Here is a 51,213-nt window from a genome sequence, read left to right on the forward strand (position 1 = left end):
GTTGGGCTTCGCTGCGCTCAACCCAACCTACAACCCTGGCGGCCTTGGGCAAATATCGCGCATACCCTACGTTGCAACCGTGCCGGATATCGAAAGGATTACATCGCCTCCAGCCTCGCCATCAGGTCGCTCAGCCGCTCCGCTTTCTGCTCGCTGACCGCATCGCCCTCCAGCGACTCGATATAGCCGGCCAGCTCGCCGACGGTGGCGCACTCGAACATCGCCCGCAGCGGCACGTTGCGCTGCAGCGCTTGCTGCACCCGCGAGGCGATGCGGGTGGCCAGCAGCGAGTGCCCACCCAGCTCGAAGAAGTTGTCGTGCACCCCGACCCGCTCGACCTTGAGCACCTCGGCCCAGATCGTCGCCAGGGTTCGCTCCAGCTCGCTGCGCGGCGCCAGGTAGACCTGCGCGCACGCCTGGCCGAGCTCGGGCGCCGGCAATGCGCGGCGGTCGAGCTTGCCGTTGGCGTTGCGCGGCAGGTTCTCCAGCAACAGCCAGTGCGCCGGCACCATGTAGTCCGGCAGCTCGGCGCGCAGGCGCTGCTTGACGCGCTCGAACAGCTCGCCGTGCAGCAGCGGCGCGGTGGCGGGGGAAAGCTCCGCCAGCTCCATGTCATCGGCCACCAGGTAGCCGACCAGGTACTTGCCGTTGGCGCCCTCGTGCACCGCCACGGCGGCCTCGCGGACTTCGTCATGCTCGTGCAGGCGCGCCTCGATCTCGCCCAGTTCGATACGGAAGCCGCGGATCTTCACCTGATGGTCGACCCGCCCGACGAACGCCAGCAGGCCGTCGGGGCGCCGCCGGGCCAGGTCGCCGCTGCGGTACAGGCGCCCGCCGGGGTGCACGGCGAAAGGATCGGGCAGGAAGGCCTGGGCCGTGCGCGCCGGGTCGCCCAGGTAGCCACGGCCGACGCCGGTGCCGGCGACGTAGAGTTCGCCCTCCGCCCCCGCCGCTACCGGTTGCAGGTCGTCGCCCAGCAGGTACAGGCGGTTGTTGTCGGTGGGGCCGCCGATCGGCAGGTAGCTGCCCTCGGTGGAAGCCGGGTCGACGCGGAAGAAGGCCACGTCGTCCGAGCACTCGGCCGGACCGTAGGCGTTGACCAGCCCCACCGCCGGATGCCGGAGCAGCCACTGGCGCGCCAGCTCCGGCGGCATCGCCTCGCCGGTGGGCAGCAGCCAGCGCAGCGCGCCGGTATCGCCCAGCCCTTCGGCGAGCATGCCCTGGATCAGCGCCGGGACGCTCTCCAGCACGCTGACGCCGTGCTCGCGCACCCAGCCCAACAGCGCCTGCGGGTCATGGGCGAGGATGTTCGGCGCGATCTCCACCCGGCCGCCGAACAGCGGCGCGGCGAGGAACTGCCAGACCGAGATGTCGAAGCACTGGGAGGCGGTCTGGGCGATCGCGTCTTCCTCGCCCAGTTCCAGATAGGGCACCTTGGACAGCTGGTTATTGAGCATGCCGGCCTGTTCGACCATCACGCCCTTGGGCAGGCCGGTGGACCCGGAGGTATAGATCACGTAGGCCAGGCTGTGCGGCCCGCCATGAATACCGGGATTGCGCGTCGACCCATCGGCTGCCTGCACCTCGTCCCAGACCAGCAGTTTGGGACGGCACTGGCAGCAGAGCTCGTCCAGCAGCGCGCCGGCCTGCGCCTCGCATTCGGCGCTGCACACCAGCACCTGTGCCCGGCTCGCCGCCAGGATATGGCGCTGGCGCTCCAGCGGGTGCGCCGGATCCAGCGGCAGGTAGCCGGTGCCGGCCTTGAAGCTGCCGATCATCATGCCGAGCAGCGCCAGGCCGCGCTCGGCGAACAGCGCCACCGGCCGCTCCGCCTTCACCCCGGCGGCGAGCAGCGCATGGCCCAGGCGGTTGGCGCGCGCATTCAGCTCCGCGTAGGACCACTGCGCGTCCAGGCAGCGCGCGGCGATACGCTCGGGATGCTCCGCCACCCGCGCCTCGAACAGCCGCACGTAGCCCTGTTCCAGCGGGTAGTCGCGGGCACTGCGGTTGCAGTCCTGGATAAGGAATTCGCGTTCACCGGCAGCCAGCAGCGGCAGCTCGTCGAGCATGCCGTGGAAGCCGTCCACCAGCGCCAGCAGCAGCCGCTTGAAGTCGCCGAGCAGGCGCTCCACCGTGGCCTCGTCGAAGTAGCGCCGATCGAAGGACAGGTGCAGGCCCAGTTCGTCACCCGGGTAGCAGACCACCGTCAGCGGGTAGTTGGTGTGCGTGCGGCCCGACTCGGAACGCGCCCGCAATCCCTGGGCGCGGGCCAGCACGGCGCTATCCACCGGCGCGTTCTCGAACACGAACAGGCTGTCGAACAGCGGCTGGCCCTTGGGCAATTCGCTGCATTCCTGGATGTCCACCAGCGGCAGGTACTCGTGGTCGCGCAGCGCCAGGTTGCGCGGCAGCAGCTCGGCCAGCCACTCGCGCACCGGGCGCCGCTGACCGACGTCGGGCAACCCCAGGCGCAGCGGAATGCTGTTGATGAACAGGCCGACGGTGCTCTGCAACTGCGGCATGTCCAGCGGACGGCCGGCCACGGTGACGCCGAAGGCCAGGTCGCGCTCGCCGCTGTAGCGGTGCAGCACCAGGGCCCAGGCGGCCTGGGCGAAGGTGTTGACGGTCAACTGGTGACGCTGGGCCAGCTCGCGCAGGCGCGCGCCCTCGGCGGCGTCGAGGCACGCGTGCAGGTCGCCGACGCGCATGCCGCCGGTGTGCTCGCGCAGCAGGGGACGGTCGCTGGGGATAGAGGTCGGGCGCTCGAAACCGCGCAGGTTGTCGCGCCACCAGGCACGCGCGGCATCCAGGTCCTGGCGCTGCAGCCAGGCGATGTAGTCGCGGTAGCGCGGCGCGCTCGGCAGTTGCGGCTCGCGACCTTCGCCGAGGGCCGCGTAGAGATCCATGAAGTCGCCCATCAGCAGCCCGCGGCACCAAGCATCGATGAGGATATGGTGGTTGCTCATCATGAACCAGTAGCGCGCCGCCCCCAGGCGGATCAGGCGCAGGTGGAACGGCGGCTCGCGCAACAGATCGAAGCCCGCCTCGCGCTCCTCGCGGTGCAACGCCTGCAGGCGCTCCTCGTGGCCATCCTCGGGCAGCGCGCTCCAGTCCAGGTGGTCGATGCGCAGCGCGCCCGGCTTGTGCACGATCTGCAGCATGCGCTCGCCGGCGTTCCAGCAGAACGATGCGCGCAGCGCCTCGTGGCGCGCCACCACCGCCTGCCAGGCGCGGTCGAAACGCTGCGGGTCGAGTTCGCTGTCGATCCGGTAGCGGTCCTGCATGTAGTAGATGCCGGTCCCCGGTTCCAGCAGGGTGTGCAACAGCAGGCCCTCCTGCATCGGGCTCAGCGGGTAGACGTCGTCGATGCGCGCGGCCGCTACCGGCAGCGCATCGAGCTGGGCCTGGCTCAGGCCGGCCAAGGGGAAGTCCGATGGCGTCGCGCCGCCCGCGCCCTCGCTCAGGCAGTGCGCCACCAGCTGGCGCAGCTCCTCGACCAGCGCCTCGGCCAGCGTGCGCACCGTGGCCTCGTCGTAGCGCCCGGCGCCGTAGGTCCAGCGCATGCCCAGTTCGCCGCCGTAGACCTGGGCGTCCAGCGACAGCCAGTTGGGCAGCGGCGCATCCTCGGCGTGGGCCGCGCCGGTCGCCGCATCGAGCGGCTGGAACAGCGCCTCCTCGCTGAACTGCTGGTCGAACTGGCCCAGGTAGTTGAAGGTGATCCGCGCCTGCGGCAGCGCCTGCATCGCGGCGCGGCTGGCGGCATCGCCCAGATGGCGCAGCACGCCGTGGCCGAGGCCCTTGTGCGGCACGCCGCGCAACTGCTCCTTGATCGCCTTGATGGCCTGCCCCGGCTCGGCCGCCGGGCGCAGGCGCAGCGGATAGGCGCTGGTGAACCAGCCCACCGTGCGGGTCAGATCAAGGTCGTCGAACAGCGGTTCGCGGCCATGTCCTTCCAGCTGCACCAGCACCGAATCGCGTCCGCTCCAGCGGCACAGCACCCGCGACAGCGCGGTCAGCAGCAGTTCGTCGACCCGCGTGCGATAGGCCGCCGGGGCCTGCTGCAGCAACTGGCGGGTGGTTTCGGCGTCGAGCCGCACGGCGACGCTGCGGGCATCGCAGTAGCGGTCGTCGGTCCCCGGACGGTCGCAGGGCAGCTCGTCGTCCGCGCCCTCGAGCTGCAGCTGCCACCAGCCCAGCTCCTCGCGCAGCGAGGAGCTGGCGGCGTATTGCTGCAGGCGCGCGGCCCAGTCGCGCAGGCCGTGGGTGCGCGCCGGCAGCGCCGGAGCCTCTCCGGCGCCCAGTTGCCGATAGAGGTTCTGCAGGTCCTCCAGCAGCACCCGCCAGGACACCCCGTCCACCGCCAGGTGGTGGATGGCCAGCAACAGTTGCTGGCTGCCCACCTCGCCTTCGACCAGCACGCCGCGCAGCAACGGCCCGCGGACCAGGTCGAGGCTGCGCTGGGCCTCCTCGAAACGGGATGCGGCATCCGCCACTCTGGATTGCCAGAGCAGCAACTCGTCGTCGGCGCCCGCAGCCCGGTATTCGGCCTGCCAGGCCCCGTCGACCTGATGGAACGCCAGGCGCAGGGCATCGTGATGCTCGACCAGCAGATGCAGCGCACGCGCCAGCAACCCGGCGTCCAGCGCTTCGCGTGGCGCCAGCAGCAGCGACTGGTTCCACTGCCGCGGATCGGCCAGGCGCTGCTCGAAGAACCAGTGCTGGATCGGGGTCAGCGGCGTGGCGCCGACCAGCGGGCCCTGCTCGGTGCGGGTTTGCACCACGCTGCCCGCCGCCGCGGCCAGGGCGCGCACGCTCTGGTGCTGGAACAGGTCGCGTGGAGTGAAATGAATGCCCGCCTGGCGGGCGCGGCTGACCACCTGGATCGACAGGATCGAGTCGCCGCCCAGTTCGAAGAAGTTGTCGTCCAGACCGACCTGCTCGACGTTCAGCACGTCGCTCCAGATCGCCGCCAGCCGCTGCTCGCGTTCGTCGCGCGGCGCCTGGTAGGCCTGTCGTTGCTGCGTGGTGTCGGGCGCCGGCAGCGCGCGACGATCGAGTTTGCCGTTGGGGGTCAGCGGCAGGCGCTCGAGCAGCAGCAGGTGCGCCGGCACCATGTAGTCGGGCAATTGCGCGCGCAGATGGGCCTTGATCGATTCGCGCAACTCCGCCTCGTCAAACCCCGTGGTGGCGGTCGCCAGGTAAGCGGCCAGTTGCTTGCCGGACGGCGTATCCAGTGCCAGCACCGCCGCGTCGGCCAGCGCCGGATGCTCGCGCAGGCGCGCCTCGATCTCGCCCAGTTCGATGCGGAAACCGCGCACCTTCACCTGCTGGTCGATACGGCCGAGGTATTCCACTCGGGCGTCGCTACGCTGCCCGTCATCGTCCAAACGCACCCGGTCGCCGCTGCGGTACAGCCGCGCCCCGACGGGGCCGAATGGGTCGGGCACGAAGCGCTCGGCGGTCAATGCCGGGCGTCGGTGATAACCGCGCGCCAGCCCGGCCCCGCCCAGGTACAGCTCGCCGGCGGCGCCCTGCGGCAGCGGCGCCAGGTCGGCATCGAGGATGGCGCCGCGGCGGGCACCGACCAGGCTGCCGATCGGCACGCCGGCGGCAACCGCTTCCAGGCGCTCCGGCGCCAGGCTGGCCAGCGGCATGACCACCGTCTCGGTCGGCCCGTAGGCATTGAAGAAGCGTTCCGGCGCGAAGGCCGCACGAATCCGCTGCAGATGCTCGCCGGTCAGCGCCTCGCCACCGGTGATGCACAGGCGCACCGGCAGGCGTTCGCCGCGCATGGCCAGCCACTGCGCCAGCTGGCTGCCGTAGCTGGGGGTGAAGGCGAGGATCGTGACGCCCTGCTCGCGGATCAGCCCGCAGATCGACTCCGCGTCCCACTGCCCCTGGCCGCGCAGCACCACCCGCGCGCCGCACAGCAGCGGCGCGAACAGCCGCTCGCTGGCGGCGTCGAAGTTGATCGAATAGAAGTGCAGCTCGCAGTCGTCGGCACGCATGCCGAAGCGCTCGATCACCGCGCGGCAGTGCATGGCGATCTCGCCGTGGGACACCGCAACGCCCTTGGGCTTGCCGGTGGAGCCGGAGGTGTAGATCAGGTAGGCCAGGTTCTGTGGCGTGGCGCTCCTCGGCAGTGCACCGCTGGCATAGCCGTCGAGGGCGGCCAGATCATGCTCCAGGCACCAGCGGCCCACACCGGCCGGCAGCTCGCCGAGTGCCTCGAACAGCCCGGCGTGGCCCAGCAGCAGGGCGATGCCGCTGTCCTCGATCAAGTAGCGCAGGCGCTCCAGCGGGTATTCCGGGTCGAGCGGCACGTAGGCGCCGCCGGCCTTGAGGATCGCCAGGATGCCGACGACCAGTTCCGGCGAACGCTCCAGGGCGAGGCCGACCGGCACTTCCGGGCCGACGCCGCGCTCGCGCAGCACACGGGCCAGGCGGTTGGCCTGGGCATCCAGCTCGGCATAGCTCAGGGTCCGCTCGCCGAAGGTCAGTGCCGGCGCCCTGGGCGTCGCCTCCGCCTGGCGGGCGAACAGCTCGTGCAGGCAGGCATCCAGCGGGAATTCACCGGCCGGCTCGGCCAGGGTGGCGGGCTCGCTGTCGGCCAGCATCGGCAGTTCGGCGAGCCGCCGCGATGGCGCCTCGATCATGGCCGCCAGCAGGCGCGTCCAATGCTCGGCCATGCGCGCGATGCGCGGCTCGTCGAACAGGTCGCAGCTGTAGGTCAGGCAGCAGCCCAGGCGCTGGCCGAGGTCGGTCACCTCCAGGTAGAGATCGAACTTGGTCGCCCGCGCATCGTTGACCAGGTATTCGACGGTCATCCCGGCCAGTTGCCGGGTCTGCTGGAAGGCCCAGCGCTGCACGTTGCACATCACTTGGAACAGCGGGTGGTAGGCGGCGCTGCGCGGCGGCAGCAGGGACTCGACCAGTTCGTCGAACGGCAGGTCCTGGTGGGCCTGGGCCTCGATGGCGGTGTCGCGCACCTGGTCGAGCAGCTCGGCGACGCTCATCTGCCCGTCCAGCCGGCAGCGCAGTACCTGGGTATTGAGGAAGGCGCCGATCAGCCCTTCGCTCTCCGGACGGATGCGGTTGGCCACCGGCGCGCCGATGCGCAAATCGCCCTGCCCGGAATAGCGGAACAGCAGCAGCGCCAGGGCGGCGCTGGCGGTCATGAACAGCGTCAGGCCATGGGCGGCATTGTAGGCGCGCACCCGCTCGGCCAGCGCCGGATCGAGTTCGAAGCGGTACAACCCGCCGCGGTGGCTCTGCAGCGGCGGACGCGGGCGGTCGGCGGGCAGCTCCAGCAACGGATGCTCGTCGCCCAGCTGCGTACGCCAGTAGTCCAGCTGGCGCTGGCGCTCGCCGGCGTCCAGCCAGCGGCGCTGCCACTGGCTGTAGTCGAGATACTGCACCGGCAGCGGTTCCAGCGGCGACTCGCGCTCGTCGAGGAAGGCCTCGTAGAGCAGCCCCAGCTCGCGGGCGAACACGTCCATCGCCCAGCCTTCGGTGACGATATGGTGCAGGGTCACCACCAGATAGTGCTCGCGCTCGGCCGCCTTGACCAGGCACACCCGCAGCAGCGGCCCACGCTCCAGGTCGAACGGCTGATGCGCCTGTTCGTCGGCCAGCGCCTGCAAACGCGTCTGCCGTTCGTCCGCCGGTAGCGCGCAAAGGTCCAGCCACTGCATGCGCAAGTCGGATTGTTCGGCCACCCGCTGCCAGGGTTTGCCATCGTCGCTGGGGAAGGTGGTGCGCAGGGTCTCGTGGCGCTGCACCAGCGCCTGCAGGGCGGCCTCGAAGCGCTGCACGTCGAGCACCCCGCTCAGCCTGGCCATACCGCCGACGTTGTAGGCCGGGCTCTCCCGGTCGAGCTGCCAGAGGAACCACATGCGCTGCTGGGAGTGGGACAGCGGGATGCGCTGGCCACGCCCCGCCCGCTCGATCACGCCCCAGCCGTCGCGCGCGCCCGCGGCCTGGAGCCGGGCCACCTCGGCGGCGAAGCCGTCCAGGCGGCTGGCCTCGAACAGGCTGCGCAGCGGCAGGTCGACGTCGAACGCCTGGCGCACCCGCGAGACGATGCGGGTGGCCAGCAGCGAATGGCCGCCCAGTTCGAAGAAATCGTCCTCCAGGCCGACGCGCGGCAGGCCCAGCACTTCCTGCCAGATAGCGGCCAGGCGCTGCTCGCGCTCGTCGCGCGGAGCGACGTACAGGCGCATTTGCCAGTCCGGCTCCGGCAGCGCCTTGCGGTCCAGCTTGCCGCTCGGCGTCAGCGGCAGCGTGTCGAGGCGCACGAACCGGGCCGGCACCATGTAGTCGGGCAGGCTGGCGGACAGGGCTCGCTTCAGGCGCTCGGCCAGGGACGTGTCGTCTTCCGCGCCGCCGCAGGTCAGGTAGGCGACCAGTTGCGAACCGCCCGCGCCTTCGCGCAGCAGCACCGCGGCCTGGCGCACCGCCGGCTGTGCCAGCAGCTGCGCGCGGATTTCTTCCAGCTCGATACGGAAGCCGCGCAGCTTGACCTGCTCGTCGATGCGGCCGAGGAACTCCAGCGCACCGTCGTTGCGCCAGCGCGCCAGGTCGCCGCTGCGGTACAGCCGCGTGCCCTCCTCGCCCGGCACGAAGCGCTCGGCGGTCAGCGCCGGGCGCCCCAGGTAGCCGCGCGCCAGCCCAATGCCGCCGAGCAGCAGCTCCGCCACGGCACCGGCGGGCGCCAGCTCCAGTTCGGCGTCGCGCAGTTCGCAGAGCACATTGGCCAGCGGCCGGCCGATCGGCACCCGCACGCCCTCCTCGTCTGTGCAGCGCCAGTGGGTGACGTTGATCGCCGTCTCGGTCGGCCCGTAGCGGTTGTGCAGCGCCACCTGCGGCAGCCGCTCGCGCACGCGTAGGCACAGTTCGCCGGACAGTGCTTCGCCGCCGGCGAACAGGTGCTTCAGGCTGCGGCACTCGTCGACGCTGTCTTCCTCTATGAACAGTTGCAGCAGCGGCGGCACGAAATGCAGGCAGGTCACCCCGTGCGCCCGCACCAGCTCCGCCAGCCGGCGCGGATCGCGGTGCTCGCCATCGGCGGCCAGCACCAGGCGGCTGCCGGCGATCAGCGGCAGGAAGCATTCCCAGACCGAGACGTCGAAGCCGAGCGGCGCCTTCTGCAGCAGCACGTCCGAGGCATCCAGCGCGTATTCGCGGCGCATCCAGTGCAGCCGCTCGCTCAGCGCGCCGTGAGTGACGCCAACACCCTTGGGCCGGCCGGTGGAGCCGGAGGTGTAGATCACGTAGGCCAGGTTGTCGGCGTCCAGCGCCAAGGGCGGCGGCGTGTCCGGATAGCCGTCGGCGTCCAGCTCCTCCAGAGCAAGGCTCGCCAGCCCGGCCGGCAGTTCCAGCCCCTCCAGCACCCGCCGGTGGCCCAGCAGCAGGCGCATGCCGCTGTCCTCGATCATCCAGGCCAGGCGTTCGCGCGGGTAGTCGGCATCCATCGGCACGTAGGCGCCGCCGGCCTTGACCACCGCCAGCAGCGCCACCATCAGCTCCACGCCGCGCCCGACCAGCAGGCCGACCCGCACTTCCTGCCCGACGCCCAGCTCGCGCAGATGATGAGCCAGGCGGTTGGAACAGCGCTCCAGCGCGGCATAGTCCAGGCTCGTCTCGCCACTGATCAGGGCGACGGCATCCGCTGTCGCGCGAGCCTGGGCGCTCAGCAGTTCCGGCAGCAGGACGCTGGCCGGCTCGGCCGGCTGGCGGCCCCAGCCCTGCAGCTGCCGGCGCTCCTGGTCATCGAGCAAGGGCAGGTCGCCGATGGCGTGCTCGGGGCTCTCACCCACCTGCTCCAGCAGGCGCACGAAATGCATGGCGAGACGCTCGACGGTGGCGCGCTCGAACAGCTCGCTGGCGTAGTCGAAGGCCAGGCGGATGCGCCCCTGGCGATCCTCCTCGCTGTGCAGTTGCAGGTCGAACTTGGCCTCGCGGCTGTTCCAGGGCAGCTCCTCGGCGAGCAGGCCCGGCAGGCGGCGCAGCGCCTCCGGGTCGCGCTGCTGGTGGTTGAACATCACCTCGAACAGCGGATCGCCGCCGAGCGCCTCGACCACCCGTTCGAACGGCAGGTCCTGGTTGGCCTGCGCGCCCTCGACCGTGCGCCGGGCGGCCTCCAGCACGTCGACGAACGCCTGGCGCGAACCCAGGCGTCCGCGCAGCACCTGGGTGTTGATGAAGAAGCCGACCAGCCCCTGCAGTTCCCGGCGCCGGCGGTTGGCGTTGGGCACGCCCAGGCGTATGTCGGCCTGCCCGGTGTAGCGGTGCAGCAGGGTCTGGAAGGCCGCCAGCAGGACCACGAACAACGTGGTCCCTCGAGCCTTGGCCAGGTTTTGCAGGCGCTCGCCGAGGACTTTGTCCAGACGCAGGCCGAGGCGCTCGGCAGGTGAATCCTTGCCGCTGCGCGGCCGGTCCAGCGGCAACGCCAGGGGCTCGCGCTCGCCGTCCAGCTCGGCGCGCCAGTAGTCCAGTTGTGCCGCGTACCGGTCGCCGTCATCCCGCTGCCAGGCCGCGTAATCGGCGTACTGGATCGGCAGGGCCGCCAGCGCCGCCGTCTGCCCCTGGACATGAGCCGCGTAGAGCCGGGCGAACTCGTCGAGCAGCAGGCCCAGCGACCAGCCGTCGGCGACGATGTGGTGCAGGGTCAGCAGCAGCAGGTGCTCCTGCTCGTCCAGGCTCACCAGCCGCACGCGCAGCAGCGGGCCGTGCTCCAGGCCGAAGTGGACGTGTGCCTCTTCCTCGCGGATCGCCCGCGCCCGTTCCTCGCGCTGCGGTTCCGGCAGCGCGGAAAGATCGTCGCGCAGCAAGGTCCATTCGTCGGCCGTGCCGATGCGCTGGAAGCCGACGCCGTCCTCCGCGTAGAAGGTGGTGCGCAGCGACTCGTGGCGCTCGACCAGCGTCGCGAAGCTGCGTTGCAGCGCCTGATCGTCCAGCTCGCCGCGCAAGCGCAGGCCGCCGGGAATGTTGTAGGCGACGCTGTGCGGCTCCAGTTGCCAGAGGAACCACAGGCGATTCTGCGCCGCCGACTGCGGCAGGACGCGGTCGCGCGGCACGCGCGGGATGCCGGCGGCGGCCGCGCCGCCCCGGGCCAGCAGGCGTTCCACCGCCTCGGCGAAGCCCTGCAGGGTCGGCGCCTCGTACAGGGTGCGCAGCTCCAAGTCTATGCCGAGCGCATCGCGCAGCTCGGCGATCATCTGGATGGCCTGGATGGAGTTCCCACCCAGGGCGAAGAAGTGGCTGTCGGCCGTCGGCCGTTCGACCTTCAGGCTCTCGCGCCAGAGCCCGGCGATGCATTCGGCGAGAGATCGCGCGGCGGCCGGAGCCTGGCTGGCCGGAGCCTGCCCGTCATACTGCAGGGCCAGCGTCTCCAGCGCGCCGGACTCCAGTAGCGCGCGGCAGGCGGAACGCTGCAGCTTGCCGCTGGAGGTCTTCGGCAGGGTGCCGGGCGCCAGCAGTGCGACGAGGCCGGGTGCCTCGTTGTGGGCGATGGCCACCGCCTCGCGGATGCGCTGGATCAGCTCGTCGAGCGGCACCTGCCTGGCGGTCCGTCGGCCGATTTCGGCGGCGATGCCCAGCGCCTCGCGTCCCTCGTGCACCACCGGGAAGGCCGCCACCCGGCCGCTGCGCACGTCCTCGACCTGCTCCTCGACGGTGCGCTCGATGTCCTGGGGATAGAGGTTCTGACCACGGACGATCAGCATGTCCTTGAGCCGCCCGGTGACGAACAGTTCGCCCTGGTGACGAAAACCCAGGTCGCCGGTGCGCAGCCAGGTGCGGCCGTCGCGCTCGACGAAGGCTTTCGCGGTCGCCTGCGGGTTGCGCCAGTAGCCCTGGGCGATGCTCGGCCCGCTCGACCAGATCTCGCCGACCCGGCCGTCGGCAAGCGTCTCGCCGCCCTGCGAATCGACGATCAGCAGCGGATGGTCGGGCTGCTCCCAGCCGCAGCTCATCAGGGTCGAACCCTCGCCGGGCTCGGCGCGGTTCGCCGCCAGCGCGGCGGCGTCGACGTGCAGGGCGGGGATGCCCTGCCCCGGTCGACCGCCGGTGACGAACAGGGTCGCCTCGGCCAGGCCATAGCTGGCCAGGTAGGCCCCGGGCCTGAAACCGCAGGGCGCGAACCGCGCGGCGAAGGCTTCCAGGCTGTCCTGGCGGATCGGCTCGGAGCCGGAGAAGGCGACGCGCCAGCGGGACAGGTCCAGCCCGGCCAGCTTGCCCTCGGCGATGCGCTCATGGCAGAGGCGGTAGGCGAAGTCGGGGCCGCCGCTGATGGTGCCGTGGTAACGGCCGATCGCCTCCAGCCAGCGCAGCGGCCGCTCGAGGAAGTATTGCGGCGACATCAGCACCACCGGCACGCCGCTGTAGATGGCCTGCAGCAGCCCGCCGATCAGGCCCATGTCGTGGTACAGCGGCAACCAGCTGACGATCACGTCGCCATCGCCGATGCCGTAGCCCTGGCGGATCAGCCACTCGTTGGCTTCCAGGTTGGCATGGCTGACCTGCACGCCCTTCGGCATCGCCGTGGAACCGGAGGTGTACTGCAGGAAGGCGATGGCGTCGGCCGGGACCTGCGGCGCCTGCCACTCGTCGCCCGCGGCCGGGTCCAGTTCGTCCACCGGCAGCAGGGCGGGCAACGCGCCGCCGAAGGTTTGCCCCAGCCCGGCCAGCGATCCGGCCAGCCGACCGGTGGTGAGGATCAGCGCCGGCTCCGCGTCGGCGACGATCGACACCAGCCGCTTGAGGTGCTGCGCCTGGGTGGTTTCCGGCGGGTAGGCCGGCACCGCGATCACCCCGGCGTACAGGCAGGCGAAGAACGCCGCGACGTAGTCCGGCCCGCTGGGGAACAGCAGGACCGCTCGCGCGCCCGGCTCGACACGCTGCGCCAATGCCGCCGCGATGACCCGCGCCCGGCGATCCAGCTGCCGGTAGCTCAGCAGCTCTTCCCCATCGCTTCCCAGAAAGCGCAGCGCCAGCCGATCCGGCTGGGCCACAGCCCGGTTCATCAGGGCGGCGGCCATGGAAACCGGGCGTTCGAAGGTATCCGTCATCTCTGCACCTTTCTCGATTCATCTGCACGGGGGCGAGTCAGCGGGGCGCACGACGGCCCCGTTTCATAGGAACGATGACGGATCGAGCGGAGGGAAAATTAGGGGACGGCAGTGGTTTGCCGGCAACGGCGGCGACACCTCGCTCGAAAGCGCGGCAAGCGAGTAAATATCACCTGGAGGTAATCGTTCTGTCTTCACCGGAGCTGATGATCGAGCGGCGTCCACCCTGGGTTCAGAGTGGGCCGCAGCCGGAACTTCTGGCAGGCCTACGGCCTGCATCGCCGCGAGGGTGCGCCTCCCACAGGGTTTGGCGGGGCTTGCAGGTTTGCTGGGAGGCCCGACCTCGGGAGGGCATCTCTCACCGGTTCGGTGTATCTCGGTGCGTTTGCGCAAGGCCTGGCCTCAAGGCACTGCGCCGCCCTCATCTCTCGAGGTTACGGCTCCTTCAAATGATAATATAATCATTCGCATTTGACATAGATTCTTACAATGCCTACCGTAATTTGCGCCGTAAGGGACACACGAAATCTCGTCGCAACCTCTCGCCGCATAGGGTAGAACCATGCAGGAATTTGGATCCGCAGAGTGCACTGCCGAAAGAAACCCTTCGCTGCTACAGGCGTTGGTGGATAACCGCTCGACACTGGTCAAGACCGCCGCGCGCATCACCGGCTGCCACAGCCGGGCCGAGGATGTCGTCCAGGACGCTTTCTTCAGGCTGGCCGGCGTGCAGAAGCTCACCCTGCCGCTGAAAGCCCAGGTCAATTACGTCTTCAGGATCGTGCGCAACCTGGCCATCGACCATTACCGCAAGCAGGCGATGGAGCAGAAGTACGCCGGCAGCGAAGAGGAAGGGCTGAACACCGTCAACCACGGCGATACGCCGGAAACCACCAATCTGCACCAGGAGACCCTGGACATCATCGACGGCGCATTGAACCAGCTGCCGCCCCGAACCCGCTACGCCTTCGAGATGTATCGCCTGCATGGCGTGCAGCAGAAGGACATCGCCAGGGAGCTGGGCGTCTCTCCCACGCTGGTCAACTTCATGATCCGCGATGCGCTGGTGCATTGCCGCAAGACGATCGGCCCGACCCTCGACTAGGGTCAGGGTCGAGCCAGCCATGGAATATCGGAGCACTGTAGGAGCAGGCCATGCCCGCGATCGCGCGCATGGCGCGCTCCTACAGGAACCGATTCCTGATGCGAAGGATGATCTAGCACCGTGAAGTTCTGCGAACAGCCGATACTCGAAAAGGACATCTCGATTTCCGGCTGCGTGATCGTCGGGGCCCGCTTCGACCCGGGCTTGTTGAGCCCCGCCTGCATCGCCCGCAGCGGCATCGCCCTGCCCGCCGGCATCCAGCGCGCCAGGCCGGTGCGTCAGGCCGAGTTCATCGCGGGCCGGCTGTGCGCCGGAAAGGCCCTGGAAATGCTCGTCGGCCACGCCAGCGTGCCCCCCCAGGGCGCGGACCGCGCCCCGCAGTGGCCCGCCGCCGTCTGCGGCTCCATCACCCACAACCGCCACCGCGCCCTGGCCATGGTGGCGCGGCGCGAGGACTATCTCGCCGTGGGCATCGACATCGAAACCTGGCTCGACGACCGGCAGAGCGACGAACTGGCCGGGGAGATCCTGACCGGGAGCGAGCGCATGCGCCTGCAGCAATTGCCGGTGGAACAGCGCGCCCGGCTGCTGACCCTGACCTTCTCGCTCAAGGAAAGCCTGTACAAGGCGCTCTATCCCCTGACCGGCACCCCGTTCTATTTCGAGCATGCCGAGCTATCTGAGTGGAGAGCGAACGGCCAGGCCAGGCTGCGGCTGCTGTGCGACCTGTCCGAGGATTTCCCGGCGCACAGCGAGATCGCCGGACGCTTCCAGCCCATGGAAGACGACCTGCTCAGCTACGTGGCCATTCCCTGGCAGAAACCAGGAGCATGTGGTAGGAGCGGGCCATGCCCGCGATAACTCGCAGTGTCAGGGTTCGCGAGCATGGCTCGCTCCTACGGGGCGATGAACGTGGGAACGGATGCTACGAGGGACTCCAGCCCCCACCCAACGCCCGGTAGAGCACGACGCTGGCCTGCAGCCGGGCCTGGCGCAGTTGCACCTGCTGGTCCTGCGCCGCGTATAGGGCGCGCTGGGCATCCAGCAGGGTCAGCAGCGTCTCGGAGCCGGCGCGGTAGCGGACCTGCGCCAGTTCGAAGGCCTCGCGGGCCTGGCGCAGGCGCTCGTCCTGGGCGGCCATCTGGGCCTCCAGGCCACTGATTGCGCTGAGGCTGGTCTCCACATCGGCGAAGGCGGCGACGATGCTCTGGCGGAAGTACGCCAGTTGCTCCAGCCGCTGCGCTTCGGCCAGGTCGCGCTCCGCCCGCAGGCGCCCGCCATTGAAGATCGGCGCCACGGCCGCGCCGGCCAGGTTGTAAAGGGTGCTGTCGAACAGTTGCGATACCCGCTCGCCGGCGAAGCCCAGCCCTGCGCCAAGGTCGATGCTCGGCAACAGGGCGGCGCGGGCCGCGACGATATTGGCGTTGGCGGCCGCGAGGCGAGCCTCGGCCTGCGCCAGGTCGGGGCGGCGCAGCAGCAGTTCCGCCGGCAGCCCGGCGTCGATCGTCGGCCAGTCGAGCCCGGCCAGCGAGCCGGCGCGTATCGACAACTGCTGGACCGGAATGCCGAGCAAGGCCGCCAGGGCGACCTCGGCGTCCGCCACCTGCGCCCGCAGTGCCGCCGCCTCACGCCGTTGCTCGGCCACCAGGCCGCGTTGCTGGGCAAGCTCCAGGGCAAAGGCCGCGCCGGCGCGGTAACGCGACTCCACGGTGGCCAGGACCCGCTCGGCATTGTCCAGATTGAGGCGCGCGATAGACAGCCGCTGGCGCAACCCGACCACCTGCAGCCAGTTCGAGGCCACGCTTGCGGTCAGCGTCAGGCGCACCGTCGCCAGGTCGAAGCGAGACGCCTGCCATTCGGCCCGGGTGGCATCCCGCAAGGCCACGTTGCGCCCCCAGAAATCCAGCTCGTAGCGGGCCCGGAAACCCAGCGAGAAGAAGTCGCCGTCGACCCCGACGTCGCCGCCCAGGCGCCTTTCGCGGCTGGCGTCCAGGCCGATCTCGAGCTCCGGCGACAGCGCCGCGCCGGCCACCCGGGCCAGGGCCCGCGCCTGGGCCACCCGGGCCACGGCCGCCTGCAGGTCCAGGCTGCCCGTTTCCGCGCGGGCGATCAGGGCGTCCAGCTCGGCGCTGCCGAAGCGCCGCCACCAGTGCGCATCGACATCGCGCTGCTGCCGTGGATCGGTCGCCGGGTATCGCCACTGGGCGGGCGGCGCCAGGCCGGGATCGACCGATGCCCGCTCCAGCGTGCACCCCGGCGACAGCAGTGCCGCCAGCAGCAGCGCCCACGCCCGAGCACGATAGCCGGCGACGCGCCGACGCATGGCCTGCATGAAGTACATCCTCATCTACTCGCCTCCCAGGGCCACGACCGGATCGAGCCGCGCCGCCTGGCGCGCCGGCATGTAGCCGAACACCAGGCCGGTCACCAGGGCGCAGCCGAACGCGCCGAGGATGCCCGTCAGCGAGAACACCAACGGCACCTCGGAAAGGATCAGGGCGGCACCGACGAACAGCCCCACCGCGACGCCGGCCAGCCCGCCGACCAGCGACACCAGCACCGCTTCGCTGAGGAACTGGCGGAGGATGTCCGCCTGCCTGGCTCCCGTGGCCATGCGAATGCCGATCTCCCGCGTGCGCTCGCGCACGGTCATCAGCATCACGTTCATCACGCCGATGCCGCCCACCACCAGCGATACCGCGGCGATCAGGCTGAGCATTAGGGTCATGCTGTCCTGGGTGCGGGTCTGCGCGGCGATGCTGGCCGCCGCGTTGGCCATCGCGACGTCGCGCAGGCCGTGGCGCTCGAGCAGCAGCGCGTCGATGGCCGCCTGGGTGTCCTCGATGCGCGCCACATCCTCCACCGCCACCACCGTGTAGGTCGGCTCGCGCTGGCCGAACACCTGGACGCCGGCGATGCCGAAGGGCACGAAGATCAGGTTGTCGTCGTCCCGGTCGCCGCTCAGCGCGCCCTTCTCGCTCATCACGCCGATCACCAGGAACGGCGTGTTGCCGATCAGGATGCTCTGTCCCAGCGGGTCCCCGACGTCCGGCATCAGGCTGTCGACCACCTTCTGCCCGAGCACCGCGACCCTGGCCATCTCGCGCTCGTCCTGCGCGGTGAAGAAGCTGCCGAGCGCCACCGGCCAGGTCTGGATCCGTGGCAATTCGGCGCCGGTGCCGCGCACGTAGAGCTGGAGGTCGACGCTGCCGTGGCGCACCACCTTGTTGCCGGTGACGTTGGGCAGCACCAGGGCGATGTTGGGCAGTTGCGCGACGGCCTCGAGGTCCTCCAAGGTGATACTGCGGCCCGGGATGCGCGAACTCTCGCCGATCGACGAGACGAAGATCAGGTTGGTGCCGAACGCCCCCATCTGCGCCACCACCTGCTGGCGCGTGCCCAGGCCGATCGCCAGCATGACGATCACCGAAGCCACGCCGATGACGATGCCCAGCAACGTCAGCCCGGTACGGAAACCGTTCGCCCACATGACCCGCCAGGCGGCCCGCACCACCTCCGCCAGGCCGCTCAGCGGCACGTCCGACCTGCCCGGGTGCGGCCCGGCGGGCAATTCGGCCATGGGCGCGGCGAGGGACTGCCCGGCATGCCCGCTGTCGGCGACGATCCGGCCATCGTGAATCTCGATCACCCGCCGCGCCCGCGCGGCCACCTGGCGGTCGTGGGTGATCAGGATGATGGTGTGGCCGCGTCGGGAAAGCTCGTCGAACAGCGCCATCACCTCCTGCCCGCTGTGGCTGTCCAGCGCGCCGGTGGGCTCGTCGGCGAGGATGATACGGCCGCCGTTCATCAGCGCCCGGGCGATCGACACGCGCTGCTGCTGGCCGCCGGACAACTGGTTGGGCCGGTGCTCCAGGCGTTCGCCCAGGCCGAGCCGCGCCAGCAGTTCGGCGGAACGCTCGCGGCGCCGCGCGGGGGCCATGCCGGCATAGATCGCCGGCATCTCGACGTTCTCCCGGGCACTGTCGATGGCGATCAGATGGTAACCCTGGAACACGAACCCGAAGGCTTCGCGGCGCAACCAGGCGAGCTCGTCGGCCTGCATGGCCGCGACGTCCTGGCCGTTGAAGCGGTAGCGGCCGCTGGTCGGCTTGTCCAGGCAGCCGAGCAGATGCATCAGGGTCGACTTGCCCGACCCGGAGGCGCCGACGATGGCGACGAACTCGCCCGCCTCGATGCACAGCGACACGCAATGCAGCACCTCGACCTGCGGGCTGGCGCCCCCGCCATAGGACTTGCGGATGTCCTCCAGTTCGATCAGGGCAGCGGTCGGGCTCACCATTGGAACCTCGCCGGCCGCTCGTTCTCCGCCGTCTCGCCGGCAATCAGCCGCTCGCCCTCCCCCAGCCCCACCAGCACTTGCGCGCTCAGCCGGTTGCGCACACCCAGTTGCACCTCGCGCGGCTCGACCTCGCCCGCCGCGTTGAGCACGCGAACCTGGTAGTACCCTGGCCGGTCCGCGGGACCGCCGAGCGAGCGCAGCGGCACCAACAGGGCATCTTTGGCCGCGGCGACGACGAAGGACACCTGGGCCGTCATCTGGGCCATCAGTGCGCCGTCGGCGTTGTCCACGTCGAACAGCACGGTATAGAGGATCACCTTGCTGGTGGACGGCGCGAGCGCCGTACCGGCACTCTGTCCCTCCGGCTCGGCGGGCGCCGGCAACACCTGCCGCACCCTGCCCGGCCAGCGTCGGCCGTCGCCGCCCAGGGTGGAGAAGTACACCGGCATCCCGGCCTTGACCTTGACCACGTCGGCCTCGGAGACCTCGGCCCAGACCGTCATGGTCGACAGGTCGGCAATGCGCAGCAGCGCCGGGGTCTGGTACGTCGCATTGAGGGTCTGGCCCTCCTCCGCGTTCACCGACACCACGGTGCCCGCCATGGGCGCATAGATGCGCGTATAGTCGAGCTGCGCCTCGTCGCCGGTCAGTGTCGAGCGGGTCTGCTCGATCTGCGCTTTCAGCTGCTCGATACGCGCGGCGGCCATCCGGTGCTCGGCCATGGCCGTCTGCACGTCCTCCAGGCGCGTCGCACCGTCCCGGTGCATCTGCCGCTGACGCGCCTGTTGCTGGCCGGTCAGCTCGAAACGCGCCTGCGCCTCCATCAGTTGCGCCTGCAGGTTGGCCAACTGGGCCCGCCCTGCGTTGACCGTCGCCTGCGGAATGCGCGGGTCGATCTCCACCAGTAGCTGGCCCTTCTCGACCCAATCCCCGGCTTTCACGTGCAACCGGTCGATCTGCCCGGACACCCGGGCGCCGACCTCCACCTGGTGGCGCGGTTTCAATGTGCCGATGGCGCTGACCGTGGCCTCGATATCGCCGCGGGTTAGACGTACCAGCTCGTACGGCATGTGCCTATCAGGAAAGCCCCACTTCGCGCCCAGCAGAGCTAGAGCCACTAGCGCGACCATGGCCAGTGTCGCACCTCGCTTGCTCACAAACATCTTCCGCATCCGTTGTCATGGTTTTGATTCGCTACCGTGAGCGTTGATGGAACCACACAGTACTTTTGTCCATGTAAGAGCAACGAATTGGCGTCAGCTATTTTTACCTGTGAATTTCCATGTGGCCTGCCAGGGATAGTCAGAAGCAGTCTCGACCTCAGCGCCTCCTGATTTTTTGAAAGCGGTCGATAGGGAAAACTCCCCGATCATCCAGCTTCTCCAACCGTCACCTCGCAGCGGCCATTTCCTGCATTACAGACGCACCACGCCTGCGGCACCAGCGGATGCCGATGCGTCATCCAGGTATGCGCGGCGCACCGCCAAGCCGAAGAAGATGGCCTCGGCATCTTTCACCGAGAGCCCTCTCGCCTTCCCACCAGGCAAGGGGCGGGCTGTGGATCGAGAAGCCAAGTGTTACCATTAGCCACTTTCGCGCCGTGCTGGATGCCCGAGGCATCCGTGGACGCCGGCAAGACGACGCCCGACACACCTATGCAACCATGTGCCTGATGGCCGGCATGAACCCAGTGTTCATACGAGCCCGCTCGGGCATGGCGTGCAGATGTTGCTCTCACCCCATGCCAAACGGCTGAGCTCGGTCTCTGACAGGAGCGAGTTCGAAAAGCCGCCTGCCAGGATAGAAAGCGGTACGGAATTGGTATAGGGAACGAAGACAGGCGATTAATCACCCTCTGTAAACCCGCAGGACAAGCACTTTGATCTCCACCGCCAACATCACCATGCAGTTCGGTGCCAAACCGCTGTTCGAAAACGTTTCCGTCAAGTTCGGCGGTGGCAACCGCTACGGTCTGATTGGCGCCAATGGCTGCGGCAAGTCGACCTTCATGAAAATCCTCGGCGGCGAGCTGGAGCCGTCCGCCGGACAGGTCATGCTCGAACCCAACGTGCGCTTGGGCAAGCTGCGCCAGGATCAGTTCGCCTACGAAGAGTTCAGCGTGATCGACACGGTAATCATGGGCCATGTCGAGTTGTGGAAGGTGAAGGCCGAGCGCGACCGCATCTATTCCCTGCCGGAAATGAGCGAGGAAGACGGCATGGCCGTCGCCGAGCTGGAAGTGCAGTTCGCCGAGTACGACGGCTACACCGCCGAATCCCGTGCCGGTGAACTGCTGCTCGGCCTGGGCATCCCGCTCGAGCAGCACTTCGGCCCGATGAGCGCCGTCGCCCCAGGCTGGAAGCTGCGCGTACTGCTGGCCCAGGCGCTGTTTTCCGATCCGGAGGTGCTGCTGCTGGACGAACCGACCAACCACCTGGACATCAATACCATCCGCTGGCTGGAGTCGGTGCTCACGGCGCGCAACAGCACCATGATCATCATTTCCCACGACCGTCACTTCCTCAACAGCGTCTGCACGCACATGGCCGACCTGGATTACGGCGAGCTGCGCCTGTTCCCAGGCAACTACGACGAGTACATGACCGCCGCGACCCAGGCCCGCGAGCGCCTGCTGTCGGACAACGCCAAGAAGAAGGCGCAGATCGCCGAGCTGCAGACCTTCGTCAGCCGTTTCTCCGCCAACGCTTCCAAGGCCAAGCAGGCCACCAGCCGCGCGAAGCTGATCGACAAGATCCAGCTCGACGAGGTCAAGCCGTCCAGTCGCGTCAGCCCGTTCATCCGCTTCGAGCAGTACAAGAAGCTGCATCGCCAGGCCGTCACGCTGGATCGCGTCAGCCAGGGCTACGACGGCACTGCGCTGTTCCAGAACCTGAATCTGCAGGTCGAGGCCGGCGAACGCGTCGCCATCATCGGCCCCAACGGGATCGGCAAGACCACCCTGCTGCGCACCCTGGTCGGCGAGATGCCGGCGATGTCCGGTGAGGTGAAGTGGACCGAAAGCGCCGACGTCGGTTACTTCGCCCAGGATCATGCCGAGGACTTCGAAGACGACGTCACCCTCTTCGACTGGATGGGCCAGTGGACCCAGGGCGGCGAGCAGCTGGTGCGCGGCACCCTCGGCCGCATGCTGTTCTCCAACGACGAGATCAAGAAGTCGGTGAAAGTGATCTCCGGCGGCGAGCAGGGCCGCATGCTGTTCGGCAAGCTGATCCTGAAGAAGCCCAACGTGCTGGTGATGGACGAACCGACCAACCACCTGGACATGGAATCCATCGAGGCGCTCAACCTGGCGCTGGAGAACTACCCGGGCACGCTGATCTTCGTCAGCCACGACCGCGAGTTCGTCAGTTCGCTGGCCACTCGCATCATCGAGCTGTCGGAAAACGGTATCACCGACTTCAGCGGCAGCTACGACGACTACCTGCGCAGCCAGGGCGTGCTCGCCTGAGCGAAGCAATGAAAATGAAAAAGCCCCGCATCTGACGGGGCTTTTTCATACATGGCGGTGAACATCCGGCACGCCGGCATCAGCCTACCGCCGTGCTCCAGTCGATCAGCCCCAACTGCCAGGTGCCGAGGATCAGCAGCCCGAAGGCGATCCGGTACCAGGCGAAAGCGGCATAACTGTGGTTGCCGATGAACTTGAGCAACGCCCGTACCGCCAGCATCGCGAAGACGAAGGAGGTGACGAAACCGATGGCGAATACGGCGAAATCGCCCGGCTGGAACAGGTCGCGATACTTGTAGCCGGAGTAGACTGCCGCGCCGACCATGGTGGGCATCGCCAGGAAGAACGAGAACTCGGTCGCCGCCTTGCGCGACAGCCCGAACAGCAAGCCACCGATGATGGTCGAGCCCGAACGCGACGTGCCCGGCACCAGTGCCAGGCACTGGGCGAAGCCGACCTTCAGCGCCAGCGTCCAGGTCATGTCATCGACGCTCTCGGCGCGAATGGTATGGTCGCGCTTCTCGGCCCAGAGCATGACGATTCCGCCGATCACCAGCGCCATGGCCACGGTGATCGGGTTGAACAGGTATTCGTGAATCACGTCGGCAAAGGCGACGCCCAGCACCACGGCGGGCATGAACGCGACCAGCAGGTTGGCGGTGAATTTCTGTGCCTGGCGTTCGTTAGGCAGGCCGACCACCACATCGATGATCTTGCGCCGATATTCCCAGATCACCGCGAGAATCGCGCCAAGCTGAATGATGATGTTGAACGCCAACGCCCTTTCGCCACCGAACCCGATCAGATCCGCGACGATGATCTGGTGCCCGGTACTCGAAACCGGAAGAAACTCCGTCAACCCTTCGACCACACCCAGAATCAACGCCTGCACGGCAATCCAAAGATCCATCCACTCCCCATCAGCGATGCAGCCCATCGCGCCTGAAAATACAACCAAGGTATAGGCCAGATAACCATCTGGCCGCTGTTCTGACTCATTGCGCAGCAGTAAATTCCACCGCGAGCGAAGCGGCGCTCATTTTTAGCCACATGCGGCCGAAAAGCTATCAGGGGATAAGCGATGGCACTCGTTGCGGATGCGACAGGTTGCTTGCCTCCGGCAAATGCGAACTCGCCTACGACTAGAAGAAGAAACCCCAGGAGCTATAGCAATGAATCTGCTGCGTAACTTTCCCATCAGCAAACGCCTGTGGCTGATACCGGTGGTTGCCATAGCCATGCTGTTCATCCTCGGAGTGCTGATGATCCAGCAGGTCCGCACGGACCTTTATCGAGGCAAGCAGGAGATGACCCAGCATGTGGTGGAAACCGCGGCGGGCATCTTCGAACATTACCGACAGCTCGAAACCAGCGGAGCCATGAGCACCGCCGAGGCCCAGCGCGCCGCGATCGAGCAGATCCGGCTGCTGCGCTACGACGGCCAGGACTACTTCTGGATCAACGACCTCGCCCCGACGATGATCATGCATCCGATGCAGCCCAAGCTCGACGGCCAGGACCTGTCCCGCGCCAAGGACCCGGACGGCAAGGAGCTGTTCAACGAGATGGTCGCCGTCGCCAAGCGTGACGGCGCCGGCCCGGTCGCCTACATGTGGGCCAAGCCTGGTGAAGCCGACCCCGTACCGAAGATCTCCTACGTGCAGCTGTTCGAGCCCTGGGGCTGGATCATCGGCTCCGGCATCTATGTCGATGACGTGGAGCAGGAATTCAGGAACTATCTGGTGCGTTTTTCCATGATCGGCCTGTTCATTGCCGCCATCATGGCTGCCCTGGTCGCGATCCTGATCCGCAGCATCACCCAGCCACTGCACCACACGATGTCCGCGATGGCCAACATCGCCAGCGGCGAAGCCGACCTGACCCGCAGCCTGGACGTGTCCGGCAACGACGAACTGACCGCCCTCGGCCGCGATTTCAACAGCTTCACGCAGAAGCTGCGCGCCGTGGTCGGCCAATTGTTCGAGACGGCCGGCGCGCTGGACCAGTCCTCGCGCTCGCTCAGCCAGTTGTCCGGCCAGGCGCATGAACAGAGCCAGCAGCAGATGCTGCAAATGGAGCAAGTCGCCACCGCCGTCAACGAAGTTACCTACGCGGTACAGGAAGTCGCCAAGAACGCCGAGCACGCCTCGACCGAAGTAGGCACCGCCGAAGGCCAGGCCGGCCAGGGCCAGCGCAACATCGAGACCAGCCTGCAGCAGATCGACCAGCTCTCGGCCACGATCGGCCAAGCGGTCGAAGTGATTCAGTCCCTCGCCGACGAAACCACCAAGATCGGCTCGGTACTCGAAGTGATCGGCTCGATTGCCGACCAGACCAACCTCCTCGCCCTCAACGCCGCCATCGAGGCTGCACGGGCCGGCGAGCAGGGCCGAGGATTCGCCGTGGTGGCGGACGAGGTCCGTCTGCTGGCCCAGCGAACCCAGCAATCCACCGCTGAAATCCACGGCATGATCGAGCGCCTGCAGAAAAACTCCGGTGCGGCCGTGAATGTCATCCTGGAGAGCAATCGTGCCTCCCAGCTCACCGTGGAACAGGCGAGCCAGGCTGGTGAAAGCCTCGGCGAGATTGCCCAGGCGCTGCGCAAGCTGTCCGGTCTCAATGCGTCGATCGCCAGCGCAACGCTGCAGCAGTCCCACGTGGTCGAAGACATCAACCAAAACGTGACCCAGGCGGCGGGCCTCGCCCAGGACAGCACCTATGCCGCCGAGCAGTCCAGCGAAGCCGGCAAGCGCCTGGGCGAACTGGCCGACCAGCTCAATCGGCTGTTGAGCCAGTTCAAGGTCTGAATGGCCGCCCCGGTCCGACCGCCTCTCGCGGAGCGGACCGGGAACAGGCGAACCCTCCTTCCAGCGCCGTGGGTTGAGGAGCGTAGCGACGAAGCCCAACGCATTCGTGCCCGTTGGGCTTCGCCACGCTCAGCGCCAACCTACCCACGAGCGTCCGATCGCTCGAACATCGGCTGTTGCAGACACTTCCAGCAAGGCCCTGCCCCCCATAACGGGGACATAGGCATTTCTCCCGGCGATCGCGAGCTTGCGCGCTGTCGCTTCGCGAACCCCGTCACAATCCAACCTAAAAATAGTCGGCATGGATACTGCGGCAAGTTGCCGCGGAATCCGGACCGCCCGAGCCAGGTCCCGAGCGCCCTCTTTTGCTTATAAAAGCACGCTAAAACAATCGGTTAGTCGAGCCTGCCGGGCTACCGACGAGCCGGCACGCACCTTATACCTTTGGCTAATTGCAAAAAAAATCCAGGGTTTTCGAACTTCCAATGTGACTCCCAAGTCCTCTGCTTACATCAACTGCATGTAAGGCCAATGCCATAGCCTGGCTGCAGGCGAAACCGTATTTTTGGGTATCACACAGAGAGACATGCCCCATGCACACCCCGCTGCGTATCAACGAAGCCCTTTTGATCACCGACCGTGCGTTCAAGCCTTTTCAGTGCGTCGCCTGGACGCTGCCTGAAGGGAACGGTGAAGTCAGCATCACCGTCGTGGATCGCGCCGAAGCCCGCCTGCTGGGCCGCTGCAAGATGTCCAGCAGCGTCTTCACCGATCCCGTCAGACTCGGCGAAACCCTGGAGCAGACCCGCGAGCAGCTGAGCCGCGACGGTGCCCATTTCTCGCCGTGGCACATGCCCGAGTAAGCGACAGAACAGCAAAAGCCCGCAGTTGCGCTGCGGGCTTTTTCTTGGTCCCCGTAGGCTGGGCCGGGGCGCGTAGGTTGGGTTGAGGAGCGCAGCGACGAAGCCCAACAGGTTCGTGCCGATCCCCGTTGGGCTTCGCTGCGCTCAGCGCCAACCTACCCGTAGCCCCGCCTGGTCGTGCAGCCCCGATTCTTTTCTTCGGGACGCATCTTCGCCATGCCGATGGATTCGACTGATCCATTCACCTGTTCGATGGTCTGATCCAGAACAAGCGAAGCAGGAGAATCCCATGAAAGGCGCCGAAGCCTACGTCAACGATCAATGGCACAGCAGCGGCCTGGCCAACCTTCCGCAAGGGCCGGATGCGCACCATGTGAAACTTCACTTCATCGTCCCACGGCATGCCCAGTTCACCGCGCTGATCACCCATATATGCGAAGTGGCGCAACAGCACCTGTGCGAGTTCTACCCGGGCCGCAAAGTCACCCACAAGCCTGTCGTGGGTTCGGTGGTCGGCGACGGTACTGGCGACGGCCTCGAACTGGAATTCGATGTGGCCCCTGCCAATTAGGGGCTAGAACATTGACAGCTCGCCCGGCGAGCGCGCCGGGTTTACCTGAAAGGATGAGGCCGGGATGACGCCATTCGACCTGCAGCGCATGCTTCTGCACGACTTTCCACTGATGTTCGTTGCAGAAGTCGCGCTGCGCGCCCTGTTCGCCTTCGTTGCGGTCTTCGTTTTCCTCAAGGTCAGCGGTCGGCGCGGCATTCGCCAGCTGTCGGTGTTCGAGTTGGTGATCATCCTCACCCTCGGCTCGGCCGCCGGTGACGTGTCCTTCTACGAGGATGTGCCGTTGCTGCCGGTGGCGGTCGTTTTCGCGACGCTGCTGGCGCTGTATCGCCTGACGGTTTTCTTCATGAACCGCAGCACCCGGTTCGGCGCCTGGCTGGAGGGCAAGCCGGTCACCATCATCCGTGACGGCATCTATGAGCTGCGCAGCCTCGACAGCCTGAACATTTCCGCCGACGAGTTCTTCATGGAGCTGCGCCAACAGGGGGTCGAGCATCTCGGCCAGGTTCGACTGGGCATCCTGGAAAATGACGGGAACGTCAGCCTGTTCTTTCACGAACCCGAGGCGGTGCGTCCAGGGCTGTCCGTGCTGCCCCCGGAATATCGGCCGGTGTTTCGCGAGGTGCCGGCGAGCGGCATGTACGCCTGCAGTCACTGCGGCTTTCCCCAGGCCCTAGAGACTCATCAGCGACTGCACTGCCCGCGCTGCGACAACCAGTTCTGGTCGAAAGCCCTGGCGACCCAGCGTGCCCGCTGATACACGGTGCGAACCGCCGCATGCGTACCCGGTCAGTTAAAGAGGCGGCTACTCGGGCCAGAGCGCTCGAGGCAGCCTTACCTTTCATGGACAACATCAGGAGCACGCCATGCTCGGTGACTACTCATCGATTAACGACCACCTCGATACCGCCCGCAAACACGCCGACCAGGCCGAAACCGAAGCCAATCCCGCACTTTATCGCGAAGCCATCGACGAGTTGGTCGCAGCGATCCGGCTGTTGATGCGCAACAGTGGCGAGAAGGACAACTAAATGCGTGAGACCGCCTCGCCAGGCCAACTGGCGGGGCCGCGTCCGGGGCCGCGCAACGCATGCGCAGCGAAGCCATGAACGACCAACATCTACCGCTTGCCGAGGGCAAGCGTCCGGTCCCCCTCGATGAATCCGGCGATACCGGTACCCCGCTCTGCCCCGAACTGCCGCCGGACCTGCACTACGTCGACGATAGCCGGCCCGGCATAAGCCGCCGACGCCTGCGTGGCAAGTTCGCCTATTTCAGCCCGCAGCACGAGCGTATCCGCGATGCCGCTGAAATCCAGCGGATCAACAAGCTGGCGATTCCGCCAGCCTACCAGGACGTATGGATCTGTCCGGATCCACAGGGTCACCTGCAGGCCACGGGGCGCGATGCGCGCGGGCGCAAACAGTACCGTTATCACCCGCGCTGGCGCGAGATCCGCGACAGCAACAAATACGAACGCATGCTCGAATTCGGCGAGGCACTGCCGAAACTGCGCAGCGGCCTGGAAAAACATCTGGTGCTCTCCGGAATGCCGCGCGAGAAGGTCATGGCGCTGGTGGTGATGTTGCTGGAGTCGACGCTGATCCGCGTCGGCAACTCACGATATGCACGCAGCAACCGCTCCTACGGCCTGACCACGCTGCGCACCCGCCACGTCGATATCCGCGGCACGTCGATCCGTTTCCAGTTCCGCGGCAAGAGCGGCGTGGAACACAAGGTTACCCTGCGCGACCGACGCCTGGCCGGGCTCATGCGCCGCTGCATGGAGCTGCCGGGGCAGCAATTGTTCCAGTATCTGGACGAAGACGGCCAGCGCCGCGTCGTCAGTTCCAATGACGTGAACCTGTATCTGCGGGAAATGACCGGCCGCGATTTCACCGCCAAGGATTACCGCACCTGGGCCGGCAGCGCGCAGGCACTGGAGCGCTTGCGCAAGCTGGAGGCCGCGCCAGAGAGCACCGCGCGACAGAACCTGGTCGAAACCGTCAAGCAGGTCGCCAGCCAGCTGGGCAACACCCCTGCCGTCTGCCGCCAGTGCTACATCCATCCGGCAATCCTGCAAGCCTTCAACGCAGGCGCGCTGGCCAATCTGCGTGCCGCGCGCAAGCGCAAATGGCTGAGCAGCGAGGAGGTCGCGCTGCTCAGGTTTCTTCGGGAGGCCGCGCATTAGTGGACTGCCTTGGAAGTTCGTTTATCCATGTATTGCCCCGACTCGGGAGAAGCGCAAGAGCCTTTTGAGCGCAGGAGCCTGGGGAACGCCCACTCGTTGCTGGCGATCCCGACCACCATCGCTGATGATCGCCAGCAAGCTGGCTCCTACAACTTAATGCCCAGTGAGTTAACCAACTGACCGCGCAGGCCACTAGGCCGTTTCGTCGCGAGCCGCGTTGCAGCGTTGCAGCGTTGCAGCGTTGCAGCGTCAAGTGGCACCAGGTCGGGCGGCGTTCCGCAAGACGCGGGATGCAGGTAAGCTCTCCCCTGGCCCATGGCAAGATCCGTGGGATGCTTGTCATTGCCGCCATCACTGTCTGTCGCCACACTCGCCCCATTCCTTCAGCGAGACGCGCGATGTCCCTTCGAACCATAGCCACGCTGGTATTTCCCGAGGTGATGAGCCTCGATGTGACCGGCCCCATGCAGGTGTTCGCTTCCGCCAACGTGGAGCGTATGCGCCAGGGCCTTCCCGAATACTATCGGCTGCTGCTGCTTGGCCAGGAACTGGCTCCGCTGGCGACCTCATGCGGTATCCGCCTGTGCGTCGATGCCCGCTGGCAGGACATCCCGCCGGCGACCCTGGATACCCTGCTGGTGCCGGGCGGCGCGGGCGTCGAGACGCAGTGCCGGAATACCGCCCTGCTCGCCTGGCTGAAGGCGACGGAGCCGAAGATCCGGCGTCTCGGCTCGGTCTGTTCCGGCGCACTGATCCTGGCCGCCGCCGACCTGCTCGACGAGCGCACCGCCACCACCCACTGGGCCGACGTGGAGACGCTGCGTGAGCGCCATCCAGCCGTTCAGGTGGAGGCCGATCGGCTGCACACCTACGACCCGAAGGACAGCGACGCCGCGCACCTGTTCACCTCGGCAGGTGTGACCGCCGGCATCGATCTCGCCCTGGCGCTGGTCGAAGCCGACCTGGGCCGCGCCGTGGCGCTGACCGTGGCACGTCGCCTGGTCATGTTCCTGCGCCGCCCTGGTGGCCAGGCGCAGTTCAGCGCCCTGCTTCCTCCCACGAGCAGCGAAATTTCCCGACTTGGCACCTTGCTGGAGTGGATTCCCGCGCACCTGGCCGACGACCTCGGTATCGAGGCGCTCGCTCGCCAGGCGCACATGTCGCCGCGCACGCTGTGCCGTCTGTTCAAGCTCGAGCTGGGCATCGGGCCCGGGCGCTACGTCGAGCAGGTGCGCCTGGAAATGGCGCGAAGCCTGCTGTCGGGCGGCCAGACGTCCATCGCCACGGTCGCCAGCCTCACGGGCTACGGCCATCCGGAAAACATGCGGCGCACCTTCCAGAAACACCTGTCGGTCAGCCCCCAGGAGTATGCGGAACGATTCGCCTGAACCGCTCCGTGACCCACGCCATGAAGGAGACCACCATGCTGGAAATGCGTCCCTGCTGCGAGCGGTGCCGCCACGAACTGCCGGTCGATGCCGACGATGCGCTGATCTGTTCGTTCGAATGCACCTTCTGCAGCGCATGCGCCGCTCATCTCGACCAACGATGCCCGAACTGCGCCGGCGAACTCGTTCCTCGGCCACGCAGAGCGGTTGGAGAACGGCCATGATGCGGCTGTTCGGCAACCCGGTCGTCCTGCGCCTGTTCATGGCCCAGGCACTGTTCTGGACCTGCTCGATGACCGGCATCACCCTGACCGCGCTGATCGGTCTGCAGCTGGCGCCGGTCAACAGCCTCGCGACGCTTCCGGTTGCCCTGCTGGTGCTGGGCAATCTGCTCGCCGTACAGCCGCTGTCGCGCCGGATGCAACTGCGCGGGCGCCGTCATGGCTTCGTCCTCGGCGCGCTGGCGGGTGTGCTGGGCGGCCTGCTCGGCAGCGCGGGCGTCTGGCTCGGCGAGTTCCTCCTGCTATGCCTGGGCGCGCTGGCGCTGGGCGTCTATCAGGCGTCAGCGATGTTCTACCGCTTCGCTGCGCTGGAAACGGTGGTTGATGCCGAGAAAGGCCGCGCCACCGCTTGCGTGATCGCCGGCGGAGTCTGTGCGGCGCTGCTGGCGCCGAGCCTTGGCGCACTGGCGCGCGACGCATTACCCGTCCCCTTCGCCGGCGCCTACCTGCTCATGGCGGGGCTGGCCGCGGCAGGCCTGCTGGTGGTGGCCTCGCTGCCTGCCAGCACCCACTCGCCCATGCAATCGGCGCCAGCCACGGTTTCCGCGCGCGACCTGCTGCGCCGCCCCATCGTCCGCACGGCGATCACCACCACTGCGGTCGGCCATGGCCTGATGATTCTGGTGATGAACGCCACGCCCCTGGCGATGAGCTTCTGCAACCTGGGGCTGGATGACAGTGCGACAGTGATCCAGTGGCACCTGCTGGGCATGTTCCTGCCCGCGTTCGTCGCCGGCACATGGGTCGATCGCCTGGGTAGCGTGCGTGTCGCCCTGGGCGGGGCTGCGATCCTCGCGGCCAGCGCGGCGATCGCCATCGCCGGCGACGGCTTCCAGCACTTCCTGCTGAGCTCCTGCCTGCTGGGCGTGGGCTGGAACCTGATGCTGGTTTCCGGAACCACCCTGCTCGGTAGCGGCCACCGGCCCGAGGAGCGCCCCGCAGCGCAGGGCCTGATGGAACTCGGCAACGGTTGCGCGGCTGCCGCGATGTCGTTCGCCTGCGGCGTGCTGATCACCGGCATCGGCTGGTCGGCCGTCAATGCGGGCATGCTGGCCCTGGTTGCCATCGCCGCGCTGGTGCTCGGTGGGCGGCGAAACGCCGCCGAAGCCGCCGCGTGAGATATGGCGTCTAGTGCTGGTGCAGCGTGACGCGATTGCGGCCGGCGGCCTTGGACGCATAGAGCGCGGAGTCGGCCCATTCGATCAGCTGCGCATAGCCGCTGCTGGGTACGCTGAGGTCGGCAACGCCCAGGCTGATGGTGAAGCGGATTCGATGCTGCTCGTGCCGGACCTCGTGGGACTCGACCGTACGCCGCAGCCGCTCGGCGAACGTCAGCGCGCCCTGCTTGTCGGTATCCGGCAGCAACACGACGAATTCCTCACCGCCATAGCGCCCGGCGACGTCCGAGTCGCGCAGGTTCTCGCGAATCAGCTCGGCCACCTGCTGGATGACCGCGTCCCCGGCCTGGTGCCCGTAGTTGTCGTTGATCGCCTTGAAGTGATCGATGTCGAACATGACCAGCGCCGCCTGGCTGTCATAGCGGCGATGACGGGCATAGTCCAGGCGCAGCATCTCTTCCCAGTGCCCGCGATTGTAAAGCCCGGTCAGCCGGTCGGTACTCGACAGCCGCTGCAACTCGGCGTTCGCCGCCTGCAACTGGCGGCGATTGATGGCCACGTCGGTCACGTCGTAAATGATCAGGCAGACCTGGTCGATGCTGCCGTTGATGCCCTTGAGCGGCAGCAGCGTGGTGTTCTGGTACATGAAGTCTTCCAGCCCGGTGATCGGCTGGTAGTTCTTGAACCGCAGCAGGTAGGGCCGCTGCTCCCAGATGGTGAAGGACGGCGTGCCGAGCGTCATCACGCTTTCCACCTTGCGCCGGAACCAGTCCTCATCCACTTCCGGGAACAGCTTGAAGAACGAACGGTTGCGCACCTGATCCGGCTGCAGGCCGGAGCGGTTTTCCATGAACGTGTTCCAGACCTCGACGCGGTAGTCCCGGTCCAGGACCACGACGCCCACGTCGATGCTCTGGACGATGGCCAGCAACCAGTGGAGCTCGTTCAGCTCTGTCGTATAGCTCATGCTCAATCCATCAGGTAGGCGAGCTTGCGGCTGAGCAGCTCGACCGAATCTTCCGTGAACAGCAACAACAGATCGAAGTGGATGTCGTGACCTTCCAGGCTGTAGCTGAATTCCACGGCCAGGGTCTTCTTCCAGCGCGCACTGTTGAGCCGAATGAGTTCGTCGATGGAGGCGTGCTGCCCCAGCATCTGGGGATGGCCCTGGGAAAACACCACCTCGATCTGCTCGGCGATGCCACTGAGGCAGGCGCTGATCAGCAGGCTCGAGAGATCCAGGAGCATTTCCATCTCCAGATAGTCCTGCCGGCGCATCAGGCGCGCCATGTCGGCCACCTCGGAGTCATGGAACAACAACAGCGCTTCGCCAGCGATGCCGCCGCCGATATAGCCCTGGCAGACCGCGGTCAGCTTTTCGCCCCGCGCGGCATCGGCCAGGGCCATGTGCAGCTCGCCTACCTCGAGGATGTTGACGTTGGGAATCGGCAGCTGGATGAACACCCCGAGCACACGCGCCAGCAAGGCCGCCGCGCGCCCCATGGCGACGTTGACCACTTCGCGAAAGGCGTCGCGAAAGCCGATCGACTCGCCTGCGTCGCGGCCGACCAGTGCGGACAGGTCGTTCAGCAGCCCGAGGCTGGCCAGGGTCTGGTGCAGGTGGACGGGGTCGGCGGGCTTCTTGATGAAGGCCAGCGCGCCGAGTTCGAGCACGCGACGCACCGCCTCGTCCTGGACGTCGGCGGAGATCACGATGGTCTTGCAGTCCAGCTGCTCCTGGCGCAGCTGCGCGAGCACCTGATAGCCGTCCAACTCGGGCATGGTAAGGTCGAGCAGCAGCACGTCGACGCCACCCTGGCGGATGCATTCCAGCGCTTCCAGGCCGGTGGCCGCCTGGCTGACCTCCACCGGCCAGCCAGCCGGCAGGGCCTGCAGCAACTGCTTGCGCGCCAGGCTCGAATCGTCGCAGATCAATAGCGAAATGACAGACATCTGGTACGGAGCTCTCGTTGCCCGATCAACGAAGCAGCAGAGCTTAGCGCACACGACGCACGGCGTATGCACCGTGCAGGCAAAATAGTGGCACTTTGTCTAAAAAAATTATCAGGCGATGCGCGAGATTGCCCCGCGCCGCCCTGCATGAGTTCGCCGCCTGTCAGTAGTAGGCGTTTTCGCGGTTGGTGTGGTCGGTCACGTCACGCACGCCCTTGAGCTCGGGAATGCGCTCCAGCAGCGTCTTCTCGATGCCTTCCTTGAGCGTCACGTCCGCCTGTCCACAGCCCTGGCAACCGCCGCCGAACTGCAGCACCGCGATGCCCTCCTCGACCACGTCGATCAGCGAAACCTGGCCGCCGTGGCTGGCCAGGCCAGGGTTGATTTCGGTCTGCAGATAGTAGTTGATCCGCTCGTTCAGCGGGCTGTCTTCGTTGACCATCGGCACCTTGGCGTTCGGCGCCTTGATGGTCAGTTGGCCACCCATGCGGTCGGTCGCGTAATCGACCAGCGCATCTTCCAGGAAGGGCTCGCTGATGCCATCGATCCAGGCGGTGAAGCTCTTCAGCGCCAGGGCGATATCGTCCGGCTTCTCCTCGCCCGGCTTGCAGTAGGCGATGCAGGTTTCCGCGTAGGGAGTGCCCGGCTGGGTGATGAAGATACGGATGCCGATGCCAGTGGTGTTCTGCTTTTCGAGCAGGTCGGCCAAGTAATCGTGTGCAGCTTCGGTAATGGTGATCGCGCTCATGGGAACTCCTCGCAGACATGCGCGGCAGTGTACGCCAAACCAGTGCCGCGGTTAAGTCCTAGTATTTTGGTAGGAATACTCCATTCGAGCGCCATTCGCAACGCCACATCCGCTCTAGCCTCGTAGGGTGGGCTTCAGCCCACCAACGGCAGCCAGCGTGGGCTGAAGCGGGTCGGCGTCTGGTCCGTGGAATGCCGCTAGAGATTCTCGTAGCGATTCATATCCAGCACGCCGGCTTCCCGGGGTTCGGTTTCTTCCAGATAGCGCGTCAGGTCGTTGAAGTAATCCCAGAACCGCGGATGGCTGCGGCGCACGCCCCAACGCTCGACGATAGGTTCGACGTCCCCGCCCTCCTTCACCTGCTCCAGGGCCGCGACGAACGCGGGCACCTCGGCCGCCGGTAGGTCGAAGATGAAATTGGGGTAGCTGCTGAGAATGCCCGGATAGACCGTCAGCGTATCCAGGCGCGGCTGCCAGCGCAGCGATTCGCCGTACATGAACGCCACGTTGCTGTGGGCCCGGTTGCGCAGCAGGCTGTAGATCTGGCGCTGGCCGTCACCATGTTCGACACGCAGCAGCGTGGCCTCGGGCAGGCTGCGGATCGCCGGCAGCCCCGCCGCCAGGCGGTTGGTCAGGCGGCTGAGCGCCTGTTCGGCCCGCTGCAGCTCGGGCGGTTGATCGGCACGGTAGCAGTGGCTGCCCGGGCAGCGGTTGAGCGGGTCCGGCGCCGCGTTGATGTCCGCATGACGCGACAGCAACTGCCGGGCGAATGCCTGCTTGGGGTCGGCCCTGCCCAGTTCGAGCAGCGAGGGCGTCGCACTGTCGATCGCCGTGTAGGCGAGCAGCAGCTTCAACTGGCCGCTTTTCTCGTACCAGCCATCGAGAATGGCCTGGCGCGAAGCCGCCGGCAGCAGGCGCAGGAAGTTCAGCTCGGCGCCGTTGCGGATCAGGTCGAAGTACAGCCGCGTCTGCCCCTGGTGGGAGACGTTGCCGAACACGTCGAAATTGACCACCAGCTGGTAATAGGTGCGCTCGAGCAACGGGTAATCCATCCACCAGAGCGTCTGCGGGATTTCGCCGATCAGCCCCCGGCGCACCGACGCGCTGTCATGCTGGCGGAAGATCGTCAGCAAGGCGTTGTCGTTGCCCGCCCAGATATGCCGCCACTGCGCGGGTTCGGTGGCGTAGGCCTGCATGCGCAGTTGTTCGTACCGGTTGCGCTTGGTGCGGTAGATGTTCCAGAAGCCGAGCAGCTCGCCCAGATCATCGAGCTGCCCAGGCATTGCCAGCAGCGGCGTGGTCTGCTCGCGAAAGCGCTGGTCGGTGACGTACAGGTCGTGCTGCGGGTCCTGGAAGAACACCCAGAAGTTGTCGCGAATCACGTCGGTGGCGATCTGGCCGCGGCAAACCGGCCCGCGAATGAAGGTGCGCACGAAGTATTCGGCGTTATCCAGCATGAACTGGTAGCGCGCCGCGGCCGGAATTGCCTGGAAGGTCATGAATGGATTGGCCCGGTGGCCGGCGCCATAGCCCGGCACCGCATCGACCCGCCAGTCGCCACCGAAGAACAGCGCCTTGGTCCGTGCCAGCTTCGCGGGGCTGAGCGGGTAAGTGATGTGCGTCTTGTGCACGATCACATCGGGGATCGGCCGCAGCCGGTAATGGAAGCGGGTACCGGGATCGTCGTTCGGACGCCGCGTGGCGATCACATCGACCGGCTCGCCGCTGGGCGTACGGGACCGCACCAGTTGGTAGAAATGCCCGCCCGCGACGTCCTCGAAATAGAGATGCGCGATGAACAGATGCTCATACAGCCAGCGACCGACCAGCTTGCCGCGCGCGCCGGGCGTATTGAGCAATCGCTCCCATTCGGTGATCTGTGCCGCCTCGGCGACGGACGGCTGCAGCGCCTGGCGCTCGACCGGCGCGCCCTGCTCCAGCCAGCGCTGCAGCCGGGCATATTCCTCATCGCTGAGCCCGGTGACCGCGAAGGGCATGCCGGCATGGGCGTTCTTGCGGGCATAGCCGTCGAACTCATCCGGCCGCGGGCAGCTGTTTTCCCGGCCGATGCCGATGTCCAGCCCGGCCGGCAGCCTGGCGTTGGGCGTCAGCGGCTGGCTGCGACCCAGCTCCAGCATGCGTGCCATCAGCGCCGCCTGGCTGCCCTGGGCGTCGAGCACCGAATGAAATCCCTTGCGCCGCCAGGCGGCCTCGTCCTCGGCATCGAGAAAAAGCCGCGTGGGTTCCTGGGCCCTGGTCCGTGTGCCGTTGTAGACCGGCAGTTTGTGGCCGCCACGCAACGCCCCTTCGGCGCTACCGAGGTTGAGCTGGCATGGCGAGTCATAGCAGGCGTGGCAGGCGACGCACTTGGCGGTGAAGATCGGCTGGATGTCGCGCGGGTAGGAAAGCGGTTCCGCTCCCGCCACGGTGGTAAGAAAAAGCAGGCAGGCGAGCCAACAGCGAAGAGACATGACGAACGCACCTCGAGGGAAGCCGGCATTCTAGGGGCTGGCGAACCGCGAGCGAAGCGTCAACAGCCCCTGGCATCCCGCTACGGCGCGGCCAATCCCAGGCAACCTGAATAATATTCATGCAAAGACGCGACAGCTCAAAAAGCATGCAGCCTTGCTATCATTTGCGCCTTTTCGCAATTCCTTGCCAGGTAGTACCCATGACCGATCGCAACACCCGCCTTCAGGCCCTCCAGCAAGCTCTAGAGGAGCGCATCCTGATTCTCGACGGCGGCATGGGCACCATGATCCAGAGCTACAAACTGGAAGAGTCCGACTACCGCGGCGAGCGCTTCGCCGACTGGCCGAGCGACGTCAAGGGCAACAACGACCTGCTGCTGTTGAGCCGCCCGGACGTGATCCAGGCCATCGAAAAGGCCTATCTCGACGCCGGCGCCGACATTCTCGAGACCAACACCTTCAACGCCACCCGCGTGTCCCAGGCCGACTACGGCATGGAAGAGCTGGTGTACGAATTGAACGTCGAAGGTGCGCGCCTGGCCCGCGAAGTGGCCGACGCCAAGACCGCCGAGACGCCGGACCGCCCGCGCTTCGTCGCTGGCGTGCTCGGCCCGACCAGCCGTACCTGCTCGATCTCCCCGGACGTCAACAACCCGGGCTACCGCAACGTCACCTTCGACCTGCTGGTGGAAAACTATGTCGAGGCTACCCGCGGGCTGATCGAAGGCGGCGCCGACCTGATCCTGATCGAGACCATCTTCGATACATTGAACGCCAAGGCGGCGATCTTCGCCGTGCAGCAGGTGTTCGAGGAAGACGGCGTCGAGCTGCCGATCATGATCTCCGGCACCATCACCGATGCGTCCGGCCGCACCCTGTCCGGCCAGACCACCGAGGCGTTCTGGAACTCGGTAGCCCACGCCAAGCCGATCTCAGTGGGCCTGAACTGCGCCCTCGGCGCCAAGGACCTGCGGCCCTACCTGGAAGAACTGGCCAACAAGGCCGGGACCCATGTTTCCGCTCACCCCAACGCCGGCCTGCCCAACGCCTTCGGTGAATACGACGAAACCCCGGCGGAAATGGCCGTGGTGGTCGAAGAGTTCGCTGCCAGCGGCTTTCTCAACATCATCGGCGGCTGCTGCGGCACCACGCCGGCGCACATCCAGGCCATCGCCGAAGCCGTGGCCAAGTACCCGCCGCGCGCCATCCCGGACATTCCCAAGGCCTGCCGGCTGTCGGGCCTGGAGCCGTTCACCATCGACCGCAGCTCGCTGTTCGTCAACGTCGGTGAGCGCACCAACATTACCGGTTCCGCCAAGTTCGCCCGGCTGATCCGCGAGGAGAACTACACCGAGGCGCTGGAAGTCGCCCTGCAGCAGGTGGAAGCCGGCGCCCAGGTGATCGACATCAACATGGACGAGGGCATGCTGGATTCGAAGGCGGCCATGGTCACCTTCCTCAACCTGATCGCCGGCGAGCCGGACATCTCCCGCGTGCCGATCATGATCGACTCCTCCAAGTGGGAAGTGATCGAGGCGGGCCTCAAGTGCATCCAGGGCAAGGGCATCGTCAACTCGATCTCCATGAAGGAAGGCGTCGAGCAGTTCAAGCACCACGCCCACCTGTGCAAGCGCTACGGCGCCGCGGTGGTGGTGATGGCCTTCGACGAAGCCGGCCAGGCCGACACCGCCGCGCGCAAGCGCGAGATCTGCCAGCGCAGCTACGACATCCTGGTCAATGAAGTCGGCTTCCCGCCGGAAGACATCATCTTCGACCCGAACATCTTCGCCATCGCCACCGGCATCGAGGAACACAACAACTACGCGGTCGACTTCATCGACGCCTGCGCCTACATCCGCGACAACCTGCCCTACGCACTGACCTCGGGCGGCGTGTCCAACGTGTCGTTCTCCTTCCGCGGCAACAACCCGGTGCGCGAAGCGATCCACTCGGTGTTCCTGTTCCATGCGATCAAGGCGGGCCTGACCATGGGCATCGTCAACGCCGGTCAATTGGAAATCTACGACGAGATTCCGAAGGAGCTGCGCGACGCGGTCGAGGACGTGGTGCTCAATCGCAGCGCCAACGGCACCGAAGCGCTGCTGGAACTGGCCGACAAGTACAAGGGCGACGGCTCGGTCAAGGAAGCCGAAACCGAGGAATGGCGCAACCTGCCGGTGGACAAGCGACTGGAGCACGCGCTGGTCAAGGGCATCACCGCCTTTATCGTCGAAGACACCGAGGAATGCCGCCAGCAGTGCGCGCGCCCCATCGAGGTCATCGAAGGCCCGCTGATGAGCGGCATGAACGTGGTCGGCGACCTGTTCGGCGCCGGCAAGATGTTCCTGCCCCAGGTGGTGAAATCCGCCCGCGTGATGAAGCAGGCCGTGGCCCACCTGATCCCCTTCATCGAAGCGGAGAAAGGCGACAAGCCGGAAGCCAAGGGCAAGATCCTCATGGCCACGGTGAAGGGCGACGTGCACGACATCGGCAAGAACATCGTCGGCGTGGTGCTCGGCTGCAACGGCTACGACGTGGTCGACATGGGCGTGATGGTGCCGGCGGAGAAGATCCTGCAGACCGCCATCGCCGAGAAGTGCGACATCATCGGCCTGTCCGGCCTGATCACGCCGTCGCTGGATGAGATGGTCCACGTGGCCAAGGAAATGCAGCGCCAGGGTTTCAGCCTGCCACTGATGATCGGCGGCGCCACCACCTCCAAGGCGCACACCGCGGTGAAGATCGACCCGCAGTACCACAACGATGCGGTGGTCTACGTCACCGACGCCTCGCGCGCGGTGGGTGTCGCCACCACCCTGCTGTCCAAGGAGCTCAAGCCCGCCTTCGTCGAGAAGACCCGCGAAGAATACGCCGTGATCCGCCAGCGCACCGCCAACCGCAGTGCGCGCACCGAGCGGCTGAGCTATGCCCAGGCCGTCGCCAACAAGCCGCAGTTCGACTGGAGCGACTACACGCCGGTCAAGCCGAGCTTCACCGGCCGCCAGCTGCTGGAAGACATCGACCTGCGCACCCTGGCCGAGTACATCGACTGGACGCCCTTCTTCATCGCCTGGGATCTGGCCGGCAAGTACCCGCGCATCCTCGAGGATGAAGTGGTCGGCGAAGCGGCCACCTCGCTGTTCAACGACGCCCAGGCGATGCTGAACAAGCTGATCGACGAGAAGCTGATCCGCGCCCGCGCCGTGTTCGGCTTCTGGCCGGCCAACCAAGTGCAGGACGATGACCTGGAGGTCTATGGCGACAGCGGCGAGAAACTGGCCACCCTGCACCACCTGCGCCAGCAGATCATCAAGCCGGACGCCAAGCCGAACCTGTCCCTGGCCGATTTCGTCGCGCCGAAGGACAGCGGTATCACCGATTATGTCGGCGGCTTCATCTGCACCGCCGGCATCGGCACCGAGGAGCTGGCCAAGGCCTATCAGGACAAGGGCGACGACTACAACTCGATCATGGTCAAGGCGCTCGCCGACCGCCTCGCCGAGGCCTGCGCCGAATGGCTGCACGAACAGGTGCGCAAGCACTACTGGGGCTACGCCCAGGATGAGCAGCTGAGCAATGAGGAGCTGATCCGCGAACAGTACAAGGGCATCCGCCCTGCCCCCGGCTACCCGGCCTGCCCGGACCACACCGAAAAAGGCACGCTGTTCCAGCTGCTCGATGCCGACGGCATCAGCCAGGTCACGCTCACCGAGCACTACGCCATGCTGCCTACCGCGGCGGTCAGCGGCTGGTATTTCGCCCACCCGGAAGCGCAGTACTTCGCGGTCGGCAAGATCGATCGCGACCAGGTGGAGAGCTACACCACCCGCAAGGGCCAGGACATCAACGTCAGCGAACGCTGGCTCGCGCCCAACCTCGGCTACGACGCCTGACCCCACCCCCACCGGCCAAGCCCACCGCCTGGCCGGCCACCCCACTCGCTCCTGTAGGAGCGAGCTTGCTCGCGAACCAGCCAGCCCCCGTCACGCCTCGCCCCCTGCCGCACCGTAGGAGCGAGCCTGCTCGCGAACCAGCCAGCCTCCACCACACCTCGCCCCCTGCCGCACCGTAGGAGCGAGCTTGCTCGCGAACCAGCCAGCCCCCGTCACGCCTCGCCCCCTACCGCACCGTAGGAGCGAGCTTGCTCGCGAACCAGCCAGCCCCCGTCACGCCTCGCCCCCTGCCGCACCGTAGGAGCGAGCCTGCTCGCGAACCAGCCAGCCTCCACCACACCTCGTCTCCTGCCCGCACCGTAGGAGCGAGCTTGCTCGCGAAGAGGCCCCATAGCCCGGAAAGATGGCCATTGGCCTTCCCTTTGTCTCGCCCGCAGGATTAAGCTCCACCGAGTAACGGACAGACAACGGCGAGCAAGGACGTGCCTTCCCCTCTCTTCACCGCGCCCGGACAATCCCCATCAGCGATCCAGCGGACTGCGCACCCCGTAGCCCCCTCGATTGAGCACGTGCGTGTAGATCATCGTCGTCTTCACGTCCGCGTGCCCAAGCAACTCCTGCACCGTGCGAATGTCCTGGCCGCTCTCAAGAAGATGCGTGGCAAAACAGTGCCGCAGCGTATGCGGCGTGGCCGGCTTGTCGATCGCCGCCTCTGCCACCGCACGCTTGAACGCCCGCTGCACCCGCTTTTCATCCGGGTGATGACGTCGGCGGGCTCCGGAACGTGGGTCAATGGACAACCGTGCCGCCGGGAATACGTACTGCCACCCCCAATCCCGGGGCGCATTCGGGTACTTGCGAGCCAACGCAAAAGGCAAGTAGACGTCGCCATACCCTTGTGCGAGATCCGCTCGATGGCTGGCACGCACCAGTTCCAGATGCAATTGGAGACGTGGGACCAGGGCGTCGGGCAACAGAGTGACGCGATCCTTCATGCCCTTGCCGTCTCTGACCATGATTTCCCGACGTGCGAAGTCCACGTCCTTGACTCGCAAACGTACCGCCTCCATCAGCCGCAACCCGGAGCCGTAGAGCAGGTTAACGACCAGCCCGACCTCCCCGTCGAAGCAAACCAACAGCCGGCGCGTCTCCTCAACCGAAAGTACAACCGGCAGACGCTCCGGTTTCCTCGCTCGAACCACTTCATCGAGCCAGGGCAACGGCGTTGCCAATACGTGCTTGTACAGAAACAACAGTCCAGCCAGCGCCTGGTTCTGCGTCGACGCCGAGACATTGCGCGACACGGCCAAATGCGAAAGGAACTGCTCAACCTCCACAGCGCCCATCTCCTCGGGATGGCGCATACGGTGAAAACGAATGAAAGCCCGAACCCAGTAGACATAAGCGGTTTCGGTCCGAATGGAATAATGACGAAGACGGATCTGCTCACGAAGCCGATCCAGCAATTTGGGCTTGCCGTCCATGGTGCATAACGTTCCTTGTGCCAGAGAGAAGAACTTCCAGAGCGTAGCGAGACGTAGGCTTTCATGGAATAGGCAAGGGAAGATTACACACCATTTGGTGCGTTTGTTCACACCAATTGGGGTCGAATAGTAGTTAGACCAACACCCTAGAACTACCGAGTTTCAACAAGGAACGACTATGAAGCCCGAAAACCTAAACCCCAAGGCAAGAGAAGCCTTTGCAAAAACCTTGATTGAAGTTGGCGTATCAATTTTCAAAGCAATCATTCTCTTAGTCACAATTGCACCAATTAGCGTGATCTTTAAGAGCGCCTTCGACGGTGAGTCCTCAAATATATCTTTCCTTGAAATTGCAGCATCAATTTCTGGTGGAACCCAAATTATTTTACTCGTAATGCTGTCTGCAGCATTCATCTTGGGCCACCTCTTCCGAAGGGAAGGCCTTCGTCATTTACATGAACTCGAAAACCAATCCGAGCACAATGTCTAACAACTGGTTCAAACCGTTCGCTTCGCTCACTGGGACGGGCTAAAGCCCGCCCCTTAACCAAACGTTATGCGATTTCTAGCTCGGAGAATCATTCTTGAAATTCGAGAAAGCTTTTAACCCCATTGAGGGCTTTGACCTCCAAGTATTGAACGATCCAGACTTTAAGGAAGACTCGGTTCGTGAGGAAGTAATTACCCCGATACTTAAAGCTTTAGGGTATGGAGTTAAAAAGCCCCACAAAATAATACGAAGCAAAGGATTGGAACATCCCTTCGTTTCCGTTGGCAGCGCTAGAAAAAATATAACTTGCATACCTGATTATTTGATTGAGGTGGAAGATAGGTATGCTTGGGTGCTTGAAGCGAAGGGACCAAGCGAGAATATTTTATCTGGGAAACACGTTGAGCAGGCATATTCTTACGCCATACATAGCGAAATAAGAGTTCCTTTATTTGCCTTGTGCAACGGTAGAGAGCTTGTGCTTTTCCACATCAGCAAAGAGAAACCGTTGCTTCATTTTAAAATGGAATTACTACCATTTTACTTTGATAATCTTGCAAAATATCTCGCACCAAAAAACGCCCTAAATACTGAATTTAAACTGGCGAAAGATCTTGGCCTGCACCTCAAAAGACTGGGCTTCCAGGACTTTAACAGCATTATATTTCCCGACATACCTTTTGGATTCATTGCGCAACTTGATCCCGACATGTTTACGACGGCAACGGGAACAAAAATCGAAGGCGGTGACACCTACGCCATATCGCTTGATTTCGATGAAATAATACTTGACCAATTGTTCGGTAAGATCCCGCGCCAGGCAATTGAAATGCTAAAAATCAGGGATGAATCCGGACGGAAAGTTATTCACTTTCCAGACGGTAGCTATAAACTAACACTCGACTGCCGTGTTGGCGTTGATCTTCAAGAAAATGAGGATGAGATATTTTTACCGTTCATTGTTAATCGGGTGCTGTAGCCGCATAACAACTGGTTCAAATTGCTCGCTCCGCTCGCTGGGACGGGCTAAAGCCCGCCCCTTAACCAAACGTTAGAGCTAGAGCCCATGAAATCAAAAATACTGAAATTATTGCAATTACTTATAGGGATTACTGTAGCTGGAGCAATCGGATATGGCTCATGGGCGCTTATTAAAGAATTTTTAAACGCACTCACTGCCGCCAGCCCAGAGATAACAGCCGCCATAATTGGTGCCATGGCCACAATACTGGTTGGCATATCAGCAGTTCTAATAAGTCAAGCTCATGAACGCAAGCGCTCTGCCGATGAAGCCCATAGACTTAAAAAAGTCGAAATATATCAAGGCTTCATCGATATCATCAGCAGAATGATGGGGGCATCGAATAAAAACCTCTCACTAAAAGAGGTTGACCCGCAAGAACTGGTACATTTTGCATTCAAATTCAAATCAGACCTCTTGCTTTGGGGTTCGCCAAAGGTCATAAAAGCACAAATATATTTTGAAAGTGTTTCCGGCAGTGGCGACACAAAGAAACTATTTCGCGCAGTTAATTCACTCTACTCAGCCATACGAGAAGACATTGGTCTCAGTAACTCAGGGCTTAGCAGCCTAGAACTTGTAAAACTTTCCTTAAACCCTGAAGCACGAAAAGAAATAGAACAATAATTATGCCTGCGAACCGCTCTAACAACTGGTTCAAGTCGTTCGCTCCGCTCACTCGGGACCGGCTAAAGCCGGCCCCTTAACCAAACGTTAGGCAGCCTCCGGAAGTTTCTCTCCGGTTGGTTTACCCGCAACACCGCGTCGCCAATAAGCACCTTAGTTATTGGCATTATCAAAAGGAATTGGTTTATGCCGAGCAACGTCACAAATAACTTACCGCGCTCACCTTCCAGCTTGGCGGCGTCAGCCTTTTCTTTTCTGGATTTGTCGATCTAATCATTTCTTTGCGTCAAAAAATTGGTACTTTATAGTCCCGAAAAATCAAGGACGCGGGTGCATCCCGCACAGACAAGGACGCGCATGAAAAGACCTCAGAAATGGGTGCAGGGTCACGGCGGGGTCGGCAGCTATAGCTACTTTAAAGACATGACCGACGACGAAATCCGCGTACAGGATGCTGCTCGTCGCAAGTCAGATGAAGAGGCTGCTAGACGCCGTGATCTGGAAGACAAGCGGTACAGGGAGTACGAAGAGCGGCAGCGCAAACAGAATCAGCCACCGCCGCCCCGTACAGACTTCATCTTCGCTAAATCATGCAACATACCTGCTGGCCATACCTGCTACGCCGACAAGGCCCCTCTCGACCCGCTGAGTAGCTACGGCACGTTTGCGGTACTTGGAACCGGCGAGGCGATAGCTTCAGGTGGCACGTCCCTAAAACTGATTGGCAACTCTGCGTCGAGCCTAGCTGTTGCCTCAAGGCTAGGCCAGGGGGCGTTGTCGCTTGGCCTGGCTGAGCTGACGGTCGGCGCTGGGGTGGTTGCCGGTGGGATAGTTGGCACCGTGGCCATGCTGCTCCCAAATGCCACAGCTGGCGATGACCTGTTCTACACAGCTGAGCAGTACGCTGACCTGAGCACCGCCAATACCGGCGTGAGGATCAATGTCAAATATCTGCCCAATGGAGCCGTTAGCACCTATGGCTTCTACACGGGCAACAACCCTGCCTGGAAGGGCGTCCCGGTGATTGCCGCTATCGCACGTGGTGAGCAGTTTGTCGCAGACTTAGGAGAAGGGATTGAGCTGATCTGGACACCGGCAGCCGAGCCGAACAAGGTGCTGGGGATTCCAGCGCTGGAAGGCGTAGAACACAAACCGACCCACTTCGTTTTCCCTGAAGTCCGGCAAGCGAAACAGATCCTGGTCAACCCGGAGCCACCACCAGATTACCGGGACGCGATCATCTGGTTCCCGGTGGAGACCGGCATCCTGCCGATCTATCTTTCGCTGAGCGTACGCAATGGGCCGGGCGTGGTTAGTGGTGTTGGACAGGATGTAGTAGGCGTTTGGCTCGATCATGCCAGGTCAGGTCTGGGAGCACCGATCCCGACGAAGATTGCCGATAAGCTCAGGGGGCGTGAATTTTCGAGTTTCGATGCATTCAGAAAGGCATTTTGGATTGAGGTTGGGAACGATCCTGAGTTAAGCCGTCAATTCAATCAAGACAACCTGGAGCGCATACAGTCAGGCTACGCACCTGCTACTCGTGATAAAGATGCTGTAGGGAAAAGAGGTACATTCGAACTGCATCACGTTGAGCGAATTGCTGACGGTGGGGCTGTATATAATGTAGATAATCTTCGTGCAAACACCCCTCGAAATCACATAGATATTCACCGGAAATAGTCCATGAAAAAGAGAATTTCTGACTACACCGAAGCGCAGTTTATTCAATTTCTTCAAGAGATTCGTGCTGCGAACAAGAGCGCATCTGACGAAGTACTGGGCGAACTGCTTGAGCAATTCAGGCTGCTTACAGAGCACCCTGACGGCACTGACTTGATATATTATCCGGAAGCTGGTGCAGACAACTCAAACGAAGGCATCACTGAAACTGTAAAGAAATGGCGCGAAGCAAATGGTCTTCCAAGCTTCAAGCCTCGTTTCTAAGCAGTTGGAGGCATGCAAATTAAAAGGGCCGTCTTTGATGGGCCCTTTTAATTTGGTGATTTGGAAATTCTCCTGCGTTGCAGCGACTACCGTATTGGGCCAGACAGGCCTAACAACTGGCTCAAATCGTTCGCTTCGCTCACTCGGGACCGGCTAAAGCCGGCCCCTTAACCAAACATTATACATGCAGCCAGAAAGGTGTTGAATGCTTCTAAAGCCAGAACTAGCCTCTGAATTCTTGTTAAAGTACAAAGCCATACTGACGCACATAAATTCAGGGCAGCCTCCTAGCGACATTAAAGAGTATGTGGCTGCACGCTCAAAACTCTATGATGACAGAGCTTGCTTCAGCAGCGCCTTAACAAAAGCAGCAGAAATAGATTTTGCAGAATCACTAAAATCCGCGGTGTATGGTGAATTTATTTATCTTAAAAAATACAAGAGCGGTTATATCTTCAAAAAACTAGATACCGGAATTTTTTATCAAGCTACCGCCCTGACTTCGCCTCTGAAAAATCTGGTGCATGATTACAGCATTATCAAAACAGCGCTGCTACCCTTTCCCAATCAGCTTGTTTGCGATGGGCTTATTTCAGGAGCAAATACTTTGCTAGGAAGGAACCTCGCAAAAGAAGTCAGAGAAGCATACTGGGAAGCAAAGAAATCTGGCCAAGTTGTGTTGCATGTATAACAAATGGTTCAAATCGCTCGCTCCGCTCAGTGGGACGGGCTAAAGCCCGCCCCTTAACCAAACGTTAGGCTTAATAATGTTTGAGATTTTGCATCCCATACTGGACTGGCTCAGTACCAAACAAGGAAGCAGCCCCCGAAGTGGTTACGGCTGGCAGGTAATCGTCATGATTGCCGTTGGCATTGCTGGAATGCTTAAGGCAAGCGAGGTTCGCTCGAAAAAAATATCGCTCAAAGAAAAAGTTTGTCAGCAAATATCCAGATGTCCTTTAGCCGCAACAATTTGCACAGATGAAGTTGGAAGGCCCTTTGAAATTCACGCTAGGTTAGAAAAAACCAGCAATGGATACATGATCACAATTAACAATTCTGCCTCGGAAACCAAACAACAAGAGTTCGAGAGCATCGAAGAAATTGAGGCGTTCCTAGAAGAAAAGACAATTTTTAAATTGGCTGACTTTAAGCCATGTGCACAACAAGCCTAACAAGCGGTTCAAGTCTCTCGCCACGCTCACTGGGACGGGCTAAAGCCCGCCCCTTAACCAAACGTTAGCAACCACATGGAGTTTTCGTGATTCCTTCAAAATCAAAAATTGATAAGGCTGGCGTAGCTTTCGCAAAAGATCAATTCCAAACAATTGAAGATTTGATTGAGCTAGAGGATGTATTCGATCAGTACCGAAAGGCACATCTGCAACCGCTTTCAGAAACAACATTGGAATTGCAGAATTGGCTAACCGGATATAAGACAGACTACTACATAGCCCAGCGTTTAAAGAGAAAGCCACAAATAATACGAAAGCTGAACCGACTAAGCGTTCGCCTAACGCAACTCCAAGACATCGGAGGATGCCGGATAATTGTCGAAAAGAACTCAGATGTGGATCAGCTTCTGGCCTTCCTTGAGACCAAGGTTGAATCACAGAAAACCATTTCAATTGAAAGAGTTACTGACTATCGCCCAAAAGGCAGAGATGACACAGGATACAGAGCACTACATATATTGCTATCCAGATCCGGTTACAAACTAGAGCTACAAATAAGAAGTAGAATCCAGCACTACTGGGCAGAGAGCATAGAAAGAACATCTGTAATTTACGGCTACCACCTCAAAGAGGGCGAAGGCGATCCATCAGTAATTAAGTATTTCAAAAGTCTTTCTAATGCTTTTTACGAGATAGAGTCTGGACGCGAACCCTCCGCACAGCATCGCCTAGAAATAGATCGACTCAGAGAAGCGAGTGAGAAAATCATAGAGGCATCGGACAGGGGGCGAGTTTTTGATAGCTACGTAAATGAAGACATCATTAAAGTCCTCACCGAAAAGGAATCTAGAAATCCGGCCCCGATCAACAATTGGATAATTGTGTTTGACTGGAATACCGGTGCTTTCGTGTCGTGGGACATAGTTGGAAGAAGTCCTGACGAAGCAATTGCAGCATATGTCAAGTATGAGAAAAATTTCCCCGTTGAAAAAAGCTATGAAGTGGTTCTTATCGGGTCATCCAAGGTGGCCACAGTAAGAAAAACTCACAGCCATTACTTCGGAATAGATAGTTACGACAAAATTCTCGAAAATTTTGACGAATCAATTATCGGCTTCTCCAGCAAAATGGATATTGACGTCGGAGCCAGACAAATATTATTAAAGCTTCACACCAAGCATTTCTGGGGTAAAAAACCGGTTGCCCAGAGCACATTAAAAAACCATTTCTGTCAAAACGTATTGACCTTTGAGTCATCACTAGAGTCCTTGATAGCTAGAAAGTTTGTTATTCGGGAAACAGCAAACGGCCCTGTATCTCTCAACGTAAAAATGCGAAGTGAAATTGAACAGTACCTGTAGAGTGCCTGCTAACTAGTGGTTCAAATCGTTCGCCTCGCTCACTTGGACGGGCTAAAGCCCGCCCCTTAACCAAACGTTAGGCAAAGCAAACCAATCGAAAAACGCAGCCAAACACAGGAAATCTCATGATCTTTTCATTGCATTAATTCTAGGTCTTATCCCGGCCATAATTGCAGCGTTCAAAGGTCGCCGTTTCTTTATCTGGTGGATATACGGCACTCTTATTTTTATTATTTCCTTACCACACTCACTACTTGCATCAATACTGAAGCGCTGCCCACAGTGCAAAGAAAGCGCACAGCGCGACGCAAATATATGCCCGCACTGCAGAACACAATTTTTCCTTAACAAGTCAACAGCAAATACACAAAGCCAAACGAGAATCTCGCGTTATTCGTCTAACAATTGGCCAAAATAGTTCGCTTCGCTCGCTCGGAACTAGCTAAAACCGGCCCCCTTAGCAAACGTTAGGCAATGGCGCTAAAACAATGGAAGCAATACGTCCAGAGAAGCTCGTACGTCATTCAAATAACATGCAATTGAGTTTTCGACCCAATCTATCGCGCCGCCGGGAAAGCCGTTGCGGCCTGCATAAGTGTGCCTGCAGCATTCGCGCTCGGCTCAGTTTCTCGGCCTAACAATGCGCTCAAATCGCTCACTTCGTTCGCTGGCCCGCAAAAGCTACGACGCCTTTACTCGCCTGCTAGCTTAACCATTATACGTAAGGATGCTTGAATGAGCCTCTGGCTCCCCACAAAAAGAAAACTCAAGACAACGTTCTTTCTAATAGCGCTTTGGATTGTCTACACGACTCTTTCCAGCCTTACGACCAAGGCATAAAAGGAGTACTCATTCAAAACAATGGCCATTAGCAGTTACCGCAAAGATATTGAAGAGCCAACAAAGCAATACATGAAGGCAACGCAGGCAGCACGCCAAGGCATCACTATAGAAACAGTGCGAAAACTTGAAACAGCAGGCTACATTAATATTTCGGTTCAGCTATCGCTCGGCTTGCTGATTTCTTACTTCGGCTCTTGCTTTATTCACCGAAAAACCACTGGGAGCACGCGTGACATGCGTCCAACTGGCCTTGGGCCTTGACGCCGAAACGGACTATCGGGAAAGGACGCAAGATGGCTTTCGGGCCTCCGGCAGTAACAGGCTGCTCCCTGGCCATCAGCCTGTGGCACGTCGCAGCCCGGGTTCTGAGTCCGTCGCCGGCCTGAGCAGATCGTTTCCGGCCATTCGCCCGTCTCTCGACCTCTGCCCGTCCAGATCCGCACAATACCCGCCCTCCTCACCAACAGGCGATCCCCATGACTGACACACCCTACCTGCTGGACGAACTCGAAGCTGCCGACATGCTGATAATCGACGACCTGCACGCTTTCGAATTCAGGCTCGACGACGCCCTGCTCGACCGGGCCGATGCCGCTGCCGAAGCGGACGAGCCGTTCGAAAGCGACGAAATCGTCGTAACCCTGGAAGCACTCGATGGACGCGAGCGCAAACGCTGGCACTTCAGCTACAACAGCGTGATGGAGGCCGAATACCAGGCCGAAGACGACAGTTGGCAAATCGGCCCGCACCGCTTGAAATGCCTGGCGGCAACCCACGCCAGCAGCGCGGACGAATGAGTTATCGACTCATCCAGCCGTAGGGCGGGTGATACCCGCGAGGCATTGCACATAGCCGACGCCCAATGGCGGGTTGCAACCCTACGTGGTTCGAGAGGAACGTTATGCAAACGGTCTACCCATCGAAAATCGACTGGTGGCTTGCTGTCGCCCTCGTATGCTCGATGGCTGTCTGCGCCTGGGCGAGCGTCGATATCGTCGCGGCCGGCGCGCCTGCCGCGTGGTGGCTGGCTCTGCCGACCATGGGCCTCGGCACCGGTTTGCCCCTGTGGCTTCTGTTTGGCACCCGCTACATCCTCGAGGCCACGCATTTGCGTATCAAGAGCGGCCCATTCGCATGGCGAGTTCCACTCGCAGACATCACCAGCATCACCCCGACCGCCAATCCACTTTCCAGCCCGGCGCTGTCGCTCGACAGGTTGCGCATAGATTATGGTCGTGGCTCGACAGTCATGATCTCGCCGCGTGACAAGGAGCAGTTCATTCAAGAAATCGAGGCATTGCGTCGAGCTGTCGGCTGACAGCGAATCCGTTCTGGGGGTCAACTTACTCTAGAAGAGCAGGTCAGGCCTGCCGATCGAGCTCCTTTTTCCAGCAGCCCTGTGACCGAAAGTATGTCAACTGACTAGCAGTTCCCCATCGACAACCTCGAAAACGATGCCCTCCTCTGTTAAAGATCGTACGTTGTCCAGACATTCAAGGAGGATTCGTCATGCGTCTGATTCGTCGCGAGCATCGTAACGGCATCAGTTTGAGAAACATCGAAGCGCCGTTCTTCGCGGTGCCCAGGGTTGACAACGAACTGGCCTATCGGCACTACGAGATACCGGGCCTCAGTGAACTGAGCCGATCCTGCGGCGCAAACAGGCAGCTCATCCTCGCCGCCGTGGAGCGCGGCGACTGGCTGCTCGTCGTGGATAGCCCTTTCAGTCCGCTGAGCAATGACACCTTCGGCAAGTATGCACATATCACCGGCAAGGGCTGGGTGGACAGTTTCCACACGGAGCGCTCGCACCAGCCGAAATCTCCGCTACCTGAAGCCGAGCCCATCGCGAAGGCCCAGCCACAGGAGCCGGGCTTCTACATCGTGCCCAGGAGCACCACCCTCGAGAAACTGGAGGCGCAGTTATTCACTTCGCCCAGGCCCGCCGTCATCGAAAAATTCAAAGCCCTGAACCCGAACCTGAGCCAGGTGAAGGCCGGACAGATGATCGTGCTCAGCGACCCCGACAACCAGCAA

33 protein-coding genes and 1 pseudogene are annotated in these 51,213 nt (G+C 63.5%); 24 read left to right on the top strand and 10 right to left on the bottom strand.

The window, feature by feature from the left end:
* Window positions 1-98: 98 nt before the first annotated feature.
* Complete coding sequence (locus tag IN820_RS09410) at window positions 99-13,070, bottom strand: non-ribosomal peptide synthase/polyketide synthase (RefSeq protein ID WP_193680723.1); 12,972 nt, start codon at window positions 13,068-13,070, stop codon at window positions 99-101.
* Between the two features lie 562 nt (window positions 13,071-13,632).
* Between IN820_RS09410 and IN820_RS09415 the strand changes: the two genes are divergently transcribed.
* Together IN820_RS09415 and IN820_RS09420 are read left to right on the top strand one after the other, a co-directional pair.
* Window positions 13,633-14,175: an RNA polymerase factor sigma-70 gene (locus IN820_RS09415; protein WP_193680724.1), complete on the top strand. Its 543-nt coding sequence runs from the start codon at window positions 13,633-13,635 to the stop codon at window positions 14,173-14,175.
* A 120-nt stretch (window positions 14,176-14,295) separates the two neighbouring features.
* On the top strand, window positions 14,296-15,036 hold the full coding sequence (locus IN820_RS09420; protein WP_193680725.1) for a 4'-phosphopantetheinyl transferase family protein: 741 nt from the start codon (window positions 14,296-14,298) through the stop codon (window positions 15,034-15,036).
* Window positions 15,037-15,100: 64 nt separating this feature from the next.
* Here the strand turns inward: IN820_RS09420 and IN820_RS09425 are convergent, their stop codons facing one another.
* Genes IN820_RS09425 through IN820_RS09435 form a run of 3 tightly spaced genes read right to left on the bottom strand, consistent with a single transcriptional unit; the run spans window position 15,101 to window position 19,647 of the window.
* Window positions 15,101-16,507 carry an efflux transporter outer membrane subunit gene (locus tag IN820_RS09425; protein WP_235989110.1) on the bottom strand — a complete coding sequence of 469 codons (1,407 nt, stop codon included), beginning with the start codon at window positions 16,505-16,507 and terminating at the stop codon, window positions 15,101-15,103.
* Window positions 16,508-16,522: 15 nt separating this feature from the next.
* On the bottom strand, window positions 16,523-18,475 hold the full coding sequence (locus IN820_RS09430) for a MacB family efflux pump subunit (RefSeq protein WP_193680726.1): 1,953 nt from the start codon (window positions 18,473-18,475) through the stop codon (window positions 16,523-16,525).
* Window positions 18,469-19,647, bottom strand: a complete 1,179-nt coding sequence (locus IN820_RS09435) for an efflux RND transporter periplasmic adaptor subunit (protein WP_207793562.1) — start codon at window positions 19,645-19,647, stop codon at window positions 18,469-18,471. Before IN820_RS09435 ends, IN820_RS09430 begins: the two co-directional genes overlap by 7 nt.
* A 707-nt stretch (window positions 19,648-20,354) precedes the next feature.
* On the opposite strand from IN820_RS09435, the gene IN820_RS09440 reads away from it, so the two are divergent.
* A complete protein-coding gene (locus IN820_RS09440) occupies window positions 20,355-21,944 on the top strand; it encodes an ABC-F family ATPase (RefSeq protein ID WP_193680727.1) in 1,590 nt (529 codons plus the stop codon).
* A gap of 79 nt (window positions 21,945-22,023) precedes the next feature.
* Here the strand turns inward: IN820_RS09440 and IN820_RS09445 are convergent, their stop codons facing one another.
* A complete protein-coding gene (locus IN820_RS09445) occupies window positions 22,024-22,854 on the bottom strand; it encodes an undecaprenyl-diphosphate phosphatase (RefSeq protein WP_193680728.1) in 831 nt (276 codons plus the stop codon).
* Between the two features lie 262 nt (window positions 22,855-23,116).
* On the opposite strand from IN820_RS09445, the gene IN820_RS09450 reads away from it, so the two are divergent.
* The 9 genes from IN820_RS09450 to IN820_RS09490 all read left to right on the top strand — a co-directional run bounded on the left by IN820_RS09450 (window position 23,117) and on the right by IN820_RS09490 (window position 31,163).
* Window positions 23,117-24,751, top strand: a complete 1,635-nt coding sequence (locus tag IN820_RS09450) for a methyl-accepting chemotaxis protein (RefSeq protein ID WP_193680729.1) — start codon at window positions 23,117-23,119, stop codon at window positions 24,749-24,751.
* A 593-nt stretch (window positions 24,752-25,344) separates the two neighbouring features.
* Complete coding sequence (locus IN820_RS09455) at window positions 25,345-25,614, top strand: hypothetical protein (RefSeq protein ID WP_193680730.1); 270 nt, start codon at window positions 25,345-25,347, stop codon at window positions 25,612-25,614.
* 289 nt (window positions 25,615-25,903) lie between these two features.
* Complete coding sequence (locus IN820_RS09460; RefSeq protein ID WP_193680731.1) at window positions 25,904-26,185, top strand: hypothetical protein; 282 nt, start codon at window positions 25,904-25,906, stop codon at window positions 26,183-26,185.
* 64 nt (window positions 26,186-26,249) lie between these two features.
* A complete protein-coding gene (locus IN820_RS09465; RefSeq protein ID WP_193680732.1) occupies window positions 26,250-26,942 on the top strand; it encodes a DUF421 domain-containing protein in 693 nt (230 codons plus the stop codon).
* Window positions 26,943-27,051: 109 nt separating this feature from the next.
* Complete coding sequence (locus tag IN820_RS09470; protein ID WP_193680733.1) at window positions 27,052-27,216, top strand: hypothetical protein; 165 nt, start codon at window positions 27,052-27,054, stop codon at window positions 27,214-27,216.
* A gap of 74 nt (window positions 27,217-27,290) precedes the next feature.
* On the top strand, window positions 27,291-28,376 hold the full coding sequence (locus IN820_RS09475) for a DNA topoisomerase IB (protein WP_408005228.1): 1,086 nt from the start codon (window positions 27,291-27,293) through the stop codon (window positions 28,374-28,376).
* A 398-nt stretch (window positions 28,377-28,774) separates the two neighbouring features.
* Complete coding sequence (locus IN820_RS09480; RefSeq protein ID WP_193680735.1) at window positions 28,775-29,764, top strand: GlxA family transcriptional regulator; 990 nt, start codon at window positions 28,775-28,777, stop codon at window positions 29,762-29,764.
* 35 nt (window positions 29,765-29,799) lie between these two features.
* A complete protein-coding gene (locus IN820_RS09485; RefSeq protein WP_193680736.1) occupies window positions 29,800-29,988 on the top strand; it encodes a DUF1272 domain-containing protein in 189 nt (62 codons plus the stop codon).
* Window positions 29,985-31,163: an MFS transporter gene (locus IN820_RS09490; protein WP_193680737.1), complete on the top strand. Its 1,179-nt coding sequence runs from the start codon at window positions 29,985-29,987 to the stop codon at window positions 31,161-31,163. Before IN820_RS09485 ends, IN820_RS09490 begins: the two co-directional genes overlap by 4 nt.
* Before the next feature lie 10 nt (window positions 31,164-31,173).
* On the opposite strand, the gene IN820_RS09495 is transcribed toward IN820_RS09490, so the two are convergent.
* From IN820_RS09495 to IN820_RS09510, 4 genes are all read right to left on the bottom strand, one after another.
* Window positions 31,174-32,130: a sensor domain-containing diguanylate cyclase gene (locus tag IN820_RS09495; protein ID WP_193680738.1), complete on the bottom strand. Its 957-nt coding sequence runs from the start codon at window positions 32,128-32,130 to the stop codon at window positions 31,174-31,176.
* Window positions 32,131-32,132: 2 nt separating this feature from the next.
* Entirely contained in the window at window positions 32,133-33,116 is a 984-nt protein-coding gene (locus tag IN820_RS09500) for a response regulator (RefSeq protein WP_193680739.1), read from the bottom strand.
* A gap of 163 nt (window positions 33,117-33,279) precedes the next feature.
* Entirely contained in the window at window positions 33,280-33,864 is a 585-nt protein-coding gene (gene nfuA / locus IN820_RS09505; RefSeq protein WP_193680740.1) for a Fe-S biogenesis protein NfuA, read from the bottom strand.
* Between the two features lie 197 nt (window positions 33,865-34,061).
* Window positions 34,062-36,335 carry a fatty acid cis/trans isomerase gene (locus IN820_RS09510; RefSeq protein WP_193680741.1) on the bottom strand — a complete coding sequence of 758 codons (2,274 nt, stop codon included), beginning with the start codon at window positions 36,333-36,335 and terminating at the stop codon, window positions 34,062-34,064.
* Between the two features lie 200 nt (window positions 36,336-36,535).
* Here IN820_RS09510 and metH point away from each other — a divergent pair, with 200 nt between their 5' ends.
* Window positions 36,536-40,228, top strand: coding sequence for a methionine synthase (metH, locus tag IN820_RS09515; RefSeq protein WP_193680742.1), 3,693 nt, complete (start codon window positions 36,536-36,538; stop codon window positions 40,226-40,228).
* A gap of 521 nt (window positions 40,229-40,749) precedes the next feature.
* Here the strand turns inward: metH and IN820_RS09520 are convergent.
* Window positions 40,750-41,712 carry an integron integrase gene (locus IN820_RS09520; RefSeq protein WP_193680743.1) on the bottom strand — a complete coding sequence of 321 codons (963 nt, stop codon included), beginning with the start codon at window positions 41,710-41,712 and terminating at the stop codon, window positions 40,750-40,752.
* A gap of 178 nt (window positions 41,713-41,890) precedes the next feature.
* On the opposite strand from IN820_RS09520, the gene IN820_RS09525 reads away from it, so the two are divergent.
* The 11 genes and pseudogenes from IN820_RS09525 to IN820_RS09580 form a co-directional block, all read left to right on the top strand.
* Window positions 41,891-42,202: a hypothetical protein gene (locus IN820_RS09525; protein WP_193680744.1), complete on the top strand. Its 312-nt coding sequence runs from the start codon at window positions 41,891-41,893 to the stop codon at window positions 42,200-42,202.
* Between the two features lie 94 nt (window positions 42,203-42,296).
* Entirely contained in the window at window positions 42,297-43,181 is an 885-nt protein-coding gene (locus IN820_RS09530) for a type I restriction enzyme HsdR N-terminal domain-containing protein (protein ID WP_193680745.1), read from the top strand.
* A gap of 87 nt (window positions 43,182-43,268) precedes the next feature.
* Window positions 43,269-43,850 carry a hypothetical protein gene (locus IN820_RS09535; protein WP_193680746.1) on the top strand — a complete coding sequence of 194 codons (582 nt, stop codon included), beginning with the start codon at window positions 43,269-43,271 and terminating at the stop codon, window positions 43,848-43,850.
* Window positions 43,851-44,207: 357 nt separating this feature from the next.
* Window positions 44,208-45,533, top strand: a complete 1,326-nt coding sequence (locus IN820_RS09540; RefSeq protein ID WP_235989112.1) for an S-type pyocin domain-containing protein — start codon at window positions 44,208-44,210, stop codon at window positions 45,531-45,533.
* A 3-nt stretch (window positions 45,534-45,536) separates the two neighbouring features.
* Complete coding sequence (locus tag IN820_RS09545) at window positions 45,537-45,797, top strand: bacteriocin immunity protein (RefSeq protein WP_193680747.1); 261 nt, start codon at window positions 45,537-45,539, stop codon at window positions 45,795-45,797.
* A gap of 205 nt (window positions 45,798-46,002) precedes the next feature.
* A complete protein-coding gene (locus IN820_RS09550) occupies window positions 46,003-46,488 on the top strand; it encodes a hypothetical protein (RefSeq protein WP_193680748.1) in 486 nt (161 codons plus the stop codon).
* A 76-nt stretch (window positions 46,489-46,564) separates the two neighbouring features.
* Window positions 46,565-46,972 (top strand): hypothetical protein, encoded by a 408-nt coding sequence (locus IN820_RS09555; RefSeq protein WP_193680749.1) that lies wholly within the window; start codon window positions 46,565-46,567, stop codon window positions 46,970-46,972.
* Between the two features lie 86 nt (window positions 46,973-47,058).
* Window positions 47,059-48,333 carry a RelA/SpoT domain-containing protein gene (locus IN820_RS09560; RefSeq protein ID WP_207793563.1) on the top strand — a complete coding sequence of 425 codons (1,275 nt, stop codon included), beginning with the start codon at window positions 47,059-47,061 and terminating at the stop codon, window positions 48,331-48,333.
* A 1,319-nt stretch (window positions 48,334-49,652) separates the two neighbouring features.
* Complete coding sequence (locus tag IN820_RS09570; RefSeq protein ID WP_193680750.1) at window positions 49,653-49,973, top strand: DUF5629 family protein; 321 nt, start codon at window positions 49,653-49,655, stop codon at window positions 49,971-49,973.
* Between the two features lie 104 nt (window positions 49,974-50,077).
* Window positions 50,078-50,494: a PH domain-containing protein gene (locus IN820_RS09575; RefSeq protein ID WP_193680751.1), complete on the top strand. Its 417-nt coding sequence runs from the start codon at window positions 50,078-50,080 to the stop codon at window positions 50,492-50,494.
* Window positions 50,495-50,685: 191 nt separating this feature from the next.
* Window positions 50,686-51,213 (top strand): annotated as a pseudogene (locus tag IN820_RS09580) (hypothetical protein); the annotation flags it as partial.

The sequence above is a fragment of the Pseudomonas lopnurensis genome (assembly GCF_015070855.1).
Classification (GTDB): Bacteria; Pseudomonadota; Gammaproteobacteria; order Pseudomonadales; family Pseudomonadaceae; genus Stutzerimonas; species Stutzerimonas lopnurensis.

Excerpts from the sequence above, each read along its gene's own strand:
- IN820_RS09450 (WP_193680729.1), top strand. The coding sequence starts at position 23,117 with ATGAATCTGCTGCGTAACTTTCCCATCAGCAAACGCCTGTGGCTGATA.
- metH (WP_193680742.1), top strand. The coding sequence starts at position 36,536 with ATGACCGATCGCAACACCCGCCTTCAGGCCCTCCAGCAAGCTCTAGAG.
- IN820_RS09475 (WP_408005228.1), top strand. The coding sequence starts at position 27,291 with ATGAACGACCAACATCTACCGCTTGCCGAGGGCAAGCGTCCGGTCCCC.
- IN820_RS09575 (WP_193680751.1), top strand. The coding sequence starts at position 50,078 with ATGCAAACGGTCTACCCATCGAAAATCGACTGGTGGCTTGCTGTCGCC.
- IN820_RS09485 (WP_193680736.1), top strand. The coding sequence starts at position 29,800 with ATGCTGGAAATGCGTCCCTGCTGCGAGCGGTGCCGCCACGAACTGCCG.
- IN820_RS09410 (WP_193680723.1), bottom strand. The coding sequence starts at position 13,070 with ATGACGGATACCTTCGAACGCCCGGTTTCCATGGCCGCCGCCCTGATG.
- IN820_RS09460 (WP_193680731.1), top strand. The coding sequence starts at position 25,904 with ATGAAAGGCGCCGAAGCCTACGTCAACGATCAATGGCACAGCAGCGGC.
- IN820_RS09470 (WP_193680733.1), top strand. The coding sequence starts at position 27,052 with ATGCTCGGTGACTACTCATCGATTAACGACCACCTCGATACCGCCCGC.
- IN820_RS09555 (WP_193680749.1), top strand. The coding sequence starts at position 46,565 with ATGTTTGAGATTTTGCATCCCATACTGGACTGGCTCAGTACCAAACAA.
- IN820_RS09490 (WP_193680737.1), top strand. The coding sequence starts at position 29,985 with ATGATGCGGCTGTTCGGCAACCCGGTCGTCCTGCGCCTGTTCATGGCC.
- IN820_RS09540 (WP_235989112.1), top strand. The coding sequence starts at position 44,208 with ATGAAAAGACCTCAGAAATGGGTGCAGGGTCACGGCGGGGTCGGCAGC.
- IN820_RS09525 (WP_193680744.1), top strand. The coding sequence starts at position 41,891 with ATGAAGCCCGAAAACCTAAACCCCAAGGCAAGAGAAGCCTTTGCAAAA.
- IN820_RS09570 (WP_193680750.1), top strand. The coding sequence starts at position 49,653 with ATGACTGACACACCCTACCTGCTGGACGAACTCGAAGCTGCCGACATG.
- IN820_RS09415 (WP_193680724.1), top strand. The coding sequence starts at position 13,633 with ATGCAGGAATTTGGATCCGCAGAGTGCACTGCCGAAAGAAACCCTTCG.
- IN820_RS09550 (WP_193680748.1), top strand. The coding sequence starts at position 46,003 with ATGCTTCTAAAGCCAGAACTAGCCTCTGAATTCTTGTTAAAGTACAAA.
- IN820_RS09435 (WP_207793562.1), bottom strand. The coding sequence starts at position 19,647 with ATGCGGAAGATGTTTGTGAGCAAGCGAGGTGCGACACTGGCCATGGTC.
- IN820_RS09465 (WP_193680732.1), top strand. The coding sequence starts at position 26,250 with ATGACGCCATTCGACCTGCAGCGCATGCTTCTGCACGACTTTCCACTG.
- IN820_RS09455 (WP_193680730.1), top strand. The coding sequence starts at position 25,345 with ATGCACACCCCGCTGCGTATCAACGAAGCCCTTTTGATCACCGACCGT.
- IN820_RS09445 (WP_193680728.1), bottom strand. The coding sequence starts at position 22,854 with ATGGATCTTTGGATTGCCGTGCAGGCGTTGATTCTGGGTGTGGTCGAA.
- IN820_RS09520 (WP_193680743.1), bottom strand. The coding sequence starts at position 41,712 with ATGGACGGCAAGCCCAAATTGCTGGATCGGCTTCGTGAGCAGATCCGT.
- IN820_RS09430 (WP_193680726.1), bottom strand. The coding sequence starts at position 18,475 with ATGGTGAGCCCGACCGCTGCCCTGATCGAACTGGAGGACATCCGCAAG.
- IN820_RS09425 (WP_235989110.1), bottom strand. The coding sequence starts at position 16,507 with ATGCAGGCCATGCGTCGGCGCGTCGCCGGCTATCGTGCTCGGGCGTGG.
- nfuA (WP_193680740.1), bottom strand. The coding sequence starts at position 33,864 with ATGAGCGCGATCACCATTACCGAAGCTGCACACGATTACTTGGCCGAC.
- IN820_RS09480 (WP_193680735.1), top strand. The coding sequence starts at position 28,775 with ATGTCCCTTCGAACCATAGCCACGCTGGTATTTCCCGAGGTGATGAGC.
- IN820_RS09500 (WP_193680739.1), bottom strand. The coding sequence starts at position 33,116 with ATGTCTGTCATTTCGCTATTGATCTGCGACGATTCGAGCCTGGCGCGC.
- IN820_RS09535 (WP_193680746.1), top strand. The coding sequence starts at position 43,269 with ATGAAATCAAAAATACTGAAATTATTGCAATTACTTATAGGGATTACT.
- IN820_RS09545 (WP_193680747.1), top strand. The coding sequence starts at position 45,537 with ATGAAAAAGAGAATTTCTGACTACACCGAAGCGCAGTTTATTCAATTT.
- IN820_RS09510 (WP_193680741.1), bottom strand. The coding sequence starts at position 36,335 with ATGTCTCTTCGCTGTTGGCTCGCCTGCCTGCTTTTTCTTACCACCGTG.
- IN820_RS09495 (WP_193680738.1), bottom strand. The coding sequence starts at position 32,130 with ATGAGCTATACGACAGAGCTGAACGAGCTCCACTGGTTGCTGGCCATC.